The following is a 57,671-nucleotide window of genomic DNA, read 5'->3' on the forward strand; positions in this document are numbered from 1 at the left end:
GCTATTAGGATTCATAACTATTTCTTTACTTATTGATAAGATTACCGCTAGCATATCTCATATATTTAATTGGGTGGGTCTATTTTGCCTCGGTTGCCAAAACTTTCTCTGTCTCTACTTGTTCCTGCATGTATCTTTATCCTTTACCTTGGCTTGGTATGTGGGGAGTATTTCTATGAGCATGCAGAGCTAAATGATCAGCTTGCATTAAGACAGTCAGAGCAAATACAGAAAGATTTATTTCGAATGCGGCATGTCGTTGAATCATCGCTGTTGACGCATGATTTAGAACGAATAGAGCAGGAGGTTGCTTTAGTTTCAACAGATCAAAACATGATGGTGTATGTGATACTTGATTCGAGTAGCGAAATTCAATTCGCTAATCATATTATTTGGCGAGAAAGTAATGCCACTAACGTGCTAGAAGGTTATTCTGCTGATTTACATAGAATTGTTATCACCAATAATAAACCTTATTTAAAGGTGAATTTGGACCGTTTATCGATTCAGGCTTACTATCCTCTTAATGCTAATTCTCGTTATAGTTATTCAAATTCTGTAGAGCTTATTTATCTAGAATATGACATTGCCAATATTTTATCAGAAGCGGTTGATAGTCTGTTAAAGCGATTTATAGAGATATGGGGGATTGGTGCTCTATTGTTGTCTTTATTCTGTGTCATGCTGCATTACTTACTGATTAGACCGTTAACTCAATTAAGCCAAGCCGCTAAAAACCTCGATTCTCCTGATTTCAATACTGATATCGTGTGCACATCGACCGAACTAGTTAACTTACGCGATTATTTGAATCAGGTTAATGGGCGGTTATCTCGCAGTAAAAAACGCCTCAATGATGCAGAGCAACGTTGGCTTTTTGTGGTTGAGGGGGCTCGTAATGGTATTTGGGATTGGTGTATTGCTACTGGCGATGTGTTTGTTTCTGATCGTTGGAAAGATATCCTAGGTTATCAACCTTATGAGCTCGATAATGATTATTCTGTTTGGGAGTCGCGTTTACATCGTGATGATAAGGCGCAGGTATTAAATACCTTACAGAATTACATCAGTAATCAACATGAATATTATGAAAGTGTGCATCGTTTACGTCATAAAGATGGACGATATATTTGGATTCTAGATCGTGGCAAAATAGTTGAGTGGGATGAATTAGGACGACCATTACGAATTATCGGCACAATAACAGATGTTTCTGGTGATGTAAAAAGCCAACATATTACAACCGATAAACAGGGTCATAGTGGTCTTACGGATTTAATTAATCGTGATGTATTAGCCGATCAGCTCTATGATTTACAGGTTCTTAGCCGCAAGACTGGTCAGTTTTCTGCACTGCTTATGATTAATTTAGATAATTTTAAATTAATTAATGATGCTTTGGGTCATCAACTTGGTGATAGATTATTAATGCAGATAGCAGCACGCTTATCTGGCACATTTTCTAGTGCTGGTTTGGTTGCTCGACTTGGCGCGGACGAGTTCGTTATTCTAGCCAAAAATTTTGGTAATGAAATTGATCAAGCAAGTAAACGTGCATTAGCATTGGCAAGTGAAGTGAGGCAGTTAATTGGCCGCGGTTACACCATTTCAGAGCAAAACTTATCAATTTCAGCTCGGATCGGATTAGTTGTTTTTGATGGTATTGAGTCATTAGAACCTCAAATATTATTGGCCCGTGCAGATAGCGCTCTGGAGCAAGCAAAAGATAGTCGCTCTAATGGTTGCGCTATTTATCAACCGGAATTAGACCAGAATCAAGTGCAACCATTCAAATTACAAAACGAGTTGAAACTGGCTATCCAGAACAAGCAGATGTCATTGGTTTATCAACCCGTTGTTGATCAGGCCGGGCAGCTCAATAGCATTGAAGTACTAATGCGTTGGTATCACCCACAGTACGGATATATTAGCCCTCGTAAGTTTATTGCGTCAGCTGAACTGTCTGATTGTATCTTTGAATTAGAGCTGTGGGCATTAGATCAAGTCTGTGAACTTATTCAAACACTGCAACAGGCAAATGCGACAGTTCCTTTAATGTCATTAAATGTATCTTCACGTCACTTTCATCAAGATCATTTTGTAAACGTAGTGATGAACCGAATCAATGCAGCACATGTCTCTCCTGCATTGTTTCAGTTCGAATTATCTGAAGATGTATTCGTGGTGAACGCTAATGTTGCCAGAAACAAAATAGCTGAGTTACAACGATTTGGTGTCAACATTGCGATGGATAATTTTGGTGGAGGTTCTTGCGCGGTCCATTTATTACAAGGTATTCGTTTTTCACAAGTGAAGTTAGCAGCTGTTTATATTGAGGACATAGAATATAACCCTGAAACCTTTAACATAGTGAATGCCATTGTTGAGTTTGCCACTAAGTTAAACTTCCCTGTAGTGGCTAAACAAGTCGAGAATAAGCAGCAACTCAATTTACTGACCCATGCAAAATGTACTTGGTTTCAAGGCTATATTATCAGCCGCCCATTAGCACATGACGACATTATTCAATTAATTAAGACACAGTTATCCTTGAGTGTTGTGCAATAAAGTCAATGGTATGAGATAGGGCGATATTACGCATGTTATCTTTTTCGATGAACACTTCGTGATATGCGCCTTCAATAATGACTTTATGGCAATGAGTACTTAGTGCTAAGTTTTGCGCCTCATTGCAGACAATAGTGTCTCTTTCAGCTTGCAAAATTAGTATCGGAGTTTGGCTGTGCTTAGCGTAGTCAATGCATTTCTCCGCTGCATCCATTGCCTCTAGTAACCAATGGTTAGTCGGTGAGCCTAACTGTGCTTTAGTGGTTTCTTCAAAGATGTTGCGATAGTGCTTATAGCGTTGTTGGCTATGAGTGAGTCGGTTGCGTTTAAAGCTGTCTGGTTTGTAATGAGTTCCCCCTATTACAAATGTACTGTGTACTTTATTTGCTTCCAGACGATTAGTATCAAGCTTTTGTGCTAGCCACCGAATGATGGGTTTTGTAAACGGTAATCGAATACCAAACATTGGAGCAGAGAAGACTGCTGCCGTAAACGTATTTGGGTGTTGATTAATGTAATCGCTGGCAATGGTGCATCCCATTGAGTGAGCGATGATAAATAGCTCATCATGCTGTTGTTGGCGTACGACCTGCTCAATAAATTGAGTTAAATCCTCGGTGTAATCGGTAAAGTTGGCAACATAACCCTGATGTGGATTGTGTGTCAGCCGGTCTGATAACCCTTGTCCTCGATGATCTAAAGCGTAAACGCTAAATCCTTGTTGGTATAAATCAAACATCAATTCTTGATATTTTATATAGGATTCAACTCTGCCATTGCTTATCACGATTGCGCGCTGATTGTTTGGATGTTGGATCATCGCATAGGCAATATTAATACCGTCATCAGTACCGAAACTCGATTGGTGTACTTGTTGCCAAAAGTGTCGTTGCTCACTGGTATCGAGCTTTAGTTCTGATGAAAATTTCATGTAATGCATAGTTATTAAGCCAGCTCATTTATATCTAAAGTATTGTGTGTTCGATGTATTTATCTGTCTGATTATCAGGTGCTTGCTTGTTTTATTATCGCCTTTTGGCTAGCAATAAACTCATCAACCATTTGTTCTAATACCGACATTGGGATAGAACCATTTTCTAAAATGGCATCATGAAACTTTCGGATATCAAAGTTTTTTCCTAATGCCTTTTCAGCCTTAGCCCGTAACCGTTTTATGGTTAATTCACCAATTTTGTATGACAACGCTTGGCTAGGCCAGGAAATATAGCGATCTATTTCAGTGGTAACGTTGTGCATTGAAAGTGCAGTATTACCGGCCATAAAATCTATCGCTTGTTGGCGGCTCCAACCTTTAGCATGCATGCCGGTGTCGACGACTAAACGCGCCGCACGCCACATCTCATAGGTTAGCCGGCCAAAGTTACTGTATGGGTCTTGATAAAACCCAGCTTCTAAGCCTAAATATTCTGAATATAAGCCCCAACCCTCACCAAATGCAGAGATGTAACTGTAACGTCTAAAATTAGGTAAGTCAGTGAGTTCTTTATTGAGTGATATTTGTAAATGGTGCCCAGGCACTGCTTCGTGTAGGGTTAGAGCTTCAAGCTCATAGAGTGGTCGCTTGTCTAAGGCGTAGGTGTTTACCCAATAATAGCCAGGCTCGTCGTCACGGTTTGAACCCGAGTAGCGCCCTGTGGTGTATTTAGGCGCAATTTCAGCAGGTACCGGTGCAATACCATAAGGTGTGCGCGGTAATTTGCCGAAATACTTAGGCAACATGGCATCTGCTTTTTTGGCAATAAATGCTGCTTCTTTAAGTAACTCATCAGCGTTTTTAGGATAAAACTGTGGATCCGTGCGTAAAAACATTAAAAAATCAGCAAAACTGCCTTTAAAGCCAACATCTTTAATTACCTGCTCCATTTCTGATCTTATACGAGCAACTTCTTGTAATCCAAGTTGATGGACTTGTTCAGCTGTCATCGGCAGCGTGGTGTAATACTCAACTCTGTTTTGATAAAACGCAGCGCCATCTGGTAAAGCCGAAGCCGCGATGTCTATTCGTGCGTTGGGAATATATTCTTGAGTCATGAAATCATAAAACTTTTGGTACAGAGGAAGCACGATTTGTTCTACGATTGTTCTACCTTGCTGGGTCAGCATATTTTTTTCTGCTGCGCTAAAATGGTCAGGATAGTGGGTAAACGGAGTAAAGTAGCCGCTGCTCTCAACCGGAACAATAAACGCGCTAATACTGTCTTCGAACCCATTCAGGGTGATTTTTGCTGGGGTAATACCGCTGGCTAAGCCTTGTTTGAGCCAATATGTTTGTTGGGCGAAATAGCGTGGTAATTGCTTAAGTTTAGCTAAATAGTGCTGATAATCTTCAATACTATTGAAGCGAGCTTTAGCAATAGACGCAATATAAGCATGAAAACCACTTTCAGCTGTTATCGGTAAATAGTGGTCATGAAACCGATACATGTCGACTTCGTTTTGTAGCTGGTCTTGCAAAATCTTAGCATTGATGACATCTGATTTGGATAAGTTTTTCCGGTCAAGCTGCTTAAGTGTATGGAGAATTTTGAGCGTCTGTTGGTTCTTTTCTGCTAATGTTTCTGCAGATAAATCGTCAAGCTTTGCAGCTACTGATGCATCTCCTAAACTGGCGGCTAACTCCGGTGAGTAAGCTAAATTAACCGCCCAACTCTGGTCTATAATTGCTTGTAAATCTCTATCTATCTGCGTTTGTTGGCCAGTGATTGGGGTATCAACCTGAGTCGTGGTTGAATAGCTACTACAACCCAATAAACTTAACATTATCAGTGCAGGTAGGATCAGCAAGCGCATCTATAGTCCTTTATGGTTTAATCTGTTTGTTAGCATTAGAGTATGCCCGATTTAAGTATAAAAAACACATTCCAAATTAGCGTTTGCTTTTTAGTGTGGTAGATTCCAGAAAAAAACATTGGCCATCAGAATTTGTATAAATACATGTTAAACTGAATACGATTCTCTGACCGACAAAATTAAACTAATGGCAGGGTAAGTTTATAGGGGTTAATTATGATAGATAAAACCATTCCGTTGGTTGATTTGCATCGACATTTAGACGGTAATGTTAATGTAAAAACTATTTGGGAATTAGGCCACCAACACGGTATTCAGTTACCCGCTAATTCGCTAGAAGAGCTTGCGCCATTTGTGCAAATCCAAGGGAAAGAGAACAACCTAGTCGATTTTTTGAAGAAACTAGATTGGATGGTCGCGGTATTAGCTGATCTAGATGCTGTAAAGCGTGTTGCTTATGAAAATGTTATTGATGCAGCATCGCAAGGGTTAGATTATGCTGAATTGCGCTTTAGCCCTTATTACATGGCGATGAATCATAATCTGCCCATTGAAGGTGTCGTTGAAGCCGTCATCGATGGTGTACGTGCAGGTGTAAAAGAGCAGGATATTAGCGTTAACCTCATTGGTATTATGTCGCGTTCTTTTGGACAAGAAAAATGCCGCTTAGAACTTGAAGGCATACTCGCTCATCGTGACAGCATTGTGGCGATGGACTTAGCCGGCGATGAACTTGGTTTCCCAGGCGATTTGTTTACTGAGCACTTTAAGCGTGTTCGAGATGCAGGGCTACAAGTTACCGCTCATGCTGGTGAAGCCGCGGGTGCTGAAAGTATGTGGCAAGCCATTAACGTACTGGGTGCAACCCGAATTGGGCATGGCGTGAATGCGATTCATGATCCGAAGTTGATGGAGTATTTGGCCAAGCATCGTATTGGAATTGAATCATGTCCAACTAGCAACTTACATACGTCTACCGTTCAAGATTACGATGTTCATCCACTGCGTAAATTTATGGATGCTGGTGTATTAATTGGTCTTAATACCGATGACCCAGGAGTGAGTGCTATTGATATCGCTCATGAATATCGTGTGGTTAAATCTGAAATGGGTTTCAGTGATAGTCAACTGGCGACATTGCAACGTAATGGGGTTGAAATGGCCTTTATGTCTGACAGTGACCGCAAAGCGTTATACGCTAAAAAAGCGAAGTAAATGGCGAATGTGAGTAAAAAAATAGCCAGCAAATGCTGGCTATTTTTGTATTCTACTTTGCATAAATAGTGAGTTAAATAACCCTTGAAAACTGTTGCTGACGAGCTTTTTGACGATAATATACATCAAAGCACATACAGATATTTCGAATAAGTAGACGACCGGTCGTGCTAACGGTAAGTTTGCGGTCTGTGATATCAACCAATTTATCATTAATGAATGTTTGCAACAGTTTTAGATCTTCAGCAAAATATTCATCAAAGTTAATAGCAAACTTTTGTTCAATTTTATCCATGTCTAAATCAAAATGACAGATAATCTGTTTAATGACCGCGCGACGAATTTCATCATCGTGATTTAAGCTACAGCCTTTCCATAATGCATGACCATTAGCATCAATAGATTCGTAGTATGGACGAATATCTTTTTGATTTTGGGCATAGCAGTCGCCAATTTGGCTGATAGATGATACCCCTAACCCAAGCAAGTCACATTCTTCTTGGGTTGTGTACCCTTGGAAATTACGATGTAATTTGCCGGCATTTTGTAACTTTGCCAACTCATCATTGGGTTTGGCAAAATGGTCCATACCAATAAATTGATAACCCGCATCTGTTAACGATTCTATCGTTTGGCGAAGCATATCTAATTTCTGTTGTGGAGCAGGCATATCATGTTCTTTAATTTTACGTTGTGCAGCAAAACGCGATGGTAAATGTGCATAGTTAAAGACCGATAGACGATCAGGCGATAGCTCAATAATGCGTGCAATGGTTTTTGCAAAGGTTTCTGGCGTTTGCAGCGGTAAACCGTAAATTAAATCAACGTTAGTGGACACGAAACCGAGTTCTTTAGCTCTGGCAATTAAGTCGAAAATAAATTGTTCATCTTGCTCACGGTTAACGGCAATTTGTACTTCTTTATTAAAGTCTTGAACACCAATAGACACCCGGTTAAACCCAGCTTCTTTTAAAGTGTCTAACATGCTGAGTTCTATCTCTCGCGGGTCAACTTCAATTGAGTATTCACCCACGTCAGCAAAATTAAAGTGTTGTTTAATTAGTGCCGTCAGTTTAAGAATTTGTTCAGGGCTTAAAAATGTCGGTGTTCCGCCACCCCAATGCATTTGGGTTACGGTATAATTTTTGAATAATGGGGCGCGTTTAATAATTTCAGTGGCCAGATATTCAATGTATTGATCTGCTTTGTGTGTGTGGCGAGTAATAATTTTATTACAACCACAGTAGTAGCAAAGCTTGGCGCAAAAAGGAATATGCACATATAGCGACAGTTTGTCTGACTTACTGTTTTTAATAGATGTCAGTAGATTTTGCTCAGTAAAGGCATCGTCAAACTCTAGTGCGGTCGGGTAAGAAGTATAACGGGGACCGCTGTAATTGTACTTTTCGATCATCGACTGATCCCAACTAATCTGAGTGGGCTGCTTCAAGGCGTGTCCTCCGGGAGTAAATTAGCAACAGGCGAAGTATGCAATGTTCGTGATCAAATAACCTTGATCTAGGTTGTAAAAATGAATGTTGCCTATGGTGATTAGTGAGGTTTAGCGATAGCTGATATGAAATAATGACCAGACTGTGCAGCAGGTCACAGTTTGTGTTTGGCGATTATTTAAGTAAGGCTGGTTTCTAGCCAAGGTTAAAACGTTGAGAGCCTAAATTGCGCGCCTTACCATCGTATCTCACTTCAGTAAGTTGTACTTTACCGCTGCGGTGTTTCAACACAATGCTCGTTGAACGAGTGCCGTATTCCTCATGTTCGATAAAAATAGATGATAGACGTCGCTCCCACTCAAGACTAATGCCTGTTTGAGGTAAATCTTGATCTTTGGGTTGAGAAGTATCGCGCATGATATTGAGTAATTGGTCTATGCAAGGTGATTGCATTTGTTTGATATAGCTTTGTAGCTGTTGCTGACCTTTAGCCATTTTAGGCCATATATCATCCAGCGCACCGTTACTCACAGCATGAAAACCAGGCTTAAGCAAAGTGGTCGTTAAGGTTTTACTGTTAAAGCAATGGAGTTGATTGTGCTGTTCGAAGACTAAATTAAACGGATTGTAGTTTATCGAGTGTTCAGTTAACCATTGGCTATTGATGTGTTGTTTGGTTAGCGCGTCAACGACTAACTCTCCACGACTGCGAACGCCATCTTGCTGTTCGATTGCTCGAATATTGGTTAGCCCAGCAAATTGACCCTGTTCATTAATTCCTAACCAAGTACCGCCGGCTTGTTTATCTTGCCCTGCGATAATGATTGGTGTTGTTGCCCAACGATAGGCGGGTTCGGTTGCTCTGTGATGAAATTCATCGCGGTTAGCACAGACAATTAAGGGGTAATCTGGATGCGCCTCAACGGCAATAAATAAAATACACATGACTGCCCCTTAAAAGTATCGACACCGCCATCATAACCTAATAAATCGATTATGATTAATGATGATGCTTATGTGTCGAAGCTGACTCGTGATGATGTGCAGCTTTGGTGTCTGAATGATGGCCGTGGTCATGGCTATGTGGTGCTGATTTTAGGTTGATCATCAAACGGCTTAAAAATTTTCGAGGTCCAAGTCGCAATAAGCTGGCGCCAAACAATAAAACGATTGCCACTAGACCAAGTATATTGGCCGCCTCAGGTAACTGTAATGTTAATGATGAGCTCAGAGTGAGTTGATCTGCCACCATTAATCCTACCAGTAAAATCCCGCCTAACATGAGTCCTTGTTTCCAATTCATTAACTTCAACTGGCCGATGCTGAGTACCGGCGCAGCGAGTAAAGTAAATGCCACTGCAATTTGGCTCCAACCACTGTAAGCCAAGGCAAGCGCCAAAATTACCGTGCCTAAATTACAAAAACGCATCGGTAAAAAGACTAATAGCAAAATAAATACCTGTAATGCGGGGTTCTCAAGCGGAACAGAGGGATGACCTATTAGGTTTGCTAATACTAAGCTAAGGATAATCCAGGGGGCACTTCGGTCGACTAATTGGCTAAAGCCAAAGCGCCAAGGTGACTCAGAAAGTGTTGGGTGCGGATCTGTTATATCAACTTTTGTCAGCGTCATTAGTGCCCCAATAGCTAATAGCCCCAATATTTGGTAAAGCGCAAACCAAGGGCCCAATAGTAATAAGGTAATTAACAATGCTTCAGGACCCGCTAGACGCTGCAACCAACGTAACCCTAGGGAAGGATGAGATGGGCGTAATCCAGCAGCAAACCTAGCGGTGGCGATAAAATAACTGCCTAATAAAATAGGAGAAATAGTCAGCAACCAACTAACGAATTGCTCTGAACCATGGTCTTTATGAGCGTGTTCATGGCCACCAGTATCCATCAGTAGCAGTAGGGCTAATAACCCTAAACCTAATAGGCTGCCAATGCCTGCTTGGTATTGATATTGACCTTGCTTGTCTTCTTGTTGATGACCATGAGGTTGATGTAATACCACGTGTAAAATAGAACCGGTAACAAAGGCTTGCAAGTAAACCGTGTTTTCAAGACTTAATTGAGTTAACAAATGTTCGCCAGCAAAGTAGCCGACGCTGGTTAATACCATCATTGCAGCTAAAACGGCGCTAGCCCATCGAGTGCCGACTTGAGGTTTGAGTAACCACCAAATAGCGACGCCAACAGGTAGGCGGTGCATGATCACGCCTAAGGCTAGAAGTGTCGAATTACCCTCTTGTTGTGCCAATACCATCGCTCCACCGTCTGTAATGGTGTGTAGTAATAGTCCGCCAATGCCGAGTGTGAGGGTGATGTTGTGGGTGATTTCTGAATATCGATGAAACAGTTTTTCACTGGCTGTCGGGCCCCAAACGCCAAGCATGACAAACAATAGCGTGATAAACCCACCATGCTCCAACAGTTCTGGCAAAATATGAATGAGCACCAATCCGCCAAGGGAGACGAATATAAATCCATCTAGGCCTTTTTGTAATCCGCTACCTGATGAAAAGAAGCGATAAAAAAGTGGCCCAAACAGCAGTGCAATACAGCTAGCGATTAGATAGAGCATGTTATCCAGAAATAAATCGAAAAAAACAACGCAGTATACCATTTTAAACCAGTATTGTAGCGTGTGAATATCTCAAGCTGAAAAATTTACTTAGAACCTATAGAGAATGCAGATCTAGTCATTGACGTTAAAGCCAAAAACCTTTTTCAGGTCATCACTTTGGTAAGTGTATGTGGCTATTTCTGATGAGGCATTATTCACTATTATTAACAACTAACGCCTTGTAATCATCAATAAACTGGCTGTTTTCATCGCTTATGTTACTGCGTTGGGTATACAATGTAGCCCATATTTTGTTAATTAAAAGATTGTTGTCCATGGATATTTTTTCTGCAGCCGTCATGTTGTTCCTGATTATGGATCCGCTGGGTAATTTACCTATATTCGCTTCCATATTGCGGCATATTGATCCCAAAAAACGCCGTAAAGTCTTAATCCGCGAACTGCTGTTTGCGTTGGTTATCATGTTGTCGTTTTTGTATGCTGGTGAAGCTATTCTTAACTTTCTGAACTTACGTTCTGAATCCGTTAGCATTGCGGGCGGCATTATCTTATTTTTAATCGCGATTAAAATGATCTTTCCTTCGCCGGGGGGCGTGGCTGGATTAGCCGCTGGTGAAGAGCCTTTTATTGTTCCGATGGCTATCCCGCTAATGGCTGGTCCATCTATTCTAGCGGCCTTGATACTATTGGCGCACACAGATAGCAGCCGCATGACCGATTGGACTATTGCGTTGGTCTCAGCATGGGGCATGAGTGCCGTTATTTTAATGTTCTATAAGTTGTTTACTCGTATCCTTGGTGAGAAAGGCTTAATCGCGGTAGAGCGACTCATGGGGATGGTATTGGTGATGATATCAGTACAAATGTTACTGGATGGAATATCAAATTATATCAACTCCACGGTAAATTAAGCTAAATTGTTATAGATAAACATGGTGCCAAGTAACTGCAGCAAGCCGACTCAACAGAGTCGGCTTGCTGCTTTTAGGCGCTGGGTTAATAGCCATTTGTATTAATTTTTAATCGAATAGATTTATTTACATTAAAGAATGTCTAATTTAATTGTAACCCTGTGGTTGCAACTGTTAATGTCATGTAATTATTGTTTGGGGTGAATTATGAAATATATTATCGTCATGTTGGGGCTTGTTTTTATGACCTTGCAAGGGTGTCAAAATCAGTCAGCAGCATCAAAGGTAGACGAACAAGCAGCCACTGTAGTGGTAACCAAACCATTAATTAAAGATTGTGGTCCGAGTGCGATGCCACCTTTACGTGATCGCACCAAATTAACTGAAAATTTGCGCAAGAAAGGGCTCATCACCGCGGACATGGATCAAGCACAAATAGATAAAATTGTTGCTGATTATATAACTAAACGCCAAAAAGCATTTGAAAAATGCCATAAACCAACACCAAATACAGGTAAGTCGTAATGAGTAAGTTGACTAAATATCAAGGGTTAGCCGTTTCATCTTTATTGCTTGCATGTAGCAGCATGGCTGTTGCTGCTCCACAAACAGGTACACCTGCAGATGCAGGGCTAATTAATGAACAACAAGTATTGTATTGGTTAATTAAACGCGGCGAAGTGAGTGCTGATGCCAGCGAAGCTGAAAAACAAGCTGCTGTAGATGCTTTTGTAAGCCGTGGTCGAAATGCTACTTTTAAACCTGCTGCCATTGAAGTGAAAGCGGAACAATTACGCATTAAACGCTCAGCGCAAAAAAACACTAAAAGTGTTCAATATGCCGCAGCAAATAATAAAGTTTTAGCCGATCAAGATATTACTAAAACGGTAAAGGTGTTAGCTGTGCTGGTGGACTTTCCTGATTTACCTCACGATGCTAACCAGCTTGAGGTGGGTGATACTGACATGTATTACAGCAGCTACCCAACATCACATTATCAGCAACTGCTATTTTCAAAAACCGGTTTTACAGGCCCAAGTAATCAAACCCTGCAATCGGCTTATCAGTATTTTCAGGCGGTGTCGGGTAATAGCTTTTATTTTACTGGCCAAGTGCAAGACTGGGTAACCGCAGACAACAATGCCGCTTATTACGGTGGTAATGATGTTGATGAAAATGACAAGGCAGTACCTGAGCTAGTAAAAGAAGCCGTCACCAAAGCAGTAAGCGGTATGAGTGATACTGAACTTGAAAGCTATGATATTGAAGACCCTTTCGATATCGATGGCGACGGTAATTATGATGAAGCAGACGGTATTATCGATCACGTGATGCTGTTTCATTCAAGCATCGGTGAAGAAGCTGGTGGTGGAGTATTGGGTGAGGATGCCATTTGGTCGCATCGTTTTTATGTCGATTCAAATACCAATGGTTATATTATTCCTGGTCGCTCCCTTAAGGTATTCGGTTACACCGTGCAGCCAATCGATGCAGCGGCTGGAGTATGCACCCACGAGTTTGGTCATGACTTAGGCTTACCAGATGAGTACGACACCACTAATAGTGGTGATGGTTCACCTGTAGGTGCTTGGTCGTTGATGTCTGGCGGTAGCTGGACGGGTAGCATTGCTGGTGCTCAACCAAGTGGATTTAGCCCGTATGCAAAATCTTTCTTACAGCAAAAATACAAGGGTAAGTGGGTTAATGAGCAGCATATATCTCTGGCCGATTTAACCAGTAGCGGTACCGCTGTGCAACTTAACCATGCCGTCAATACTGATGCCGTAAACCAGCTATCTATAGCACTACCCGCTGAGGCTGTTGCTTTTAAAGCACCACTAACGGGTCAATATCAGTATTATTCGGGTCAGGGTAATATGATCAATAATGCCATGTCATTTGATGTGACCTTACCATTAGATACGCCATTAGCATTATCATTTCAAGCCCATTGGGACATTGAAGACGATTATGATTATGTGCAGGTGTTGGTTGATAGCGTTGCTATAGAAGGTAACTACACAAATAGTACAAATTCAATTTACCCTACGGTAAAACACTCTATTAGCGGTAAATCGAGCGACATTAGTACCGCTTATGGAAGCGATGCCTGGGTTGATCTAATATTTGATTTGAGTGCATATGCCGGTCGTGATGTGCAAATCAGCGTGGTCTATAAAACCGATGAGGCCGTTGGTGATTATGGTATGGCGATTGATGATATTCAATTAACTAATCAAGGCACGGCATTTTATATCGATGGCGCCGAATCAAGCGGCATTGCAACGCTATCCGGTTTTAGCCGAATTGAAGACAGTCTTGCTGGTAAAGCGAGACGTTACATTGTGCAATTACGCAGCCACCAAGGTGTAGACGCTGGGCTGGTTTATGACAAATACGAACCCGGTGTGCTGTTATGGTTAGAAAACTTTAATCAAACCGATAACAATGTGTCAGAACATCCTGGAAAAGGGTTAATTGGCGTGGTCGATGCAGACCAAAATTTGATTGGCAGTCAATCTACTGATGTGCAAATTCGCGATGCAGCATTTAGCTTATTTGCTCAAAGTTCATACAGTGGTGATAGCCACTTAGCCGCCGAGCCGCTATTTGACGACAATCGTGATTACAGCGCGCCGCTAAAACCACAGGCTGGGCTGATATTGCCTGAGTTAGGCCTAACCATGCAAGTCACAGAGCAAGCAACAGACAGCAGTACTGCAACCGTTGAATTTGCTTTGTCTGACAGCAGCGTGCTACCACCGGTGACACTTGTCGCCGACATTAATGCACAAGCAACCGGTGCAGATGTTAGTTTTAATGTGGTCGTGAGTGGCGGCACTGATTACACTTATACATGGTCGTTTGGCGTGAATAATGCCACCAGTACCGATACTGCCCCTAGCTATACTTATTCCACATCGGGTGATTATAACGTCAGTGTTATTGTTACCGATGGCGCGGGTAATACCGTGACAGCAACCGACGTCGTCCGAGTGGTTATTCTGCCAATAGCTGCTTTTACTTTATTACCGACGAACTTAACTGTGGCTCTGACAAACACCTCCAGCCAAGGTTTTGGTAACTTGACTTATCAATGGAATTTTGGCGATAGCAATACTAGTACCGCTCAAAACCCAAGTCATACCTATACAGCCGCTGGCAGTTATACTATTACCTTAAAGACCACAGATTCTCAGGGTAACGAGTCGACAGCCAGTCAAACAATCACAGTATCGTCGCCAATAGTGGCAGTGACTACCCCAACCCCAACCACAACCACAACCACAACCACAACCACAACCACAACAGATAGTGGTAGTAGCGGTGGTAGTTTGGGGTGGTTAAGTGTATTAATGCTCGGTCTATTGGGCTATCAGCGCAAACGAGTTTAATCTCTCGTAGCAAACAACAGAAACGCCCATAAGGACGTTTTTTATTTTGATTATTGAGTTAGGTTTACAAGATGCTGAGTAGCATTAACCTTAAGTGCTTTGATTGATATAATCGACAGCCGCAGGCAGAAATATTTCGCTAACAATAAGCTGTGAACCGTGCAAGTTAAAGTAACGTCTACGCCCCCATAAACTACTGTTAACCTGTTGATTTAAGCTGGTGGCTAGTGCTGCTAAACGGCCACAGGTTTCAAACTGAGCGACTTCAATATTGCCGGGAGTAATGTCTAGGCTATTAAACAATAACTCACCTAAAGGTCGGGTGCCAAGGCGAGTAAAATCATTATGTTTATCATCAGCATTTTGATTATTAGGGGATTGAGTGCCTAAAATAGTCTGTGGGATCAGTGTGCGGGCAAATACCCAAGGGGTGCCGTCAAGACACAATAATACTTCGCGGACCCAAACAGGGTTAGTTTGAGCAGGAAATTCATCTGCTAGAGGCTCAAGTAAATGCTCGCCTAACACTTTCACTTCAAAGTGTTTGCAGTGTGTCTTGAGGCGCTGGGTCAAACTTCCGGTTGCTAATAGCCACTCTTTAAGTTGACTATGAGGCAATGAATCGATCTTTTGTGGCGAAAACCAATGAATTGATTCACCATAAGGAAAGCTAATACTGGTCACGTTCATCTAAAACTCGTTACAATATATCTCAACGGCAGTAGTCTATCATGTCAAAGATGAGCAAACACTCTTAGGGAGTGGGCACGATGGCTTATTTAATTAACGTTCCACATTGAAAGGGTGTCTCTCACTATGAAAAAATTGGTTTCAACGTTAGTTATGCTGTGTTGTTTCGCATTTAATGTCCATGCAGCTGATGAACCAGCCCTCGAAGATTATGCTTATTACGGTTTTGAGCCTGATATTGTGACTAACTATATTTCTAACCGTAAAAAGTTAGGTTTTGTTAAAATCAGTGTCGAATTGATGGTAAAAGATCCGAACGATTTAATGAGCTTAGAACATCATGATCCTTTATTACGCTCGGCCATTGTTGAAATTTTGGGTAATCAGTCAGAAGAAAAGGTTAAATCCTTATCTGGTCGTGAAGAGATCCGCCGTGAATGCTATGAGACCGTCAACCGCCTTATGGAACAAGAAGTCGGTCGCTCTATTGTGGTTAACTTATTATTTACTAAATATTTATACGATTAATGACTCGCTCAACAACGCCTCCGATGCGAGCCAAGCATAATGCAGCTAAGCGCTCGCCAAGCCGATCCGCTACCAAGGTTAATCCTGTTTCTGTGAAGCCTAACAAGCCTGTGTTATCAAAATCATTGCATCCGCGTAATGCCCATCTACAGGGTTATGACTTTGCTGCATTGATCGTTGCTATGCCAGCACTAGCCGCTTTTGTTCGGCCAAATCCTTATGGTAATCCTTCCATTGATTTTGCTGACCCAAAAGCGGTAAAAAGCCTTAATGCAGCATTATTGCTGAGCGAATATCACATTAATGGTTGGGATATTCCTGAAGGATATTTATGCCCGCCAGTACCAGGACGAGTAGACTATTTGCATTACATTGCTGATTTATTAGCGGTTAAAGGCAAAGTAGTCAAAGGGGCAAGTATTCGAGGGTTAGATATCGGCACTGGTGCCAATGGCATTTATCCATTGCTGGGTATTCAAGCCTACGGTTGGCAATTTGTGGCGTCCGATATTGATCCTGTGTCTATCGACAATGTTGCTAAAATTGCTCAGCAAAACGCCCAGATTACCACTCATTTACAGTTAAGATTACAGCCGCAACCGGAGCATATATTTAAGAATATCATCACTGCAGATGAACGGTTTGATGTCACCTTGTGTAATCCACCGTTTCATCGCTCACTCGCTGAAGCTTCCGAAGGTTCATTACGGAAAGTCAAAAATTTAGCCAAAAGCCAGCAACAAAAACATGGTCAACAATCGCGTAAGTTAGCGGTTAGTCAGGCTAAACCGACGCTTAATTTCGGCGGTCAAAAAGCCGAGTTATGGTGTGATGGTGGTGAGCAAAAATTCTTAGCCAACATGATCAAGCAAAGCCATGATTATGCCAACCAAGTGCTATGGTTTACGTCACTCGTGTCAAAGTCGGACAATCTCAAACCTTGTTATCAACTACTTAAACAGCTTAATGCTGTGGAAGTAAAAACTATCGAGATGACACAAGGTAATAAAGCGACCCGTATTTTAGCGTGGAGCTTTTTAGCCCCAGCAATACGCCAACAATGGGCCACATTACGTGCTTAATCTTTAGTGGCATCAAACTCAATCGTTTCACTGCCGTGATACACCAAAAAATGTCGCCCTTTAGCACGAGCTATCAAGGTAATGCCCATTTGTTTGGCCAAATCTAGGCCCATTTGGGTAACGCCGCTGCGTGACAACAATACTGGTATGCCCATTTTGGCGACTTTGATGACCATTTCTGATGTTAATCTGCCTGTAGTGTAGAAAATCTTATCGTGTCCCGTTTGCTGATCTAACCACATATCTCCCGCCAACGTATCAACGGCATTGTGGCGGCCAACATCTTCAACAAATGCTAAAATTTGTTCGTCTTGGCATATTCCGCAACCATGCACAGCGCCGGCATTTTTGTAGGTTTCATTATAAGCATTGATATTGCCGAGTAAGGCATAAATAGTCGATTGTTTGAGTGATGGAGTAGGTAAATCAATCTCATCCAAGCCTTGTAAAAATCCACCGTAAACAGTGCCTTGGCCACAACCGGACGTCACTGTTTTTTCGGCCAATTTCTGCTCAATATCTTCAGATATCTCTTGGGTTATCACCGCCGCTGAGCTGACTTCCCAATCAACGATAACCGACTCTAATAGACTTAACTCGCTAATAAACCCCTGGTTTTTTAAGTAGCCAATAGTGAGTGACTCTGGTTTAGCCCCCAATGTCATTAAGGTTACGATAGGACGCCAATTTAAATATACGGTTAATGGTCGTTCGCAAGCGACAAATTTATCGACGACCTGGCCTTGTTCGTTGATGGCTTTAACTGCAATGGTGAGCGGAACCTGCGTGTTGGTTTTAACAAACTTTATTGCATTGCGCTGCAAAGATGTGGCTGAAACAGATTGAGTCATAAGCGAGATAGCCTCTTAGTGGGTCATTCATAGATTGAAAGAATAGGCAGAGTTTGCCTGCTTCAACACTTGATGATCATAGCAATTATTATTCCTTAAACTGAAAACAACTTGTCTAAGCGTGATCTGGCGCAAATCTTCACAAATTCAATGAATTTGGCGCGTATTAATGTCCCACCTAAAATTGCACTGTGGACATATTGTCCTATTCTTAGGAGGGATTTCGGGATCTAGTTCAAAGTTAATTTTACTTTTTAGTTGGCATCATTTTTGCTCCTATTTTAGTTATAAACAAATCAATCAAGTGTATTTCAATACACATATTCATGTCAGAGGTAAGCATTACCATGCAACACACCGACACGATTTGGCCAATGTATGTTTCATTGAAAAAGGTTCAAACCCAAGTAGGGCGCTGGACATCTGTTCGCTGGGAGCTGGATCAAATGGTTCCAGCAACAGAGCAGAAACCAGACAATTCTGTTTTGGTGCCACTGGAATTGTACAAAGATCAACGTGGTAGTTATCGCATCAATCTCGATATGGATAATGCAACACTCTTTATTGTGTGCGATGAATTGATTGATGGCACATGGGTGCCTGCGATGATCTCTGCCGACCAACACGTGAGTGCCGGTTGCCTAGAATCAGATACTCCAGTGCTCAATATTCCCATGCCTAGCGCCATTGCCTGTTGGATAGAGGCATTCATCACTCGTCACGGCGAAGTGGAAATCAGCGCTCATAGACGCAAGCATGTGAACCGCCGTAAAAATGAAGGGCCGAGCGCGAATCGCTCTGGAAATATGCAATGAGCGATAAAGCAGAAGGTCTTCTTAACCGTTGGGAAATTAGGCGTCAGCGGGTTGCTGAAGAGGCTAAACAAGAAGAGTTGTTGCAACAGGCACAAGAAAAGCCTGATGACTTCAACATACTAACAGCTGAACCAATCGAAGACGTTAGCGCTATAGATGCGGATGAGGTGGCAGAGCCAGAAGCATTACCAGACCCAAACTCGATTGAAGTAGGTGGCAGTTTTGCCCGCTTTATGGCCAAAAGTGTCGACCCAACGACTAAAGCTGCTGCGCTACGAGCATTATGGAAACAGCCACAATATGGTCATATCGATGGGCTGCTTGAATATGCATTGGATTATACCAATCAACCGCTATTGTCAGCGGATGTATCTGCAGAGTTGGCCAGTAAAGTGTTTCGATATGTCATTGAAAAAGAAAAGCCTGAGCCAGAATTAGATGCTGACTTAGCGCCAACTGACTTAGCTGACCCCGCTGAATTAGCACCAAACGAATTAGCCGAACAAACCGACTCGATAGCCGAAGAGGACTCAATCGATTTAGCCGATAATGATGCAACAACGATTGCGGCGTTATCGCAAGCAGAACAACCGCTTTACCAGGATGATGATCTGATAAAGCAAGCTGTCGCCAGTGATGAGGCGAAAGCGTAATAACGACACCGTCACAAGATGAATATGACATAAATAAAAGTCGTTAGTTACAGATTTAGAACAAGTTAATGTCAATCTATTACGTGCAATAAGCGTGAACAGTGAACTGAGCTATCACTGTTAATGAGGTATAAAAACCGATAATTGGGAACGCAATGAGTATAAGAAAAAACCAGCCACAGCTGAAACAAGCACGACAACAGGTGATGGCGAATACGCAGATTTTGCAAAATTTAATTCCGCCCACTGTTAGCTATATCACCCAGGGGCATGTGCTTATTATTGGGCCTGAAGATCTCGCGCGTTTAGCTGCGGACAAATTGTCCACAATGGCAAGCCGAGTCATTTTAGCCAATGAAGCGATCACTAACCAAGATGAAACTCACCTTGAAGCGGTGATGAATGCTGCCACTGATGTTGAAAGTTATTACAATAAATTGGCCAGCGTAAAAGGTTTTTTAGGCCAGTTTCAGGTCAAAGTTGAAGGTGAAAGCGGTATTACCGAACTAAGTGTGGTCGCCATACGCCAAGCGCACTTTGATATTGTGCTCGATTTAAGCCACAGCCCATGCATTAACCTTGAAATGCTTCCTCCTGGTTACTTTTATGTCGGCCAAGACAGCGATTTACTTGCCGATGCGATTGCCAGTATTCCAGAGTTAATCGGTGAGTTTGATAAACCGCGCTATGTCCGAGTTAACAGCGATATTTGCGCTCATGATAAACACGGTTTAAACGGTTGTAATCGTTGTTTAAACTTTTGCCCTGCTGATGCCATTAGTAGCGTTGCACATAAAATTGAAATTGACCCTTATCTTTGTCATGGCGCAGGCAGCTGTACTAATGCATGCCCAACTGGGGCGCTAAGCTATGATTTACCAACCCCAGCCTCACTGCATACTTACCTCGAAAAGTTAATTAGTCGTTATCGTCAAGAAGCGCAAACTGCCCCAGTAATATTATTTCATGACAATGAAGCTGGCGCAGAATGGATTAACGAGCAGCTAAGCGGTGACGTGTTACCTGTTGCAATGGAAGAAATCACTGTAGCAAGTATTGATCATTGGTTGGCTACATTAGCCAATGGTGCACGCGAAATTTTAATTCTACACACTCCGGTTACGGCACCAACATTACTGCAAATGCTTAAAGGTGAGTCTACATTAGCCAATCGCATACTCGACCAAATGGGACAGCCACAACGGATTCGTTTAATTACCCCGTCAGAGCTAACCCAGTTAGATGAGGCGCTAGCCATTAGTTTAGCTTGGCCAGTGATAATGCCGATGACCTTGAACGCTATCGAACCTAATACCAATGTAAAACGCAATATTATGTTCCAAGCGATTGACCACCTAAATGGTCAAGCTGCAGGTGTTGATGACGTGTTAACCATGACGAATATTCCCTACGGTATGGTTAGCATTAACAGTGACAAGTGCACATTATGTTTGTCGTGTGTGTCAACGTGTCCAACCCAAGCGTTAAAGGATGGCGGCGACGCTCCTGCTCTTAAATTTGTTGAGCAAGATTGCGTCCAATGCGGTTTATGTGAAGCGGCCTGTCCCGAAAACGTCATTAGTTTACTACCTCAAATCAACTTCAATCAGTCTACAAGACAACAAGTTCAAGTATTAAAACATGAGCCTCCGTTTGAATGTATTCGATGTGGTAGTGAATTTGCCACCCAATCTATGGTGAAAAAAATAATTGAGATGGTAGGTGAACATAGTGCGTTTAGCGCCAATATTGAACGTTTGAAAATGTGTGGCGATTGCCGTGTAAAAGACATGTTTGAAGACATCCTTGACGATCCAGAAAAGCAATTGCAATAAGAGATCTCCTATGACAGAAACAGGAAGACAAGTAAGTGAGAATGATCAGTTAAGAGCCGATATATATCAGTTGCTGGCTGCGTTATTTCGTCGCCAACCCAATACTGAGTTATTACAGTTTTTAGCTGGTTTAGAGGTAGAGGCCGAGGATGGCAATACCATGAGTCAAGCATGGAATGCGTTAAAACTGGCAGCAGAAAATAGTGATACCAACACCCTAGAAGATGAATACTTTGCCATTTTCTTAGGCGTAGGCAGTGGTGAGATTATGCCTTATGGCAGCTGGTTTATGACTGGCTCTTTAATGGATAAACCCTTAGCGGCATTGCGGAGTGACTTGATGCTACTAGGCTTTGAACGTGAAGAGAATGTTAAAGAACCAGAAGATCATGTCGCTGCATTATGCGAAGTCATGGGCTGCTTAATTTTAGAAGCACCAGGTTACCGTCAATTAGCGTTTTATCAACGCCATATTGGCAGTTGGATTATACGTTTTTGCGATAATTTGGCTAAAACACCTAGTGCTAATTTTTACCTAAACGTCGCGCAATTAGCTAAAGCATTTTTTACCGCTGAAGCCAATGAATTTGAACAACTGAGTTTGGATATTCCGGTGAATTGTCCAGGTAGTGCTGACTTAGATCCGCTTGAAGAAGAGGTTGTACAAATTAACTAAACTGGATGACGGCTTATTTAGCCCCATCTTTATTTTAACAAGGAGACCATATGAAAAAGCAAGCTTCCGACATGGGTCGTCGCCAAATGCTCAAAGCATTAGCGCTCGGCAGTGCGGCAGGTGCTGTGGCCAGTGTCAGTGCACCCGCACTTGCTCAAGTCACTAAACCGTCTACAGAAGAGCCTACGGGTAATAACTATCGCGAAACTGAGCATATTCGCAATTACTATGCTTCGTTAAGCAAATAACAAAGGAGAGTGTGTGATGCGATTAACCCGCAAAACAGACACGGCCACTAAAGCTGAAAAGTCAGGCCTAGGTCTTAACCGACGTCAATTCCTCAAGTCTGCCAGTTTGGCGACCGGTGGTATTGCAGCGGCTTCAATGCTTGGCGCAGGTATGATGCGTAAAGCAGAAGCTAAAGATGTACCGCACAATGCACCTACCGAAATAAAACGAACTATTTGTTCACATTGTTCAGTAGGTTGTGGTGTGTATGCTGAAGTTCAAAATGGTGTGTGGACAGGGCAAGAGCCTGCGTTCGATCATCCATTTAACCAAGGTGGACACTGTGCTAAAGGCGCAGCATTACGTGAGCATGGTCACGGTGAAAAACGCTTAAAATACCCAATGAAGCTAGAAGGTGGTAAATGGAAGCGTCTATCATGGGATCAAGCCATCAATGAAGTAGGCGACAAAATGGAGTCGATTCGTCAAGAGTCTGGTCCTGATTCAGTTTACTTTATGGGTAGTGCTAAATTTTCAAACGAACAAGCTTATATGTATCGCAAATTAGCAGCAATGTGGGGCACTAACAACGTCGATCACTCTGCTCGTATTTGTCACTCTACCACGGTAGCCGGTGTTGCAAACACTTGGGGCTACGGTGCGCAAACTAACTCGTTTAACGACATTCGCAATTCAAAATGCATGATGTTTATTGGATCTAACCCATGTGAAGCTCACCCAGTGGCGATGCAACACATTTTAATTGGTAAAGAACGCGGTGCCAAAATCATCGTAGTTGATCCACGCTTTACCCGTACAGCGGCTAAGTCTGATGAATATGTCCATATTCGTCCAGGTACTGACATTCCATTTATTTATGGTCTGCTATGGCACATTTTCGAAAACGACTGGCAAGATGATTCGTTCATTTCTCAACGTGTATACGGCATGGAACGTATCCGAGAAGAAGTGAAAAAATACACTCCAGAAGAAGTCGAACACATTGCCGGTGTGCCAAAAGCACAAATGTACCGTGTCGCTAAAATGATGGCAGAAACTAAGCCTGGCACTATCGTTTGGTGTATGGGTGGTACTCAGCATCACATTGGTAATGCTAACACTCGTGCTTACTGTATTTTACAGCTTGCCCTTGGCAACATGGGTATAGAAGGCGGCGGAACTAACATTTTCCGTGGTCACGATAACGTACAGGGTGCGACTGACTTTGGTTTGTTATTTGATAACTTACCTGGTTATTACGGCTTAACGTCTGGCGCATGGGACCATTGGGCTAATGTGTGGGACCTTGAACCAAAGTGGATCACCGAGCGTTTTGACCAAGGTGAATACCTAGGTCAATCGCCACAAACATCTGCGGGTATTCCTTGTTCGCGTTGGCATGATGGTGTGTTAGAAGACAAAACCAAGATTGCTCAACGAGACAATATTCGTCTGGGGTTCTTTTGGGGTCAGTCAGTTAACACCGAAACTCGTGGTCGTGAAATCCGTGAAGCACTGAATAAAATGGATACCATTGTGGTCGTTGATCCATTCCCAACCATGGCGGGTGTTATGCACGAACGCCAAGATGGAGTGTATTTATTACCTGCGGCAACTCAGTTTGAAACCTACGGTTCGGTTTCAGCCTCCAACCGTTCACTGCAGTGGCGTACGCAAGTTATCGAACCATTATTTGAGTCATTACCTGATCACACCATCATGTATAAACTGGCCAAAAAATGGGGCGTTGCGGACCAATTCTGTAAGCACATCAAGGTTAATGGCGATGAGCCATTAGTGGAAGACATTACACGTGAATTTAACACCGGTATGTGGACTATTGGTTATACAGGCCAAAGCCCTGAGCGTTTGAAAATGCACCAAGAAAACTGGGGCACCTTCGACGTTAACTCACTTGAAGCACCCGGCGGCCCAGCTAAAGGCGAAACCTATGGTTTACCTTGGCCATGTTGGGGTACACCTGAAAACAAGCATCCGGGTACGCAAATCTTGTATCGCACCGGACGTGAAGTGAAAGACGGTGGTGGTAACTTCCGCGCGCGTTATGGTGTGGAGCACGAAGGTAATAACATTCTTGCTGAAGGCTCTTTCTCAAAAGGCTCTGAAATTGAAGATGGTTACCCAGAGTTTACCGCCGACATGCTTAAGCAGCTTGGCTGGTGGGACGACCTAACAGCAGAAGAAAAAGTCAAAGCTGAAGGTAAAAACTGGAAAACTGATATCTCTGGCGGTATTCAACGTGTGGCAATTAAGCATGGTTGTATTCCTTACGGTAACGCTAAAGCGCGTTGTATTGTGTGGAACTTCCCTGACGATATTCCATTGCATCGCGAACCGTTATATACCCCTCGTCGTGACTTAGTGGCTAAATACCCTACTTATGAAGATCGTATGGTGGCTCGTCTACCAACGCTTTATAAAACAATTCAAGACAAGGATTTTGCTACCGACTACCCACTAGCCGTAACAACCGGACGTTTGGTTGAATACGAAGGTGGTGGTGAAGAAACCCGTTGTAACCCTTGGCTTGCTGAATTGCAGCAAGAAATGTTTATCGAGATCAATCCAGCAGACGCTGCAGATCGCGGTTTACGTGATGGCGATGACGTATTTGTTCACAGTCCAGAAGGTGCAAAAATTACTGTTAAGGCAATGGTTACACCACGTGTTATTGCAGGTGAATGTTTTATGCCATACCACTTTGCAGGCGTATTTGAAGGCAAGAGTTTAGCCAAAAACTACCCTGAAGGAACCGTGCCTTATGTGATTGGCGAATCTGCCAATACCGTAATGACCTATGGTTATGATGTCGTAACGCAAATGCAAGAGACCAAGTCTAGCTTGTGTCAGATAAGCAAAGCCTAAACACTTGATGAGGAGATAAGCCATTATGGCAGTCATGAAATTTCTGTGTGACACCAAACGCTGCATCGAGTGTAACGGTTGCGTCACAGCATGTAAAAACGAAAACGACTCTGCTTTAGAGTGGGGTATTCAGCGTCGCCGCGTGGTAACGCTTAATGATGGTGAACCAGGAGAAGCGTCAATCTCAGTAGCATGTATGCATTGTACCGATGCACCATGTATGGCTGTATGTCCGGCCGACTGTTTCTACCGTACCGAAGACGGCATTGTGCTACATAACAAAGATACTTGTATCGGTTGTGGCTATTGCTTCTATGCCTGCCCATTTGGTGCACCGCAGTTCCCTAAGAAGTCTGCATTTGGTAGCCGTGGCAAAATGGATAAGTGTACTTTCTGTGCTGGTGGCCCAGAAGAAGATCATTCAGAAGCCGAGCGTCTAAAATACGGTTCAAACCGTATTGCAGAAGGCAAATTACCAATGTGTGCAGAGCTTTGTTCAACCAAAGCATTGTTAGCCGGCGATGCAGGCATAGTGTCTGACATTTACCGTCAACGTATGGCTGCACGCGGTAATCCAAATGTAATTTGGGGCTACAATCCTAAAACAGGCGAAATGATCTAACCCAGAGCAATGGCTGCGATAATTTTCGCAGTCATATAAGGAGTGACAATGTTAACTTTAACGTTAAACAAATCACTGCGCAGGATGTTTGCTCTGTTGGTTCTGTGTATGGGATTGGGGTTGGTTACATCAATGGTGTATGCCGCCGATGAACAATCAAGTCAGCAACAAGCAAAGTCTAAAACCAGTGATGCAGATCTCTGGCGCGCAGTAAAAGCCGGCGAACCGGGATACAGTACAGACAAAGGCCTTGATGCTGATGTTCTGATAAATGTATCGGGTAATGAAGGCAAGATATTGCGAAATACCTACCTGAAACCCGCACTCGGCTTAGCCGTTGTCGGTGTTTTTGCAGCCTTTTTAGTGTTTTACTTCGTTAATGGTCCATCTAAACTGAGTAAAGGCTTTTCGGGGAAAATGGTACTTCGTTGGAGTAAAAGTGATCTCTGGTTACATTGGACTATGGCCGTTTCATGCTTAATCATGATGCTGACCGGTATAATCATTATGCTCGGACGCCATTTCTTAGCCCCTTATGTCGGTGACGGTATTTGGGCTGGGATCATCGCCTTTAGCAAGTTTGCCCATGACTGGTCTAGCCCCATTTTTATGGTGTCTTGGCTGTTGTGTGTTATCAAATGGATGCCACTACAAACCTTCAAAATGTATGACTTGAAATGGTTTTTAGTGGTGGGTGGCTACATTAATTTTGGTCCGTTTAAAGGCAAACATCCAGACAGTGGATTTGCTAACGCGGGTGAAAAAATGTGGTTTTGGACCTTAGCTATTTTTGGTCTAAGCATCAGCATAACAGGCATAATGTTAGTGTTTCCAACACTGGATTTACCTCGCGAACTGTCAATGCTCGCCTTACTTGTACATGGCTTAAGTGCGACGATTCTAATCGCATTTACTATCGTACATATTTGGATGGCGACCGTACTCAGTGAAGGCGGTATGGAGTGTATGGTATCTGGCTATTGTGACGAAAACTGGGCTTCGCAGCACCACAATGTGTGGTACGACGAAATCAAAGCCGATGGCAGTTTAAAATACAAAGAGTAGCCCTGCTTTCTGGTGTTAATGCACCAGGTTGATGGCAGAGATAAAACACCTTGTTGGGTAACTAACAAGGTGTTTTTTATTGCTGCAGGTACATTAATAAGTTTTGGGATGCAGGTAATGAATCGAATTGATTGCAGTAGATGATGGCGGTTTAATTTGAATCACTGTTCAAACTCAGTTAGTGTGCAGGATATTATTAAATTACTAGAAAATGAGTCGCTCTATAGGCTTGTTATGTGACCAAACTAAAAGACAAATAATGGTAGCCATTTCTCGAAATATTCAATTTTTACTCTTTGCCTTTATATTGGCAGGTTGTTCTACTATCCAATCAGGTAGTGGAGATATGATCGGTTTCACTGAGTCAGGTAAAGCCTCGTACTATAGTGATATACATCAAAACAACAAGACTGCAAGCGGTGATATCTATCAGCATAATCAAAAAACTGCTGCGCATAAAACGCTACCATTTGGTTCTAATGTAAAAGTGACCAATACCCACAATGGTAAGAGTGTTATCGTTAAAATTAATGATCGTGGTCCGTTTGTTAGAGGGCGCATCATTGATCTTTCAAAGTCTGCCTTCAGCAGTATTGGCAATATATCTAGTGGTTTAATTGACGTTAACATTGAAGTCGTTCGTTAGCACTTTTCTATGGCGCAATATGTCTTGCTGACCTGGCATCGAAGATAATCCAGCTTGCTAATCAACTGGCCGTATGGTCGGTTTCGTAGACGAACGTTTAACATATGGTTTAGTTTTGCTTTCTTTAGTTGAGCTTTTATAAGAGGCCGGTTTCTAGCCAGTCATTGTTTAAAATTAATTTTGTGAGTCGTGAAATTAACCAGATTAAAAAACTATGTGGAAGTGTTGCAGAAGATATGATCGAGATTGAATATTCTATAGGTGAATTAGAAACGTCGATGCTTGTTGTCGAAGCACATCGTTTTTACCTTATTACAAAGGAATGGATAAAGGCTGTAGAGCTGAATGTGGGTGACCAAATATTAGCTTGCAGTGATGCTATCGCTAAAATAGAAAGCATAAATAAAGTTGAAGGTTCAGCCCATTGCCGCGACTTAAAAATAAGCCATAATCATAATTATTTTGTCACCACAGCGCGTCCTGCGTTTCATGACACTCTCTGTGATAGAGCCCCAGCCGATAAGCTTGAACGTATTGCATACGAGCTGGCCAATAGGCCCTCAAATTTCCCTGATGGTAAACCAACCGGTCACCACGGTGGCCCTTGGGCCGCGGCTAAATATTTACACCGCGATCCCAGCAAAGAAGTCATCGGCTGGGGCTGTGCCAATGACAACATGTGCGCAGAAGATGCAGCTATAAGTGATTTAAGACAAAAAGTGGGTAATGTCGTTGAATTACATCGAGGTAATGTAGATATTTCACACGCATATTTGAGGAAATATACCAAAAAGGGTCGTTTTGTGAATAAAATGAGCCCGTGTGTTTACTGTCGTGATAATTATGGCAGTTCGCTAAATGACACCACTGAAGGCGTGAGTAATTTGCCTAAAGAAGGTCGTGGCTATTTACCCGCGTTAGATAAATAATTCCTAGCAACATTTTTCCCATCATTTATGAAGTCCACAACACTATTTGTTTGCCAAATTAACCTGAGCTGTCTAAGGCTAAAGCCGTGTTCGCTGTTTTGAATACAATGGCGCAGTGGGAATATTGTCGAATAAGCGCGTTAAGTTGATTTGCAACCAATGTCCTTTTACTTCAAATTGGTGATAAGCGCTTCTTGAGGTGCAAAACACAATCGCAGCACTACGTTACTTCACAACTAAGGGGGTTATTTGAATATTTCAGAATCACATAAAAAAGAGCTTTTAGTTGCTAAATCACTATTAGAAAATCCTGGTCTAGCGGTAAAAATAACCAATTTAATCGGTACCCCTATTGAGAAAGGGTTAGCGCTTCTACCGGATAACTGGAATAAAAATATCGCTAAAGTGACCGAAAAGTCGCTAATTAAAGCATCTGAAGCGGCAATCTTTACTATGAAAGATATTCCCGGAGAAGAATCATCTAATCTTTGGCATAAATTAGGCGTTGCTGCTAGTGGTGGTGTGGGTGGTTTCTTTGGCTTGGCTGCAATAGCGGTTGAACTTCCTATTTCGACATCAATCATGTTGCGTTCTATAGCTGATATTGCTCGTAGTGAAGGTGAGTTGATTACCACTCTGGAAACAAAAATGGCTTGTTTAGAGGTGTTCGCACTAGGGGGCGAAAGTGATTTAGATGATGGTAGTGAATCGGGATATTTTGCAGTAAGAGCCGCCCTAGCAAAATCGGTATCAGAAGCTGCTGAGTTTATGGTCAAAAAAGGTATTACCGATGAAGCCGCGCCTATTTTAGTCAAACTTATTACTAAAATCGCTGAAAAATTTGGTGTTCAAGTGACTCAAAAAGCAGCGGCACAAGCTGTACCTGCTATCGGTGCGGCAGGCGGTGCCATAATCAACACTTTGTTTATTGATCACTTTCAAGATATGGCCCGAGGTCATTTTATTGTGCGAAAATTAGAGCGTATATATGGGTATGAAACCGTAAAAAGTGCTTATCAGTCGTTACCCAAAAATGGTAATTAATAATCATAATTCGTGAAATTAACCCGTTTTTATTCGGCTAGTAAATGACAAGTGTGCTTTGAATTTTGGCAATAATTTTGATTTGGATTTACTTATTCCATCGGTTAATCCTAGTAGAGGTTCAATAAGCATCGCAGTAGACAATCAATACATGACTTATTAATAATGTATTGATAGGTCATTTGTGAGGCGGCAACGTTTGTTGAATTGATGATATAAAGCATCTATTCTTTATGTACTTAAATGGGACCTCAAGCTAAATTTAAGCCAGAAAAGGATATCAATATGACACTGCACGGACCGGAACAGACCGAAAATACCCAATCGACAATAACCAGTGATTCAAAGTGTGGCGACAAGGTTGAGATGCGTGAAGTACGCGAGAGTCAGCCGACGCAACCAGAGATATCGCTGACAGAATCTGAGCGTGATGCAGTGATTGAACATGGCAGTCTTTCATCGCTTACGGTTTATTCTATTATTTTGCGTGAAGGTCAAGAAGAACTCGATCGGCCGTTGATGTCGTTGTGGTGGTCAGGAATAGCGGCTGGTATCGGCATTTCAGCGTCTGTTTTGGCCGAAGGTATTATCCGCAGCAACATAGGCTCCGATCATCCTTATTTGTCTATCATCGAAAGCCTTGGCTACACTTTTGGTTTTGTCTTAGTCATTCTCGCAAGGCTGCAACTTTTTACTGAGAACACCATCACCGTGGTGCTGCCGCTACTCGCTAACACCACAAAACATCTTCTTGTTTGCACCGCTCGCTTATGGGGAATTGTGTTAGCAGCAAATTTTGTTGGCACGTTTTTCACGGCGGCAATTGTCGTGCACGGTAACATACTGACAGAAGACATCCTTACCGCTATCCTCCAGATATCTCGCCATGTTGCAGAGTTAACGCCTTCAGAGACATTAATGCGCGGCATACCAGCAGGCTTTTTTATTGCCGCACTGGTGTGGATGCTACCCTCGGCCAAAGGGTCTGAAGTGTTGGTCATTATTATGTTTACATGGCTCATTGCTGCTGGAGAATTTACTCACGTTATTGCCGGGTCTAATGAAATATTTAGTTTGGTACTTAATGGTGAAATGAATTTTTTTACTGCGTTGTCGCACCATATCGGCCCTATGTTAGTGGGTAACATCATTGGCGGTACAGGGCTGTTTGCGATGTTAGCTTATGGCCAAGTTCGACAAGAGATGTAGGTTTACGGTTGAAAAAAGCGAGGTTGTTTTAAATCAAAATGGCTGTCATGGTGCGTTTTGTTGTTTGTGAATGATTTATTTGAATGAGGGTAATATGAAGAAATTTTGTTTGGTATTAATGACGCTATTTGCGGTGGTATCACAGGCATTGGCTGCAAGTCCGGTTAAGTATAATAAAGAGTTAGATGGGTTTGATTATCCCTTTGAAGTTAAAACATTTAATGTTAACTCGCAAAATAAAGATTTAAAAATGCGTTATATGGATATTGGTGATAAAAATGCAGACAAAGTCATCGTGTTGTTGCATGGTAAAAATTTTTCAGGCTATTACTGGGAAAGGATTGCCAATGACCTGCTAAAAAGAAAATACCGAGTCGTTATTCCAGATCAAATCGGTTTTGGTAAATCTTCAAAACCAAATGCTTATCAGTATAGTTTCGGCCAATTAGCTTTAAATACCAAGTTATTATTGGACAGTTTAGATATCAAAAAATTTGATCTTGTTGGTCACTCAATGGGCGGGATGTTAGCGACTACATTAGCGGCTAATTATTCTAGTGCGGTTAATAAATTGATTCTGATTAACCCTATTGGTTTAGAAGATTACGGCAAATATGTGCAGTTTAAAGATGTTAACTTTTTCTATAAAAATGAGCTCGCTAAAACACTCGAGAAAGCGAGAAACTATCAGAAGAAAAATTATTATGATGGCAAATGGTCAAGCGAATACGAGAAGCTGTTAGAGCCTGTGAGAGGAATGCTTGCTGGGGATGATTGGCAAGTTGTTGCTTGGAATAATGCCTTAACTTACGGCCCGATTTTTTCAGAAAACATTGTCGATAGGTTTTCACAAATTAACAATGAAACAGTACTTATTATTGGCACCAGAGATAAAACCGGCCCAGGTAGAGGGTGGTTAAAAGAAGGCGTAACCAGAACATTAGGCGACTATAAAAATCTGGGTATTAATACTCAGAAACTGATTAAAGGTTCAAAACTGATTGAGTTGGATGGGTTGGGTCATATCCCCCAGTTTGAAGACTATGATGTTTTCATAAAAGCATTTCATCAGGCTCTTGAGCAATAATAAACATAAAACCTGGCTTAAATCTCTAGCATTTTTTGTGCATTCGCTGCACTTATTATGGCCAAAAATGGTTCCATGATTGTATGGCTTAAACCGATTATGGCAAATTACTGCGGCGTTATACCTTTTAAAGGATTAAAACATGTCTTTGCTGCTAACTGTTTTAGCAACCACACTGCTTGCTGGTTTGGCTATGCCATTAGGCGCTTTAATTGCCCATTTTGAGAACGTGAGCAGTGAGTGGCTCGAACAGGAATTTAGGCACAGTGTCATGGCTTTTGGCGGCGGTGCTTTATTGTCAGCGGTTGCTTTGGTTTTGGTGCCAGAGGGCATAGCGAGTCTTAAGCCATTACCTGCTTGTATGTGGCTTATGGCTGGTGGACTGAGTTTTATGGCCCTTGATATTTACCTTAACAAAATAGATACCCCAGCCTCTCAACTAGCAGCCATGCTGGCAGATTTTATTCCAGAATCAATCGCTTTGGGTGCTGCATTTGCGACAGGGAGTAACAACGCGTTCTTATTGGCAGCGTTAATCGCGTTACAAAATGTGCCAGAAGGATTTAGTGCCTACCGTGAATTAAATGCATCTTCTGCGTATAAACCCCAAAAAATAATCATCATGTTTTGTTTAATGGCAATGCTGGGTCCCATAGCTGCAATGTGTGGTTATTTGTGGTTATCAGAGTCACCAGAAATTATTGCGGCAGTGATGCTTTTCGCATCTGGCGGTATTCTCTACTCCATATTTCAAGATTTGGCTCCTCAGGTAAAACTAGAAAAACGTTGGGCACCGCCAATGGGAGCTGTATTTGGTTTTGGTCTTGGTATGTTGGGATTAATGTTAACCACGTCATGATCTCTGTGCTACATAGTCGTGCTAAATAATTCTGCAAGCATCAACGTAATGAACTGGGAATAAAAACAAATGGATTACATCAATTTATCTTATCTGCATTTAGTCACTGTAGTGCCGGCATTTTTCATTGGCACTTATTTACTTATTGTTAGAAAAGGTACGCCTAAACACAAAGCATTAGGCAAAATTTATATGGTGTTGATGTTGTTCACTGCCATCGTGTCACTGTTTATGCCTGCTCAACTCGGAAGTCGCTTTTTGAATCACTTTGGCTATATTCATTTGTTAAGTCTTCTAACGCTTTACGTTGTTCCTGCGGGCTATTTTTATATTAAAAAAGGCAATGTTCGGGGGCATAAACGAAGCATGATTATATTGTATTGTGGTGGTCTCATTGTCGCGGGCACCTTTGCTTTTATGCCTGGTAGATTATTGAATGATTGGATTTTTAGCTAACCAGTTGATTGATTGCAATACGCTTTTACACATTATTATCCATGATGAGTTTAACGATGAAAGTGGATGACATGGTTAAACATATACGGGTGGACTCATGAAATACCAGTTTGGCTCAGGCACGGTATCAGATATTTTGGCGGTATTAGCGCAAATTCCAGAGTTTGAAAAAGCAATGTCTGTGGACCTTATCGAAAACCGATTAGCAGGCAAAAACTATCTGATTTTAGTGGCAGGATTAGATAACAAGCCAGTGGGGTTTAAAGTGGGCTATACGTTATCTGATGGTCAGTTTTACAGCTGGTTAGGCGGTGTAGTTCCTGAGCATCGCAACATGAAAGTTGCATCTCAGCTGCGACTTATTCAAGAGTCTTGGGCGATTGATAATGGCTTTAAATCTATTAGTGTTAAATCGATGAATCAATTTCCTGCCATGTTACAGATGCTTATCGCGAGTGGTTATCAAATCTGCGGTTATGAGGATAATGGGTCAATAACCGACAGTAAGATCGAGTTTATTAAATTTTTACAAACACCGTAAAATAAATAACCCCGCGTAAAGCTCGAGCCTTCCTTATGTCGCCTGTTATCGTGACTTAGTATTAGTAAATGAACAGATAAACGCCCTATGAAAGCTCTGAAGCTATGAGAGATTACCGCGATTCACTCAATGGTATGACTTGTGTGCATGATGATAATAAATACTGCAGGGTTTGACGTGGCTCAGGTAGAATGCCGGCACTTAGCTTTTTCATTTTTAGGCGTATTGTAGATGCAAATCAATCGTGTACTTCTGACCGCAGTTGGTAGTGTTTTACTGGCTATGGTGACCATTCAATCCGGCGCTTCTTTAGCAAAGCAACTTTTTCCCTTGGTTGGGCCTGAAGGCACTACTGCATTACGTTTAGGTTTTGCGGCTGCCGTACTTTGGTTGGTGTTTCGTCCATGGCGAGCATTACCCCAAGGCCGAGATTGGCAGAGTATTATTATTTATGGCCTGTGCTTAGGCGGGATGAATATCCTGTTTTACTTGGCCATTGAACGGATCCCGCTTGGGATTGCGGTTGCGCTTGAGTTTACCGGCCCTTTGGCAGTGGCTTTATTTAGCTCTAAGCGAAAAAGTGATTTGTTTTGGGTTGCTTGCGCCATTGCAGGGATTTTACTGTTGCTGCCTGATTTATCTAGCTCGCAAGGACTTGATCTTGTTGGTGCATTAATGGCATTAGGTGCAGGCGCGTGTTGGGCTGGTTATATCTTATTTGGCACTCGCACAGGCAAGCAAGCTTCTGGTGGTATTACTGTCGCATTAGGTATGACCGTAGCTGCCATCGTGCTTGTGCCGGTTGGCGTTGTAAGCCAAGGCTTAGCGTTAATTAGCTGGGAAGTGTTACCGCTTGGTTTATTGGTAGGGGTGTTATCTAGCGCCTTACCTTATTCTTTGGAAATGATCGCTCTTAGAAATATGCCAACACAGGCCTTTAGCGTGCTAATGAGTTTAGAACCTGCGATTGCTGCATTGGCTGGATTTATTATTTTAAGTGAGCAATTAACCTTGCTACAGTGGTCTGCCATTGGTTTGGTGATTATTGCCTCAATAGGCAGTAGTTTCACGCCTAAAAAAGCCGTTGAAATGGGCGTGTAGCTTTGTTTATAACCCTCACTGATTGTTCCAATTGCTAATTACATTGAGGTTCTCTTTTGCTTATAGCTGAAGGTGCTGCGAGCCACAACAGCTAGCTTATGCTGGCTGTGTGTTTAATGTTATCTCTTAAACGGTAATAGTGACTTCTCGCTCATCAATTCCAGCTCAATTATTTCTGCATAGAACCACAATGTTATCGATTAAAAATGGCAATGTTAGCAACCTATTGTGTGGTTGTTAAATGTACAGTGACTCAGAAGGATATATAAAATACTAGACTGTATTTTTATTGTTTAATCTTTATACTTGCGGGCTATTTTGTCTTGGTAAAATGTGAAAAATGAAAAGTTGGATATTTTTGAGTGTGGCCATTTTAACTGAAGTTGTGGCAACTTCTGCGCTTAAAGCCAGTGATGGATTTTCAAAATTAGCGCCTTCAATCGTAGTTATTGTGGGCTACGTGTTGTCTTTTTATTTTTTATCCTTAGCACTAAAAGGTATTCCTGTTGGTATTGCTTATGCCACGTGGGCTGGGTTGGGTATTGTGTTAATTACAGCTATCGCTTGGTTGATGTATGGGCAAAAACTCGATTTAGGTGCGCTGGTTGGTATGACGTTTATTTTAGTCGGTGTCGTTGTGATGAATTTATTCTCAAACGTTACGCCGCATTAGTATTAGCGTTAGTACATCACAAATAACATAGACATTGCGTAGCCGAATCCTTGTGTTTTTCTCCACTTTTTTCTCCACTTTTCGAGCCGACGGTACCCATTTCTCGTTAATAGTGCTAATGCGCAGCGTTTTTAGGCACAACAAAAAGGGGCTTAACAATGATAGTCATTGTTAAGCCCCTTTTTGTTTAGTGTTAGTCATAGTCTTGGATGTAGCCGCTCAAGCCTAAGCGATGAATGGGTTGATCGCCTAGGTTGTAAGCACTATTACCACGCCATATCTAAAATCTTACGGCTGGTAGCTAAATCGACTTGGCCGCTTTCAGATAATGCCGTCATACCGTGTGCTTCTAAAGCATCTACTACTAGGCTAAGTTGTTCTTGCGTTACACCGTGATCGCGTAAACGTACTGGTAACCCCACTTGCTTGAAGAAAGCCTCTGTTTTATCAATGGCTTGATCTACACGGCTAGCCTCATCACCTTCAGTGATATCCCAAACACGTGCTGCGTATTGCACTAATTTAGCGTGTTTTTGCTCTTTCAGCACACGCCATAGTGATGGCAATACAACGGCTAACGTTTGTGCGTGGTCGATATGGAATAGCGCAGTTAGCTCATGTCCAATCATGTGAGTAGACCAATCTAATGGCACGCCAGTGCCTATCATGCCGTTTAGGGCAGATGTTGCACTCCACATTAAGTTAGCGCGGGCATCGTAGTTCGTTGGCTCTTCAACAGTGATAGGACCAATTTCAATGAGGGTACGCATAATACCTTCTGCCATGCGGTCTTGTACGCGGGCATCAACTGGGTAAGTCGCATATTGCTCAAGCACATGCACAAATGCATCGACAACACCGTTTGCAACTTGAATTTTTGGTAAGCTGAACGTTAATTCAGGATCAAGCATGGCAAATGTTGGGTAGGCACATGGGTGATTTACTGGGAACTTACCACCTTGATAGCTTACGACTGCAAAGGCGTTCATTTCTGAACCCGTAGCCGGCAGGGTAGCAATAACGCCAAGTGGAATAACCTTGTCATTCGCCACTGGAACTGGTGTAAAGCCGTGATGTAATAAGCTTGCCGTGTCGCCATCAAACTGAGTTGCAAGGGCGATAAATTTGGTGCCGTCCATCACTGAACCACCACCAACAGCGAGTAAGAAGTCGATGTTTTCTTTACGAGCAACTTCAACTGCTTTGATCAGTGTGTCGTACTTAGGATTAGCTTCAATACCGCCAAATTCAAATACTGTGCGGTTACCTAATGCTGCTTTGACTTTATCTAGTGTGCCGAAACGTTGTACGCTGCCGCCACCGTAAGTGATTAATACTCGCGCATTGGCTGGGACAAGTTGGTCTAACTCTGCAATACGGTCTTTACCGAAAACAACATGAGTAGGGTTACGATAATCAAAATTAAGCATAATTGGTGCCTTTTGGTTTAGCGATGAAACAAATAAGTGACTGATGATGTAAATAGATTGATGATACACAACAGCAACGATAAATCATGTGGCTATGATAGCCTTTTGAGTCAAAATAAACATACACAGAACTGTCGTGTTCATGCCTATTCCTATCTTTATTGTGTGAATATGGTTATTTATTGATAATTTTAATACCTTTTACTGCTTTTTTGGTAGTATCGACACCATAGGTTTTTCTGAGGGGAAGGGTATGAGTGAGATAGCAACATTAATGGCACTGTTGGCCCCAAAAGAAGGGGTCAATGATACGCATTTATCTGGCGTGCATGTGTTTCGCAGCTCACAATATGGTGCGCGCGGGCCAATGTGCTATTCGCAAGGGGTGCTTATTGTCGGCCAAGGCAAAAAGCGGGTTTATTTAGACAATCAAACCTTTGAATACGATCGCCAACGCTCATTAGTGATGACAGTGCCATTGCCAGTAGAATGTGAAACCTTTGCCAGTATTGAAGAACCTGTGTTGGTGTTGATGGTTGATATTGATTTAGTACAACTCAATTACATTATTCGTTTAATGGATGAGCATCATCAAATCCCTAAAGATTTAAACGAATCGCGTCAGAGCGGCTTTTTTGTTGCTGATAACACTGAAGATATGGATTGCAGTGTTATTCGGTTATTACAAGCGTTGCAGTCGCCGTTAGAAGCAAAAGTAATGGGCGAGGCGTTAGTGCTTGAGTTGTTATATCGCCTATTGGATTCCCCCAATGCAGCACCGCTTTATGCGTTGTCGTTAAGTCATACCCGTTTATCGAGGGTAGAAAAAGCCCTTAACTACATTCATAAACATTATGGTGAGTCAGTTGAAGTAGACACATTAGCAAGCTTGGTGAATATGAGCCCGTCGGCATTCCATCGTAGCTTTAAAGAAGTTACCGCTTCATCACCAATACAATATTTAAAAAAGATTCGCCTTAATAAAGCCAAAGCGTTGTTACAGTTGCAAAATCTAAAAGTAAAAGAGGTATCAACTCAGGTGGGTTATGAAAGTACGGCTCAATTTAGTCGCGAGTTTAAACGCTACTTTGATCAAAGCCCTGGCGAGTGCGCTAGGTTATAATTTGGATTTGAGCTTAACGAGTGTGCTCCTAGAGGGCACGTCATAGTGTGAATGAAGGTTACCAATGATGACAGCCCCCACACATATTACTTTTTTTGAGTTTTTAACGCCGTTAGTCGCATCAGGGCAGAAGACGATTACTATTCGTGATGCCAGCGAAAATGATTATCGGCCTGGCAGCCAGGTTGAAGTGTTTACGCTCGAAAACCATATTAAGGTGTGCGATATCATTATTTTGGCCGTTGAGCCATTAGCATTTGATGATATTAACGAGTTTCATGCTACTCAAGAAAGTTTGCCATTGGTTGAGTTAAAACAGCTGATACAAACTGTGTACCCTAATCAGCAAGCCCTGTTTATGATTTCATTTAAATTAGTTGATGCGTAATACTCGTGACTCTTTAATAAACGCGAGTTAATATTTCCAATGCTGTTTATTGTTGTTTTATTCCCGTGATAATCCTTTCATCATTGCTAAACAGCAATGTCTAAAACATGATCTGCTTAACAAATGAGCGATGATAACCGTGCTAGTTTGCATATCTATTAGCTACCTCACATTTTAGCCATCTCTAAAGTGATATTTTGTTTTTCTGCTTACGGTATGCGTGTTTTATTAGCGCGTGTTATTCAATGGTTTTGCTCTCAGGGCTCATTCAGTTAGGATTTTTTATGTCTTCAATAATTCAGTCAGCCAGCCAGGAGTTGATTAAACCTTATCAATCTAATATTACCGTCCCCAATTGGATGATTAGCTCTATGGAGCGGGTCATGCAGTATTATGTGGATAAAAATTTACGTTTAGACACTATTTCTACAGACCGCATGCCTAAGCCTGTTGAGGGTAAAAAGTACATGTTGTATGCGCACATTCCGTTTTGCCATACCTTGTGTTCGTTTTGTACTTTCCACCGTTTTTTATTCCGCGAAGATAAAGCACGCGAATACTTTGTCGCGCTGCGCAAAGAGATTCAAATGGCCAAAGATTTAGGCTATGAGTTTGAGTCAATGTACATTGGCGGTGGCACGACCACCGTGCTTGAAGATGAGTTAGCTCGTACCATCGAACATGCAAAAAATCTGTTTCCTGGCATTAAAGAAGTCTCTTGTGAGTCTGATCCGCAGCATTTGGCTAATCCTGAATTTAAGCAATTAAAAGGCCTAGTAGATAGAATGTCAATTGGGGTACAGAGCTTCGATGATGGCATTTTAAAAATGACCGACCGCTTAGATAAATTTGGCTCAGGTCAGCAAACTTTTGACAATATTATGGCGGCTAAAGAGCTATTTCCGATCATTAACGTGGATTTGATTTTTGGTTTTCGTGGCCAAACCAAGGAGATTATCCAGTCCGATCTGGATATGGCGTCTAAACTCGACCCGCGCCAAATTACCACTTATCCATTGATGATCACCCATCAAACTCGTAAGAGTGTTAAAGGTACGTTAGCTGCCCCTCAGGGCGAAATGATGGATCAGTATCGCCAAATTTTAAATACTTTAACCGGACAATATACCCAATTATCAGCTTGGGCGTTTGGTAAAACCAATGACGAAGGTTTTGATGAGTATGTTATTGATTATGATGAATACCTCGGTGTAGGTTCTGGCTCATTTAGCTTTTTAAATGACACGCTATATGTGAATACCTTTTCACTGAAAAAATACCAACAACGTATTGCTGAAGGTCGTATGGCGGTTGAGCAACAGAAAAAATACCAGCTAAAAGAAGTGATGCAATATCGCTTTTTGCTGGGTATGTTTTCGGGGCGTTTATCGCGTAAATATTTCCGTGACACTTTTTACGTTAATTTAGACACTGCGTTGTTTAAAGAAATGACCTCAATGAAAGCCATGGGAGCCATTAAAAATGACCCAGTTAATCCAGACGAATTAATCGTAACTGATAATGGCAAAATGTTGGGGTTATTGATGATGAAGGAGTTTTACTCCGGCATGGACAATGTGCGCGCCCAATTACGACAACCACTTGGCGCAACGGATATGTAATCTTGTTTAGATTAGCAAAGGCCGTGATTATCACGGCCTTTTTGTTATACTCAAGACTCTTTTTATCTACGCTTTTTTAGGTGAGTTGCATGGCCAATATTCTTTTGCTTGCCAATATCAATTGTGATCGCATTTTAATGCTTGATAAGCCCTTACAAACGGGTGGTCGATTTCATTATCAGGATGGTGGATTGCGTTTAGGTGGTGGCGGCGCAAACACGGGATTAGGTTTAGTGTGGGCTCAACATAATGTTTCACTAGTAAGTGAAGTCGGTAGTGATGACATAGGCGACTGGATTTTAGCTAAAGCCAGTACCTTAGGGCTTGATTGTCGTTTGGTACATCGTTTTGTTGGTAATACGTGTGAGATGTTACTGGTGATGACGCCTGATGGTGAACGAACCATTATTCGACCTCAGCGACCTGTTTTTGAACTTCCTGCGCCACCAGATTGGCAACATTGGGATGCTTTTTATATTAATTCATCGGCCAAAGGTGCTGGCGCTTGGGCGGCGGATGCGATGGCGTATAACCCTAACTGTAAAGTGATATCGCAATTAGCCAAGGATGAACGTAATCGTCCTTGTCATGTGTTGATCGCTTCAATTACCGATATGCAAGGTCGTTGCAATCAGGACCCATGGCGGTTTGCTCAGGCTATTGCTGGTGATGCATTGGAACACTTTATTGTGACAGATGGCGACCAAGGGGCGATGGTGTACAGTAATGCTGGAGAACAACATGTGCCAGCCGTTATTGCCAATGTGGTTGACACGACTGGTGCTGGCGATGCCTATGCCGCAGGCGTTATTCATGGTTTATGTCAGCAAATGTCTATTACTGATGCTATGCATGAAGGTGCGTTGTGGGCATCATTTGCGGTAGCCACTAAAAGCTCTATTCCTGGTAAGGCACTTAAGCAGTATCTAACCTAAGCCCAACACGGGTTAAGTTAAGGTTTGCAGGCGAACATTGTGCATTTGTTAAGTGTGTGCGGATAACTCAAATAATATTGCTTTGTCATTTTAGTGTCATTGTTGGCCTATATGATGAGCCCGTCTAAACAACTTTTATAGCGTCGAATGGTTCAGACCATTTTTAGCTATTATTTTTGCTATATTATCTCCCATTTTATTTATGGCCTTACTCTTCCCCAGTAAGGCTTTTTTTTGTCTGAAAATTGGGTATATTGGCACTCTATAATCATGCTTAAGCAAGGGTATGCTGGATGAGTAAGCTATTGGTAAAGAGTATTTCTGGGCTGTATTTAGGCGACCAAGTGCAAATGCATAACGGTGTTGCCAGTTGTATTAACCAAAAACATGCCGCTAAGCAGTTGACCGTGCAATTTGACCACGTAATAGGCAATCGTGAGGCCGACCCTAAACATCACGGCGGCCTCGATAGAGTGTTGCATCATTTTCCGCGTGAGCATTATGGCCAATATCGCCGCTGGGATTTAATGGCTACGTTTCGTGATACACCTTCAATGGGTGAAAATATCAGTACCGTTGGCCTTAATGAAGCACAGGTTAATATTGGTGACATCATCCAAATTGGTGATGTCACCTTGCAAGTTACACAACCTCGTTCACCGTGTTTCAAACTCAACCTACAGTTTGGTCATCCTAAATTTGCCTTAGCCATGCAAGAAAGTCGTATGTGCGGCTGGTTTTATCGAGTGTTGTCTGAAGGTGACATTCGTCCGAGTGACAGTATCTGTTTGCTAGAAAGAAAAACGGATATCAGTGTGGCTAAAGTGATGCAGATTTATTTTTTAGCTGAATTTGATGCAGAGCAATATCAGACATTGCTTGAGTGCGAAGGCTTAGCGCAAAGTTGGGTTAATTCATTGCAACGCCGGTTGGATCAGCAAAGTATAGAAGATTGGGCAATGCGCTTATATGGCAACGCCAGTTAATGTCTCCCGGTATGATAAGAACAATATGATAAAAACAACATGATAAGGAATATCAAATGAATGAACCTATGGTCGAAGTTAGCAAGCAAGCCAAAGATATGGGGTTATTGATCCATGCTGCCAGTTTTGCCGGTTATGTGTTTCCGCTAGGAAGTGTTTTAGGCCCTTTAATTGTCTGGTTAATGAAGCGTGATGAATTTGAGTTTGCCAATCAATGCGGCAAGAACTGTCTTAATTTTAAATTGAGCTTAATGATATATGCCATGGTGTCAGCAATATTAATTTTGATTGGCGTGGGAGTAATACTATTAGCAGCTCTAGCATTGCTTGATATTATTTGTACTATTATCGCTATTATTAAAGCCAACGATGGCATAGCTTACCAATATCCGCTCACTATCCGGTTTATTAAGTAACCCGAACTCGAAATAAAAACGCCACTCAAATGAGTGGCGTTTTTGTTAAAGCGATTTCTAAAGATATTACACTTTAAAGCGGGCTACTAAGACATCTAGTCGACTGGCTAACTGATTCAATGATTTACTCGCATTTGCAGCCGCGTGAGCGGTATCTGCTGTTCGTAGAGTGATATCGTTGATTTCAGTCACATTACGATTAATGTCTTCAACCACGGTAGATTGCTCTTCAGTGGCGGCAGCAACTTGAATGTTCATATCGCTAATTAGCGCAATACGTTCGCTAATACCACTTAACGACTGGCTTGCTTCATCGACAGCTGTAACACCTTCGAGTGAGCGGCTACGAGATTGCTCCATAGCATTAACTGCGCGACTGGTTTCTGATTGAAGCTTATCAATCATATTTTGCACTTGGTTAGTTGATGCTGCGGTGCGAGAAGCTAAGTTACGTACTTCATCTGCAACCACAGCAAAGCCTCGTCCAGCTTCTCCAGCGCGAGCGGCTTCAATGGCTGCGTTCAGTGCCAGTAAGTTGGTTTGCTCTGAAATGGCACGGATAACATCTAAAATACTGCCAATTGATTTAGTGTGTGTCGCTAGCGACTCAATCACTTCACCGACTTGTTCAACGTCTTTAGACAATTGATTGATAGTCGAACGCGCTCGAGTGACCACTTTTTGGCCATCAACGGATTCAGTATCAGCATCACGAGCGGTGACAGCGGCTTGAGCTGCATTGCTAGCAATTTCGTTAACCGTAGCGCCCATTTCGTTAATGGCAGTAACAACCATGATGGTACGGTCTTTTTGTAACTGACTATCAGCTAATGTTTGATTAGATTGGTTTGATACATCAAGTGCCGATAAACCTAGTTGTTCGCTGGTTTTGGCAACTTCGACTACAGTATCTTGGATTTTGCTGATGAAGCTATTAAAGCCTCGGGCAAGCTGGGCAATTTCGTCATCGCCATTAACGGGTAATCTTTGGCGTAAATCACCTTCGCCTTCACCAATGTTACGAAATAGCTCGGCAATATGTGCAATTGGACGGCTAACCGAACCCGCGACGGCAATTGAAATAGCAATAAATACCGCGGCGATGAGTACGGTCCATAATAATATCTGATAAGCCGACTCTTGTAGCAGGGCAAATACTTCTGCTTCAGGTACTTGAGCGACCAAGTACCAATCCATTGATTTAATGTAGCTACTGGCAATTAACATGTGCTGGCCATCTACTTCTGCTTTAACTAAGTTAAAGTCATTTTTGTTTAGTAGTTGGTTAGTATTGGCGTTAGGGTACAAGTTACTGAGTTTAGATTTACCCACTTTACGAGTGTCTTGGTGCAGTTTAACGTCGCCTTTGGCATCAACTAAATATACGAACCCAGTGTCTTCTATTTTAAATGAAGCCAATAAATTAACCATATCATCTAACGATTTTGCTAGACCAACAAGACCACGACCATTAGGTTGCTGATAGTTGATAAATAATTTTACTTCACCATTCGCTTCGGTGAACACATTCAGCATTCGCTCTTGTTTACTATTGCGATAGTCAAAAAACCAGCCGTCTTGCTCAGGGTTTAATACCCGTAAAAAACCGTCCTGTGTATAGTAAGCCGCGGTTTCACGGTCGGCGTAAGATGCTTGAGCTAAGTCGTATTGATCTTTTATATTATTAAGTTCTGCGATAACAAGGTTTTCTTGGTCTGCAGGGCGACCATTTTCAAGCCATCCAAGCAACATTCGGCTATTGGCTAGTTGCTCCGCCGCATTCATTAAACTACTTATTTCGAGGTCAACTTCATTGCGAATTTGCATGAGTAAACTTGGCATTTCCGAGTTTAGCATCCGCTGTTCAACAACTTGTTTTGCACTTCGTTGACTTAATAATCCGACTAAGATCGTGGATAGCAATACAGCAACCGTCACGGTCAGTAATATTTTTTGCTTAATGGTAAGTGTATTCATCTACAACAGCCTCTTGGGAGTATCTCTATGATATATCGGACACAATGGCAATAAATTGATAGTTATTTTGCTGCTAAGTTGATTCAGTCAGCAAAATAGCCTTTTGGTGTAGGTTGTTTTGATTTTATGTGGGTAATGATAGTCGATAAAACAAAAAAAACGCACCTATATTTAAGTGCGTTTTATTGACTGTGCCAATATTTTAACTATTGGTTCGCTTACATATTTGGATAGTTTGGCCCGCCGCCGCCTTCTGGTGTGACCCAGGTAATGTTTTGGCTTGGGTCTTTAATGTCACAAGTTTTACAGTGAATGCAATTTTGCCCATTAATGACAAACTTTTTGTCACCGGCTGCTTCAACAACTTCATAAACCCCGGCAGGACAGTAACGTTGCGCGGGTTCATCAAATTTAACTAAGTTAACCGATATTGGGATGCTTTGGTCTTTTAGATGTAAATGACACAGCTGATCTTCTTCATGAAAAGTATTCGACAGATATACCGACGATAACTTATCAAAACTCAACTTGCCGTCAGGTTTAGGATAGTCAATTTTATTGTAATCGCTAGCTAAGCCCATCGTGGCGTAATCTGGGGTCGTGTCTCTAAACGTCAGCGGAAACTTGCCACCAAACCAATTTTGGTCGATATAGTTAAAGGCGCCACCGATTAGCGTGCCAAACTTATGCATTGCAGGACCAAAGTTGCGCGAGCTATAAAGCTCTTCATGTAGCCAGCTTTTTTCGAAGCGGTCTTGGAAGCAGTCGAGATCTTTGCCGCCTTCAAGCCCGGCAATTAAGCCTTCGCCTAAGGTTTTTGCCGCGATGATACCGCTTTTAATTGCCGTATGCGTGCCTTTGATTTTGGCAAAGTTAAGCGTACCCGCATTACAGCCAATGATTAAACCACCAGGAAAACTCATTTTAGGTAATGAATTTAAGCCGCCTTTGGCAAGGGCGCGAGCACCATAGGATAAGCGCTCACCGCCAGTTAATGTTTCGGCAATCACTGGGTGTGTTTTATAGCGTTGAAACTCATCAAATGGACTGAGATGAGGGTTTTTATAGTTTAAATCAATAATTAACCCTACAGCAACTTGGTTGTCTTCCATGTGGTACAGGAATCCACCACCAGATGAGCCATCCACGAGAGGCCAGCCACCGGTATGAACCACTTTACCCTGTTGATGTTGCTCTGCAGGGATTTTCCAAATTTCTTTAAAGCCTAAGCCATAATGCTGTGGCGTTTTACCATTGTCTAAATGGTATTTTTGGATCAGTTGTTTACCTAAATGGCCACGGCAGCCTTCTGAAAATACGGTGTATTTGGCATGCAATTCCATACCCGGCATATAGCTGTCTTTATGTTGACCATTTTCGCCAACACCCATATCACCGATTAAAATGCCTTTAACGCTGTTATCTTCATTAAACAGTAATTCACTGGCTGCAAAACCTGGGAAAATCTCTACGCCCATGGCTTCAGCTCGGTTGGCTAACCAGCGAGCTAAGTTACCCACACTAATAATGTAGTTACCATCATTGTGCATTGTTTTAGGCACTAAGCTGTTGGGCATTAAGCGAGATTTTGTCTCTGAGTTTAGCAGGTAGATTTCGTCATGAGTGACTTTGGTGGTTAGCGGGATGTCTGAATCACGCCAATCATTAAATAATTCGTCCAGTACATCGGGTTCAAATACGGCACCCGATAAAATATGAGCACCAACCTCAGAGCCTTTTTCTACCACGCAAACAGTGATTTCTTTATCGGCATCTTTAGATATTTGCATTAAACGACAAGCGGTCGCCAAACCTGCAGGGCCAGCACCGACAATTACTACGTCGAACTCCATTGACTCGCGTTCCATCTTCTCACCTTTCAAAGTTTCCCGTTCATTGCGGGTTTATTGTTTTTTATAACGATTAAAATAAGTAAACGATCGTTTATCCTTTACTCACCTTACCGCAAAATGAACGTTTGTCACAGTGGCAAACTCAATCTTGTTAGCGTGAGTCGAGTCACAAATAGATAACGATATAGTCTTTCAAGCTAAGATATTCACCTAAAGGGGTATTTGTAAAACGGTATTTAGGCCTATAATTGGATCTGACGGTTCTCCGAGCTTTTTGCCCTACGTCAATGATATGGGCAGTTAGCCGTGGTAATTTTGCCACCGGGGTGAGTAAAGAAATGCACTCACCTCCCACACTTGGAAAGGTTAACATGTCCCAACTACAAGACAGCTTTGGTCGACGATTTCACTATTTGCGGATGTCAGTTACTGATGTTTGCAATTTCAAATGCACTTATTGTTTACCCGACGGTTATCGTCCGGATGGTAAACCTACCTTCTTAACCCTCAACGAGATTGAAAATCTGGTTGCCGGTTTCGGTGAGGTAGGCACACAAAAAGTTCGTATCACTGGTGGCGAGCCCACTCTACGCAAGGATTTCACAGATATTGTGCGGATCGTTGCCGACAATCCCAATATTAATACCGTAGCGATGACCACCAATGGGTACCGTTTACAGCAACATGCCAAAGAATGGTATGACGCAGGTTTACGGCGCATTAATGTGTCTGTTGATAGCTTAGATCCTAAAATGTTTTATCAAATTACTGGCGAAAATAAGTTCGACCAAGTAATGCGCGGTATTGACGCGGCTCTTGAAGCGGGTTTTGAGCGAGTTAAAGTCAATGCCGTATTATTGAAAGGCTTAAACGACAAAGATTTACCGCGTTTTTTACAGTGGATTAAAAACACGCCTATTGATTTACGTTTTATTGAATTAATGGAAACCGGTTTAGGTCACGACTACTTCAATGCGCATCATTTGGCGGGTGTAGACATTAAAAAACAACTTGAGCGAGAAGGCTGGTTATATGACTTGCCAAGTGTTGATGATGGTCCTGCGCAAAACTTCAGCCATGCAGATTATCAAGGTCGTATTGGATTAATTATGCCTTACGCCAAGAATTTCTGTGCCAGCTGTAACCGCTTACGAGTTTCTGCAAAGGGTAAATTACATTTATGTTTGTTTACTGAAAATGGCGTCGATTTACGCGATTTAATACAAAACCCTTCGCAGCGAGATGAATTAATTAGCCGCTTACACGGTCAATTAGCGCAGAAAAAAGAAACCCACTTTTTACATCAAGGCATTACAGGTGTGACTCAACACCTTGCTTCTATTGGTGGGTAAGCCGTTATTGAGTTAAACCGACTGACGCGGCAATACATGTGGCGCTCAGTCGATGGACATTGAATTTGATTAAGGCAGTAAAAAAGTATGAGCAATTGTTTTACCCATATTAACGCCGATGGCAATGCCCATATGGTCGATGTGACTGAAAAAGCCGTCACTGAGCGCGAAGCCCGCGCTGAAGCTTTTATTGATATGGCACCAGATACCTTAGCCATGATCATGAATGGCAGCCATCACAAAGGTGATGTATTTGCTACCGCACGTATTGCCGGTATTCAAGCGGCTAAGAAAACATCTGATTTGATCCCATTATGTCATCCTTTGATGCTGACTAAGGTGGAGGTGGAGCTTGAAGCTCAGCCTGAGCATAACCGTGTGCGCATTACCAGTTTGTGCAAGTTGTCGGGTAAAACCGGTGTTGAAATGGAAGCGCTAACCGCAGCTTCTGTGGCAGCCTTAACCATTTACGACATGTGTAAAGCCGTACAAAAAGACATGATTATTTCTCAAGTTCGTTTGCTTGAAAAACGCGGCGGGAAATCGGGTCATTTTAAAGTCTAATTCGGCCATTACGAACTAACATAAACCCAATATTTGTTATGAATAAATGCATTGAGAGACCACTATGATCCAAGTGTTATTTTTTGCGCAAATCCGTGAGTTATTAGGCACCGCTAAAGTTGAACACAGTGGCTATAATATTGATACTGCAGAAGCATTACGTGCAGCGCTTGCCGCTACTGATGATAAATGGGCCAAAGTGTTGGCATCAGACAAATTGCTGGTGGCGATTAATCAAACCATGAGTCAGTGGGATTCACCGGTAAATGATGGCGATGAAGTGGCCTTTTTCCCTCCAGTCACAGGGGGGTAACATGGAACATCATAGCAACCAAATTGTTGTACGAGTCCATACGGAAGACTTTAGTGTCGCTGATGAATACGCCTTACTTGCCTGTGATAATCAGGACGGTGCCGTGGTTAATTTTGTTGGCAAAGTACGAGACTTTAATGATGGCAGCGCTGTAACTGACTTAACCCTCGAACATTATCCTGGTATGACTGAATCAGTATTACTGCAGATTAGCCAACAGGCTTGTGAACGTTGGCCTTTAAATAAAGTGACGATTATTCATCGAGTGGGTACGTTGTCGCTTGGTGAGCAAATTGTGTTTATTGGTGTGACTAGCGCTCATCGTAAAGCGGCTTTTGCGGCATGTGAGTTTTTAATCGATTTTTTAAAAACGAAAGCGCCTTTTTGGAAGCTTGAAGCAGGTGATACTGGCGCTAAGTGGGTTGAAGCGCGTGATAGCGATCAGCAAGCAGCCAAAATGTGGCAAAAGTAATCGTCTATATGGCTCGTACATAGCAAGGATAAACCCTCAATGTCTTTCATTAACGCCAACATTACTCAGCGTGCATACTCATATCTGCCCCGATTCCGGGCTGGCGCTATCGCATTATTCTTTGCCATTGTTAGTACTGTAGGGTTTAGTTCTTTAAGTGTCGCGAGTGATGCTCCTGCCATTGCTGCGGCTGCCAACATAAAATTTGCAGTAGATGAGATAGCGATACGTTTTCAGCAGCAAACCGGTTTGGCTCTGCGGATCAGTTATGGTTCTTCGGGTAATTTTGTCACCCAAATTCAGCATGGTGCACCATTTGAGATGATGCTCAGTGCCGATGAAGATTATATTGAGCGGTTACATCAAGCCGGCTTTACCCAAAATGATGGCGTTGTTTATGCCATCGGTCGGCTTGCTCTTGCTGCACCTAAGACGTCGTCGTTAATTTTAGATCCTGAGTTAGTTGGGTTAGCGCAATTAATCGCCGATGGAAAGGTGTCTCGTTTTGCAATAGCAAATCCTGATCATGCTCCCTATGGTGAACGTGCGCGTGAAGTCCTTAAAGCGAAAGGTTTGTGGGACGCACTGCAACCTAAACTGATTTTAGGTGAAAATGCTTCACAAGCTGCCCAATTTACCATTAGTGGATCGACTCAAGGTGGTATTGTGCCGTTATCATTGGTGCTATCTCCTGAATTTACCAAGCGTGGTAACTATGTGGTTATCCCTGATTCGCTATATCAACCGCTTAATCAACGGATGGCATTAATGCCTAATGCATCTGAAACTGCGGAGCGATTTTATCAATACATGCAATCAACAGATGCACAGGAAGTATTAACTCAATTTGGGTTTAATTTACCCAAACCTGCTGTAAAGAAGGCTGATTAATGGATTGGCAAGCTCTGTGGCTGTCGGTCAAACTGAGTTGTTTTACCGTAGTATTGTTAATTCCGTTGGCGATTATTGTCGGGCGGGCGTTGGCATATCGCCAATTTAAAGGTAAATCATGGCTTGAAGCTTTGATCATGGTGCCGTTAGTGTTACCGCCAACAGTCATTGGTTATTACCTGCTAGTAGGGTTAGGTAATCAGAGCATGATTGGTCAATGGGTTGAGCAGTTAACCGGCCAACAATTGGTGTTTCATTTCTCAGGATTGGTAATCGCTTCCATTATCGTCAATATTCCCTTTGCGGTTCAGCCTATTCAACGTGCTTTTGAAACCATTCCTATCGATATTCGTGATGCCGCAGCTTGCTGTGGCATGAGTCGATTACGGATATTTTTTCGAATAGAATTACCTATGATATGGCCTGGTGTATTAACGGCCGTTGTACTGTGTTTTTCCCATGTATTGGGCGAATTTGGTGTGGTGTTGATGTTGGGCGGTAACATTGCCGGTGAAACCAAAACCATCTCAATAGCGATTTATGATAGTGTGCAGGCATTCGATTTCGATTCTGCAGGAATGATGTCTTTGGTATTATTGTTGTTTGCGGTGAGTGCGTTAGCGCTCACTACAAGTATGTCGAAGCGCTTAGGAGGGCATCGTGGTGCCTCACAACGCTGACCTTATATGTGATATTTCACAAACATTGCCCATTCCATTGGAAGCTCACTTCAGTTGTCGGGCTGGTGAAGTGCTAGCCGTGGTTGGCCCTTCTGGTGGCGGTAAAACCACCTTACTGAGAATGATTGCCGGTTTGAGTCTACCTCAACGGGGCCACATTCATTGTGGTGATAGATTATGGTTTGATGCAGAGCAGTCTATTTCGTTAACTCCCCAGCAGCGACACATCGGTTATATGCCACAGCATTTTGGTCTGTTCCCACATTTATCTGCACTCGACAATGTTATTTCTGGGCTCGATCATGTGCCGAAAGAATTACGAAAGCAACGAGCATTAGATTGGCTAGAACGTGTCAATTTACATGGGTTGCCTGATCGCTTACCCGCACAATTGTCTGGTGGACAACGTCAACGAGTTGCGCTTGCCCGTGCTCTCGCGCGTGAGCCGGCTATCCTACTGTTAGATGAACCCTTTTCTGCGGTAGACCGAGAAACCCGCGAACGCTTGTATATTGAGTTAGCTCGCTTAAAGCAGCAATTGTCTATTCCCGTGGTCATGGTAACGCATGACATCCATGAGGCATTGTTACTGGCCGATAAGATGATACTGATTAGTCAGGGGCAAATGCTGCAACAAGGCAAACCATTTGAGGTACTATCTCATCCTAATAACGAAGCGGTTGCACGGCAAATGGGCTTGAGGAATATTTTTGACGGTCAAGTCGTATCGCAAGATATTGAACGTAATATGACCCAATTTACACTAGGTGATGAATTGATTGTCAGCGACAGTGCACCAACATTAACTGTCGGCCAATCTATCCGTTGGGTTATTCCAAATCAAGGTATTCGCTTTAACGCCATCAGCAGCGGTCGTCTGTGTAAAAGCTTAAATAAATTAGAAGTACTAATTGAATCTGTGTTGGTGATGGGTGAATCATCACGAGTGATAGCGTCAGTTGTAGGCATTGGATCCATTATCAATGCAGACGTGCCGACACATTTAGTGCATAAGTTAGCCTTAGCGCCAGGGGTGCAAACGACTATTGCGCTTAAGTCCGATCAAATTCATATTTTAAGTGCACAGTCTGAACTCGGATAACCAAGGTTAAATAATCATTTTTACTGCTCAGAATGTCAGATTTCTGATAATAAACTGGTGATTGATGTTTGAATCAGACCATTTAGCGACCTAAATAGCGCATTTGATATAAAACCTTCCCATTTGTGCTGATTTGTATAGGTTTACCCGCTCTCACATTTCTAAAAAATGTTGTGTCATGACAGCCCATCTAACTGAAAAATGGTATTTATGATCAATTATTAATCTTAGATTTCTTGGGACTTTGGCTGCTCTTAGGTAGAGTAGGCGTGTGATAGAATTTTCAATTATATAGAGGCTTGTGATGGTTCGGTTGCTGCTAGCAATATGCTTTCTTCCTTGTGCCGTGATGGCCACACCATCTATGCACTCTTTATTGATCAATGGCGACTTTTTAAAGCCAATAACGGTCATGGAACAATTAGAGCAACAAGACGAAGGCACCATATGTGACTTTGATGTTGATGTTGAAGAAGGTTTGTTGGTGTATAAGATTTCTATGGTTAACGTAGAGACTCACCGAATCAATAAATACGAATACCGAGCCTTAGACGGTACATTATTAACTGAAAAATCGTCTGCTTATGTCTCTGATGATATTGGCCAAGTTAATGCGGCAAAAATGCTGCAAGCTAAGCATATGAAGTTTTCAGAATTAGTGACCCTCGCGATTGAAAACCAACAAGGATATTTAACACAGGCGGAATTGGACCACGATTTATCAATTAGTTATCTCGAACTAAAGTTACTCAATCAAGATAGTAGAAATACTATTGCTTTCGATATTGAGACTCTACGTCCACTACCTTTGCTCAAATGGGATTAAAGACTCTATGACTATGCGTATTTTATTGGTTGAAGATGATGCTACTACGTTAAAGTATGTAGCCGACGGATTTACGGCTCAGAAATATCAAGTTGATAGCGCGACTGATGGTCAAGAAGGCCTCACGTTAGCCAAGCATAACCAATATGATTTACTGATCCTCGATCGCATGTTACCAAAGCTAGACGGCTTAACATTATTGTCTGCTCTGCGTACCAGTGGTAATAAAACACCAGTACTTATTTTATCGGCATTAAGTCATGTTGACGAGCGTGTAAAAGGTTTACGTGCGGGCGGTGATGACTACATGACCAAGCCATTTGCCTTTGCAGAATTGTTAGTCCGTGCAGAAAAACTTGCGCAACGTAACGTGGTTGAACCGGCTGCCACCGAAATTGAAGTGGGCAGTTTAAAGATGGAATTATTAACCCGTAAAGTCACCCTTGACGATAGCGAGTTAATGCTACAACCAAAAGAATTTCAATTGCTTAAGTATTTGATGGAGCATCCTAATCAAGTGATTAGCCGCACATTATTATTTGAAGCTGTATGGGACTACCATTTTGATCCTCGCACCAATGTGATTGATGTGCATATTGCCAAGTTACGTCGCAAGTTTGAAGAGCTTGGCCATGGTGAGTTAATTGAAACCGTTAGAGGGGCTGGATATCGCCTTTGTAAAAGGCATTAAGCCTTACCAAAGTAGTGCGTGGCGGATCACGCTGATCTTCTCGACATTAGTAACCATACTCATTGTTATGTTGGTGCTTAGTCTCTATAGACAGTTAGTGATCGAGCAACAAAATCAAGTAGATAAACATCTAGCTGCAGAAATGCAGCGCTATCAACAGTTAGCATTAACGGTTAACCGTCGCAGTTTTGCGGCTCAAATTCGTGCTGCCGATCCTAAAACTGCACTGATTGCCTGGCGCAACAGTGTAGATATGGTGGGCGCATTGACTTTCTTACCCGAAAATATGCCACAACTGCCTGAAACGAAAGATTTCCCTATCTTTACTGGTGGTCCAGATAAACTGCATATTCTTACTGGTGGCTTAGTTATCACCCGTTATGGCCCAGTATTAATTGCTACACGTACCGATCAACTCGCGGCTTTAATCGAGAAGTTTATTAACGCTGCATTTTGGGCCGTTGCATTCACTTTAGGGCTCACGCTAGCGTTAGGCTATATTTTCTCAAAAGCCATTTTGAGACGACTGGTCGAATACAACCGTTTGAGTGAACAGATTGAAGCTGGACACTATGAAACCCGTCTGCCAGTAAGCGAAAGCCAAGATGAATTTGACATGCTGGCACGGCAATTTAATTTAGTACTCGACACCTTAGAGCAAAACTTACGAGCAGTTCGCGGGGTGACCGATAACATTGCCCATGATTTACGCACGCCATTATCGCATTTGCGCATTGGTATTGAGCTATTGTCGCAAAAACCTACAGCTGAACTTGCCGATGCCACTGCTGAGTTACTCGAAGAGTTAGATCACTGTTTGGGGACTTTTGATGCGATGTTATCGTTAACGCGCATCGAAGAAGGTCAGCAAACGCTTGATTTACAGCCGGTGAGTTTACAGCAAATCTGCCAAGATTTATTTGAAATGGCTGAGGTGATTGCCGAGAGTCACGACCAAGTATTGAGTATTAGTCTAGCAGATGATGTTCACGTGAATGGCGATAAGTATTTGTTGTTCCAAGCTTTGTTTAATCTAGTGGATAACGCGATAAAGTATTCACCTAATGGCGCCACGATTAATATTATTCAACACGGTAAACACATTCAAATTAGTGATAATGGACCGGGTATTATTGACGAGGATAAAGAGCGTGTATTCGATCGCTTAGTGCGTTTAGACCCTAGCCGCCATTACAAAGGCACTGGTTTAGGATTATCGATGGTAAAGGCTATTCTATCGCGTCACAAAGCGACGATTTCACTACTCGATAATAACCCTGGTTTACTCGTGAGTATTCACTTTAAATAACCTCGCAAGCCTCCCATTTAATCGTTGTTGGATAATATATGTACCAAGTGATCAGTGATCAAACAGACTTTATTGTCATCAGTAAATCCGTGAATGTTCATTTTCATAGCCAAGATGGCAATGCTGGAGTGATTGCACAGGCTGAGGCTGATGTAGGTTACAAGCTTTACCCTGTTCATCGGCTCGATACACCGACTTCTGGTTTGCTGATTGTGGCTAAATCCCCTCAGGCTGCAAATGTGTTTACCAAAATGTTTACTGAGCATAAAGTTCAAAAATATTATTTGGCGATAGCTTGTGGTAAATCTAAAAAGAAACAAGGCTTGATTATTGGCGATATGGCTAAGTCGCGTCGCAGTATGTATAAGTTACTGCGAACCACAGAAAACCCTGCAGTGACACAGTTTTTTAGTCAGAGTATTGCCTCTGGTATGCGGATGTATTTACTAAAACCGCTGAGTGGCAAAACCCATCAATTAAGAGTGGCCTTAGCCAGTATTGGTGTGCCTATTTTAGGTGATAAACTCTATGGTGATGAGCTGAGCGATAGATGTTATTTACATGCTTATAGTTTGCATTTTACCTATCTAGAGCAGGTTTATTGTTTCCAGCAACTGCCTCAGTTTGGTAAGCAGTTTTTGTTACCTGAGTGCCAACAACTTATGATGAACCAATGGCAATCACCGAATGACTTATCGTGGCCTAGTAAAGACTAATCTCTGCCTATTACTCCTATCAGAGGTAAACTTAAGCTGCTGTCTCAATGCAATTACGGCCCGCTTTTTTTGCGCTATACATGGCTTTGTCGGCTCGCGCTAGAATATGCTTAATTGGTGTGTCTGGTGTGACAATCGCACAACCGATACTAGCAGTAATGGCAAGTTTATTTTCCCCTGTATCAATAATAAGGTCGGCAAGTACTTGCTGGCATCGTGAAGCCATTTGATGAGCTTGTTCTAGAGTGCAGTTTGGTAATAAAATCAGAAACTCTTCGCCGCCATAACGGCATAAAAAATCGTCATTCCGAATAACATTATTAATAGCATTCGCTGATTTCTCCAGCACAATATCCCCCATAGCATGGCCCCAATTATCATTAATCGCTTTAAAGTGGTCTAAATCGATTAAGAGGATGCAGTAAGGTATGTTGGAAGTGTGCCAACTACTGTGGATGTGTTGTAATTGCTTATCAAGAGAATGACGATTCCAAATACCGGTAAGAGCATCACGGTTGGCAAGGGTGAGGATTTTTGTCACGAGCTTGTTGATGGAGTTACCCACAATTAAAATGTTAACAAGTAATATCAGTATGATATATACCCATAGTGTCGGTTTAGCATCAGCCGTGTTTAAGGTGGCAAAAACAGTGATTTTGTCTGGAAAAAATAACAGTATGATGGGCCTTAGTAGAAATAAACAGCCAATTAATGCTATTGGGATAACTAACCAGTTGGTAGCAAAAGCCGTAAATGTATCTCTAAATGCGTGTAAATGATCTCGAGCTAGCCCAAAAAATAATATTGATGCCGCTAAAGATAAAATAGAGACCAAATAAACGGCTTCGGTGCGCTGTGGTGTGACCAAAAGCATCAATATCGCCGCGATAGTGATGACGGTTAAATCGAATAATTTGCTACTGGGTAATCTGTATAGTCTTTGTGCACCCCAGCGAAGAGTACTCAGTCCAAGTAAGATCATTACATCAGCCGTGAACCAATAAAGGTAACTAGGTTGGTCTGTTCGTTGGGTGTAAAGCAACATGCCAATCAGTACGCATAAATTTGCTAATGAAAAATGAATACTTGCCTTAGGTGCAACTCTCATTGGATAAGCCATAACCCACCAAGAGGCGGTTGCTGCAGCTGCGAGTAAACACAATACTTGCATTAATATTTGTGTGGATTCATGTTCCGTCATAAAGGTGCATATAAAGGTAATTTCTTATTAAATATGCCATTGAGGCTAGGGGCTGTTGATCTTTCACATTGGCAGCCAAATTATAGAGCAAGCTAGAGCCAGCAGGCTTTCAAAATTAATTTTCAATTTATCATAGCGGGTAGCTATCGCTCAAAAATGCTTGAGCCGAGCAAAAGCATTTTCAACTAAATGCCGATATTTGTATAAACACCAATCGATATCGCCATTTCCTTGCTTCGAATTTTGTCTTCTAGGGATCACTGGCTTTGAACCACATTCACGCACTTTATCTCTAATCGCTTCACTGTCGTAGCCTTTGTCTGCAATAATAAAATGACTTTGTGGCAATAATTCAATAAGGGCATTAGCTGCTTTGCTATCATGAACTTCTCCACCTGTAACAATGAATTCTATCGGTAAACCATAGCTATCTACCGCGAGATGGATTTTGCTTGTATTACCACCACGACTTAACCCAATTGCTTGATTTTCATCAGATGATGCACCTGAACTGTGTTGATGGGCTTTTACATAACTTCCATCAATAAATTCCCATTCAGTATCACTATTAGTCGATAATGTTTTGAACAGCCTAAGTAAAATACCTTTTCTTGACCACAGTAAAAATCGACGGTAAATGGTATTCCATAAGCCAAAATATTCAGGTAAATCTCGCCAAGGGCAGCCAACACGCAATCGGTAAAGGATACCTTCCATCGTAAATCGATGCTCTTGCTTGTTATAAACTCTATCATCAAGCAGAATAGCTTTTAGCTTCGACCACATCTCATCAGTGAGCATTAATCGGGGCATGGTAATCTCGTTGTATTTGTTTTTGGCGAAGTGAATTATACGAGATTACCTTCTTCGCACAAAATTCAAACAAAGATCAACAGCCCCTAGTGTAAAAATTTTTTAATGGCAATATTTTAGTTTAATGTTTTCTATTTAACGTTAATTTAATTAACTGATGGTGGAAATCAATAAGATGGATTTACTTAAAATTTATGATGGCCAATGCTATTTTTTGTAACAAGCCTCTCTGGCAAGCCCTGGTCACTAGATAGCTAAATAAAAGCGTTTATTATCTAGAATAGATTTTTAGGCTGTTATTGGTTAAAGATGATGATGTGCATTATGAATTCTATGTTTGAGTTGATTACAGTTGCTGTGTTGACTTAACAGTTGATTCTTCCATTGAATCCATTGAGCAAATTGTATTGCGGCCTTTACTTTTAGCAAGGTACATAGCGTCGTCAGCGAGTTGTAATAATTGTTCAATACTGAGGTGGGTTTTACAGGTAGCATAACCAATGCTGAGAGTGGTATTGATATGGGTCTTCTGCCATAAAACCGTATTTTCATTGATTTTTTGCTGTACTTTTTCGGCCACTATTTGAGCTTCTT

54 protein-coding genes, 1 pseudogene and 1 riboswitch (1 of these 56 running past the window's edge) are annotated in these 57,671 nt (G+C 42.1%); of the genes and pseudogenes, 42 read left to right on the forward strand and 13 right to left on the reverse strand.

The genetic code is table 11. The features are described 5' to 3' along the window. The first annotated feature begins 84 nt into the window (after positions 1-84). Positions 85-2,568 carry a GGDEF and EAL domain-containing protein gene (locus HNW13_RS22400; RefSeq protein ID WP_192116462.1) on the forward strand — a complete coding sequence of 828 codons (2,484 nt, stop codon included), beginning with the start codon at positions 85-87 and terminating at the stop codon, positions 2,566-2,568. Here the strand turns inward: HNW13_RS22400 and HNW13_RS22405 are convergent. Together HNW13_RS22405 and HNW13_RS22410 are read right to left on the reverse strand one after the other, a co-directional pair. Next, positions 2,534-3,508 (reverse strand): alpha/beta fold hydrolase, encoded by a 975-nt coding sequence (locus HNW13_RS22405; protein ID WP_192116463.1) that lies wholly within the window; start codon positions 3,506-3,508, stop codon positions 2,534-2,536. The two genes, HNW13_RS22400 and HNW13_RS22405, sit on opposite strands and share 35 nt — an antisense overlap. 65 nt (positions 3,509-3,573) lie before the next feature. Further along, positions 3,574-5,379, reverse strand: coding sequence for a DUF885 domain-containing protein (locus HNW13_RS22410; RefSeq protein WP_192116464.1), 1,806 nt, complete (start codon positions 5,377-5,379; stop codon positions 3,574-3,576). A gap of 216 nt (positions 5,380-5,595) precedes the next feature. Between HNW13_RS22410 and add the strand changes: the two genes are divergently transcribed. Next, positions 5,596-6,594: an adenosine deaminase gene (add, locus tag HNW13_RS22415; protein ID WP_101087463.1), complete on the forward strand. Its 999-nt coding sequence runs from the start codon at positions 5,596-5,598 to the stop codon at positions 6,592-6,594. Between the two features lie 73 nt (positions 6,595-6,667). Here the strand turns inward: add and hemN are convergent, their stop codons facing one another. The 3 genes from hemN to HNW13_RS22430 form a co-directional block, all read right to left on the reverse strand. Continuing rightward, positions 6,668-8,044 (reverse strand): oxygen-independent coproporphyrinogen III oxidase, encoded by a 1,377-nt coding sequence (gene hemN, locus HNW13_RS22420; RefSeq protein WP_192116465.1) that lies wholly within the window; start codon positions 8,042-8,044, stop codon positions 6,668-6,670. Between the two features lie 196 nt (positions 8,045-8,240). Beyond that, positions 8,241-8,990 (reverse strand): NRDE family protein, encoded by a 750-nt coding sequence (locus HNW13_RS22425; RefSeq protein WP_059745304.1) that lies wholly within the window; start codon positions 8,988-8,990, stop codon positions 8,241-8,243. Between the two features lie 55 nt (positions 8,991-9,045). After that, positions 9,046-10,632, reverse strand: a complete 1,587-nt coding sequence (locus tag HNW13_RS22430) for a metal transporter (protein WP_242445170.1) — start codon at positions 10,630-10,632, stop codon at positions 9,046-9,048. A gap of 317 nt (positions 10,633-10,949) precedes the next feature. On the opposite strand from HNW13_RS22430, the gene HNW13_RS22435 reads away from it, so the two are divergent. The 3 genes from HNW13_RS22435 to HNW13_RS22445 all read left to right on the forward strand — a co-directional run bounded on the left by HNW13_RS22435 (position 10,950) and on the right by HNW13_RS22445 (position 14,941). Continuing rightward, complete coding sequence (locus HNW13_RS22435) at positions 10,950-11,546, forward strand: YhgN family NAAT transporter (protein ID WP_041412685.1); 597 nt, start codon at positions 10,950-10,952, stop codon at positions 11,544-11,546. A 207-nt stretch (positions 11,547-11,753) separates the two neighbouring features. Next, positions 11,754-12,071, forward strand: a complete 318-nt coding sequence (locus HNW13_RS22440) for a hypothetical protein (RefSeq protein ID WP_102036395.1) — start codon at positions 11,754-11,756, stop codon at positions 12,069-12,071. Next, complete coding sequence (locus HNW13_RS22445; RefSeq protein WP_192116466.1) at positions 12,071-14,941, forward strand: immune inhibitor A domain-containing protein; 2,871 nt, start codon at positions 12,071-12,073, stop codon at positions 14,939-14,941. Before HNW13_RS22440 ends, HNW13_RS22445 begins: the two co-directional genes overlap by 1 nt. 90 nt (positions 14,942-15,031) lie before the next feature. On the opposite strand, the gene HNW13_RS22450 is transcribed toward HNW13_RS22445, so the two are convergent. Then, complete coding sequence (locus HNW13_RS22450) at positions 15,032-15,631, reverse strand: chorismate lyase (protein WP_192116467.1); 600 nt, start codon at positions 15,629-15,631, stop codon at positions 15,032-15,034. 126 nt (positions 15,632-15,757) lie between these two features. Between HNW13_RS22450 and HNW13_RS22455 the strand changes: the two genes are divergently transcribed. Both HNW13_RS22455 and rlmF read left to right on the forward strand, forming a co-directional pair. After that, positions 15,758-16,159 carry a flagellar basal body-associated protein FliL gene (locus HNW13_RS22455; RefSeq protein ID WP_101087457.1) on the forward strand — a complete coding sequence of 134 codons (402 nt, stop codon included), beginning with the start codon at positions 15,758-15,760 and terminating at the stop codon, positions 16,157-16,159. Beyond that, positions 16,159-17,241 (forward strand): 23S rRNA (adenine(1618)-N(6))-methyltransferase RlmF, encoded by a 1,083-nt coding sequence (gene rlmF / locus HNW13_RS22460; RefSeq protein WP_192116468.1) that lies wholly within the window; start codon positions 16,159-16,161, stop codon positions 17,239-17,241. The genes HNW13_RS22455 and rlmF overlap by 1 nt, the downstream gene beginning before the upstream one ends. On the opposite strand, the gene HNW13_RS22465 is transcribed toward rlmF, so the two are convergent. Beyond that, positions 17,238-18,092 (reverse strand): formate dehydrogenase accessory sulfurtransferase FdhD, encoded by an 855-nt coding sequence (locus tag HNW13_RS22465; RefSeq protein WP_162021982.1) that lies wholly within the window; start codon positions 18,090-18,092, stop codon positions 17,238-17,240. The two genes, rlmF and HNW13_RS22465, sit on opposite strands and share 4 nt — an antisense overlap. Before the next feature lie 347 nt (positions 18,093-18,439). Here HNW13_RS22465 and HNW13_RS22470 point away from each other — a divergent pair, with 347 nt between their 5' ends. The 18 genes from HNW13_RS22470 to HNW13_RS22555 all read left to right on the forward strand — a co-directional run bounded on the left by HNW13_RS22470 (position 18,440) and on the right by HNW13_RS22555 (position 35,417). Beyond that, positions 18,440-18,907 carry a DUF3305 domain-containing protein gene (locus HNW13_RS22470; RefSeq protein WP_192116469.1) on the forward strand — a complete coding sequence of 156 codons (468 nt, stop codon included), beginning with the start codon at positions 18,440-18,442 and terminating at the stop codon, positions 18,905-18,907. Further along, positions 18,904-19,560 carry a DUF3306 domain-containing protein gene (locus tag HNW13_RS22475; RefSeq protein ID WP_192116470.1) on the forward strand — a complete coding sequence of 219 codons (657 nt, stop codon included), beginning with the start codon at positions 18,904-18,906 and terminating at the stop codon, positions 19,558-19,560. Before HNW13_RS22470 ends, HNW13_RS22475 begins: the two co-directional genes overlap by 4 nt. 155 nt (positions 19,561-19,715) lie before the next feature. Continuing rightward, positions 19,716-21,395: a 4Fe-4S binding protein gene (locus HNW13_RS22480; protein WP_192116471.1), complete on the forward strand. Its 1,680-nt coding sequence runs from the start codon at positions 19,716-19,718 to the stop codon at positions 21,393-21,395. 10 nt (positions 21,396-21,405) lie between these two features. Then, the gene (locus HNW13_RS22485; RefSeq protein ID WP_011635547.1) at positions 21,406-22,071 is read left to right on the forward strand and encodes a molecular chaperone TorD family protein; all 666 of its coding nucleotides are present in this window, start codon (positions 21,406-21,408) and stop codon (positions 22,069-22,071) included. Between the two features lie 50 nt (positions 22,072-22,121). Continuing rightward, positions 22,122-22,319 (forward strand): twin-arginine translocation pathway signal, encoded by a 198-nt coding sequence (locus tag HNW13_RS22490; protein ID WP_011635548.1) that lies wholly within the window; start codon positions 22,122-22,124, stop codon positions 22,317-22,319. A 16-nt stretch (positions 22,320-22,335) separates the two neighbouring features. Further along, a complete protein-coding gene (locus HNW13_RS22495; RefSeq protein WP_192116502.1) occupies positions 22,336-25,185 on the forward strand; it encodes a formate dehydrogenase subunit alpha in 2,850 nt (949 codons plus the stop codon). A 25-nt stretch (positions 25,186-25,210) separates the two neighbouring features. Further along, a complete protein-coding gene (fdh3B, locus tag HNW13_RS22500; RefSeq protein WP_101087451.1) occupies positions 25,211-25,807 on the forward strand; it encodes a formate dehydrogenase FDH3 subunit beta in 597 nt (198 codons plus the stop codon). 48 nt (positions 25,808-25,855) lie between these two features. Then, positions 25,856-26,872 (forward strand): formate dehydrogenase subunit gamma, encoded by a 1,017-nt coding sequence (locus HNW13_RS22505; RefSeq protein ID WP_101087450.1) that lies wholly within the window; start codon positions 25,856-25,858, stop codon positions 26,870-26,872. Between the two features lie 259 nt (positions 26,873-27,131). Then, entirely contained in the window at positions 27,132-27,518 is a 387-nt protein-coding gene (locus tag HNW13_RS22510) for a septal ring lytic transglycosylase RlpA family protein (protein ID WP_182744137.1), read from the forward strand. Between the two features lie 236 nt (positions 27,519-27,754). Beyond that, on the forward strand, positions 27,755-28,447 hold the full coding sequence (locus tag HNW13_RS22515; RefSeq protein ID WP_192116472.1) for a polymorphic toxin-type HINT domain-containing protein: 693 nt from the start codon (positions 27,755-27,757) through the stop codon (positions 28,445-28,447). A 249-nt stretch (positions 28,448-28,696) separates the two neighbouring features. After that, positions 28,697-29,491 (forward strand): EcsC family protein, encoded by a 795-nt coding sequence (locus tag HNW13_RS22520; protein ID WP_192116473.1) that lies wholly within the window; start codon positions 28,697-28,699, stop codon positions 29,489-29,491. 285 nt (positions 29,492-29,776) lie between these two features. After that, the gene (locus HNW13_RS22525) at positions 29,777-30,700 is read left to right on the forward strand and encodes a formate/nitrite transporter family protein (RefSeq protein ID WP_192116474.1); all 924 of its coding nucleotides are present in this window, start codon (positions 29,777-29,779) and stop codon (positions 30,698-30,700) included. Positions 30,701-30,818: 118 nt separating this feature from the next. After that, a complete protein-coding gene (locus HNW13_RS22530) occupies positions 30,819-31,787 on the forward strand; it encodes an alpha/beta hydrolase (RefSeq protein ID WP_243756379.1) in 969 nt (322 codons plus the stop codon). A 142-nt stretch (positions 31,788-31,929) separates the two neighbouring features. Further along, positions 31,930-32,646 (forward strand): divalent cation transporter, encoded by a 717-nt coding sequence (locus tag HNW13_RS22535; RefSeq protein ID WP_101087445.1) that lies wholly within the window; start codon positions 31,930-31,932, stop codon positions 32,644-32,646. 69 nt (positions 32,647-32,715) lie between these two features. Continuing rightward, complete coding sequence (locus HNW13_RS22540; protein WP_192116476.1) at positions 32,716-33,102, forward strand: DUF2306 domain-containing protein; 387 nt, start codon at positions 32,716-32,718, stop codon at positions 33,100-33,102. A gap of 97 nt (positions 33,103-33,199) precedes the next feature. Next, the gene (locus HNW13_RS22545) at positions 33,200-33,643 is read left to right on the forward strand and encodes a GNAT family N-acetyltransferase (RefSeq protein WP_101087443.1); all 444 of its coding nucleotides are present in this window, start codon (positions 33,200-33,202) and stop codon (positions 33,641-33,643) included. 231 nt (positions 33,644-33,874) lie between these two features. Then, positions 33,875-34,744: a DMT family transporter gene (locus HNW13_RS22550; RefSeq protein ID WP_192116477.1), complete on the forward strand. Its 870-nt coding sequence runs from the start codon at positions 33,875-33,877 to the stop codon at positions 34,742-34,744. A 340-nt stretch (positions 34,745-35,084) separates the two neighbouring features. Further along, a complete protein-coding gene (locus tag HNW13_RS22555) occupies positions 35,085-35,417 on the forward strand; it encodes a multidrug efflux SMR transporter (RefSeq protein WP_123778653.1) in 333 nt (110 codons plus the stop codon). A gap of 266 nt (positions 35,418-35,683) precedes the next feature. Here HNW13_RS22555 and HNW13_RS22560 read toward each other — a convergent pair whose 3' ends face one another. Next, positions 35,684-36,847, reverse strand: a complete 1,164-nt coding sequence (locus HNW13_RS22560) for an iron-containing alcohol dehydrogenase (RefSeq protein ID WP_162021998.1) — start codon at positions 36,845-36,847, stop codon at positions 35,684-35,686. A gap of 253 nt (positions 36,848-37,100) precedes the next feature. Here HNW13_RS22560 and HNW13_RS22565 point away from each other — a divergent pair, with 253 nt between their 5' ends. The 6 genes from HNW13_RS22565 (at position 37,101) to HNW13_RS22590 (ending at position 42,317) form a co-directional block, all read left to right on the forward strand. Further along, entirely contained in the window at positions 37,101-37,970 is an 870-nt protein-coding gene (locus tag HNW13_RS22565) for an AraC family transcriptional regulator (protein ID WP_101087437.1), read from the forward strand. Between the two features lie 67 nt (positions 37,971-38,037). Continuing rightward, positions 38,038-38,358 carry a N(4)-acetylcytidine aminohydrolase gene (gene yqfB, locus HNW13_RS22570; RefSeq protein WP_192116503.1) on the forward strand — a complete coding sequence of 107 codons (321 nt, stop codon included), beginning with the start codon at positions 38,038-38,040 and terminating at the stop codon, positions 38,356-38,358. Positions 38,359-38,642: 284 nt separating this feature from the next. Next, the gene (locus tag HNW13_RS22575) at positions 38,643-39,980 is read left to right on the forward strand and encodes a coproporphyrinogen III oxidase family protein (RefSeq protein ID WP_192116478.1); all 1,338 of its coding nucleotides are present in this window, start codon (positions 38,643-38,645) and stop codon (positions 39,978-39,980) included. Between the two features lie 89 nt (positions 39,981-40,069). Beyond that, positions 40,070-40,915: a PfkB family carbohydrate kinase gene (locus HNW13_RS22580; protein ID WP_192116479.1), complete on the forward strand. Its 846-nt coding sequence runs from the start codon at positions 40,070-40,072 to the stop codon at positions 40,913-40,915. Positions 40,916-41,208: 293 nt separating this feature from the next. Further along, positions 41,209-41,901 (forward strand): MOSC domain-containing protein, encoded by a 693-nt coding sequence (locus HNW13_RS22585; RefSeq protein ID WP_192116480.1) that lies wholly within the window; start codon positions 41,209-41,211, stop codon positions 41,899-41,901. A 68-nt stretch (positions 41,902-41,969) separates the two neighbouring features. After that, positions 41,970-42,317, forward strand: a complete 348-nt coding sequence (locus HNW13_RS22590; RefSeq protein ID WP_192116504.1) for a DUF4870 domain-containing protein — start codon at positions 41,970-41,972, stop codon at positions 42,315-42,317. 66 nt (positions 42,318-42,383) lie between these two features. Here the strand turns inward: HNW13_RS22590 and HNW13_RS22595 are convergent, their stop codons facing one another. Together HNW13_RS22595 and HNW13_RS22600 are read right to left on the reverse strand one after the other, a co-directional pair. Continuing rightward, on the reverse strand, positions 42,384-44,294 hold the full coding sequence (locus tag HNW13_RS22595; RefSeq protein WP_192116481.1) for a methyl-accepting chemotaxis protein: 1,911 nt from the start codon (positions 44,292-44,294) through the stop codon (positions 42,384-42,386). Between the two features lie 218 nt (positions 44,295-44,512). Next, a complete protein-coding gene (locus HNW13_RS22600) occupies positions 44,513-46,162 on the reverse strand; it encodes an electron transfer flavoprotein-ubiquinone oxidoreductase (protein WP_101087430.1) in 1,650 nt (549 codons plus the stop codon). Between the two features lie 236 nt (positions 46,163-46,398). Further along, a riboswitch (molybdenum cofactor riboswitch) is annotated at positions 46,399-46,531 on the forward strand. Here HNW13_RS22600 and moaA point away from each other — a divergent pair. From moaA to HNW13_RS22655, 11 genes are all read left to right on the forward strand, one after another. Further along, entirely contained in the window at positions 46,519-47,499 is a 981-nt protein-coding gene (moaA, locus tag HNW13_RS22605) for a GTP 3',8-cyclase MoaA (RefSeq protein ID WP_101087429.1), read from the forward strand. (Overlaps the previous riboswitch by 13 nt.) Before the next feature lie 87 nt (positions 47,500-47,586). Next, positions 47,587-48,063 carry a cyclic pyranopterin monophosphate synthase MoaC gene (moaC, locus tag HNW13_RS22610; protein WP_101087428.1) on the forward strand — a complete coding sequence of 159 codons (477 nt, stop codon included), beginning with the start codon at positions 47,587-47,589 and terminating at the stop codon, positions 48,061-48,063. Positions 48,064-48,127: 64 nt separating this feature from the next. After that, on the forward strand, positions 48,128-48,376 hold the full coding sequence (gene moaD, locus HNW13_RS22615; protein ID WP_192116482.1) for a molybdopterin synthase sulfur carrier subunit: 249 nt from the start codon (positions 48,128-48,130) through the stop codon (positions 48,374-48,376). 1 nt (position 48,377) lies between these two features. Next, positions 48,378-48,848 (forward strand): molybdopterin synthase catalytic subunit MoaE, encoded by a 471-nt coding sequence (gene moaE, locus HNW13_RS22620; protein ID WP_101087427.1) that lies wholly within the window; start codon positions 48,378-48,380, stop codon positions 48,846-48,848. 39 nt (positions 48,849-48,887) lie between these two features. Then, positions 48,888-49,739, forward strand: coding sequence for a molybdate ABC transporter substrate-binding protein (gene modA, locus HNW13_RS22625; protein ID WP_192116483.1), 852 nt, complete (start codon positions 48,888-48,890; stop codon positions 49,737-49,739). Further along, positions 49,739-50,419: a molybdate ABC transporter permease subunit gene (modB, locus tag HNW13_RS22630; protein WP_101087425.1), complete on the forward strand. Its 681-nt coding sequence runs from the start codon at positions 49,739-49,741 to the stop codon at positions 50,417-50,419. Before modA ends, modB begins: the two co-directional genes overlap by 1 nt. Continuing rightward, entirely contained in the window at positions 50,400-51,521 is a 1,122-nt protein-coding gene (locus HNW13_RS22635; RefSeq protein WP_101087424.1) for an ABC transporter ATP-binding protein, read from the forward strand. The genes modB and HNW13_RS22635 overlap by 20 nt, the downstream gene beginning before the upstream one ends. Before the next feature lie 349 nt (positions 51,522-51,870). Next, positions 51,871-52,347 carry a hypothetical protein gene (locus HNW13_RS22640; protein ID WP_243756375.1) on the forward strand — a complete coding sequence of 159 codons (477 nt, stop codon included), beginning with the start codon at positions 51,871-51,873 and terminating at the stop codon, positions 52,345-52,347. Positions 52,348-52,360: 13 nt separating this feature from the next. Beyond that, on the forward strand, positions 52,361-53,038 hold the full coding sequence (locus HNW13_RS22645) for a response regulator transcription factor (protein ID WP_041413271.1): 678 nt from the start codon (positions 52,361-52,363) through the stop codon (positions 53,036-53,038). Positions 53,039-53,105: 67 nt separating this feature from the next. Further along, entirely contained in the window at positions 53,106-54,347 is a 1,242-nt protein-coding gene (locus tag HNW13_RS22650) for a HAMP domain-containing sensor histidine kinase (protein WP_101087467.1), read from the forward strand. Positions 54,348-54,385: 38 nt separating this feature from the next. Continuing rightward, on the forward strand, positions 54,386-55,063 hold the full coding sequence (locus tag HNW13_RS22655) for a TIGR01621 family pseudouridine synthase (protein WP_192116485.1): 678 nt from the start codon (positions 54,386-54,388) through the stop codon (positions 55,061-55,063). A gap of 31 nt (positions 55,064-55,094) precedes the next feature. Here HNW13_RS22655 and HNW13_RS22660 read toward each other — a convergent pair whose 3' ends face one another. The 3 genes and pseudogenes from HNW13_RS22660 to HNW13_RS22670 all read right to left on the reverse strand — a co-directional run. Next, a complete protein-coding gene (locus HNW13_RS22660; RefSeq protein ID WP_101087421.1) occupies positions 55,095-56,264 on the reverse strand; it encodes a GGDEF domain-containing protein in 1,170 nt (389 codons plus the stop codon). 63 nt (positions 56,265-56,327) lie between these two features. Beyond that, positions 56,328-57,077, reverse strand: a pseudogene (locus HNW13_RS22665) (IS5 family transposase). A gap of 346 nt (positions 57,078-57,423) precedes the next feature. Next, positions 57,424-57,671 carry the final stretch of a GGDEF domain-containing protein gene (locus tag HNW13_RS22670; protein ID WP_157822802.1) on the reverse strand. 958 nt of this gene lie beyond the right edge of the window, so 248 of the gene's 1,206 nt are visible here — the last part of the coding sequence; its start codon lies beyond the right edge, outside the window — the gene reads right to left on this strand; its stop codon occupies positions 57,424-57,426.

It is taken from the genome of Shewanella sp. BF02_Schw, from assembly GCF_014596695.2.
In the GTDB taxonomy this organism is placed as follows: domain Bacteria; phylum Pseudomonadota; class Gammaproteobacteria; order Enterobacterales; family Shewanellaceae; genus Shewanella.

Excerpts from the sequence above, each read along its gene's own strand:
- moaC (WP_101087428.1), top strand. The coding sequence starts at position 47,587 with ATGAGCAATTGTTTTACCCATATTAACGCCGATGGCAATGCCCATATG.
- modB (WP_101087425.1), top strand. The coding sequence starts at position 49,739 with ATGGATTGGCAAGCTCTGTGGCTGTCGGTCAAACTGAGTTGTTTTACC.
- HNW13_RS22580 (WP_192116479.1), top strand. The coding sequence starts at position 40,070 with ATGGCCAATATTCTTTTGCTTGCCAATATCAATTGTGATCGCATTTTA.
- HNW13_RS22450 (WP_192116467.1), bottom strand. The coding sequence starts at position 15,631 with ATGAACGTGACCAGTATTAGCTTTCCTTATGGTGAATCAATTCATTGG.
- HNW13_RS22475 (WP_192116470.1), top strand. The coding sequence starts at position 18,904 with ATGAGCGATAAAGCAGAAGGTCTTCTTAACCGTTGGGAAATTAGGCGT.
- rlmF (WP_192116468.1), top strand. The coding sequence starts at position 16,159 with ATGACTCGCTCAACAACGCCTCCGATGCGAGCCAAGCATAATGCAGCT.
- moaD (WP_192116482.1), top strand. The coding sequence starts at position 48,128 with ATGATCCAAGTGTTATTTTTTGCGCAAATCCGTGAGTTATTAGGCACC.
- fdh3B (WP_101087451.1), top strand. The coding sequence starts at position 25,211 with ATGGCAGTCATGAAATTTCTGTGTGACACCAAACGCTGCATCGAGTGT.
- yqfB (WP_192116503.1), top strand. The coding sequence starts at position 38,038 with ATGACAGCCCCCACACATATTACTTTTTTTGAGTTTTTAACGCCGTTA.
- modA (WP_192116483.1), top strand. The coding sequence starts at position 48,888 with ATGTCTTTCATTAACGCCAACATTACTCAGCGTGCATACTCATATCTG.
- HNW13_RS22590 (WP_192116504.1), top strand. The coding sequence starts at position 41,970 with ATGGTCGAAGTTAGCAAGCAAGCCAAAGATATGGGGTTATTGATCCAT.
- HNW13_RS22430 (WP_242445170.1), bottom strand. The coding sequence starts at position 10,632 with ATGCTCTATCTAATCGCTAGCTGTATTGCACTGCTGTTTGGGCCACTT.
- HNW13_RS22655 (WP_192116485.1), top strand. The coding sequence starts at position 54,386 with ATGTACCAAGTGATCAGTGATCAAACAGACTTTATTGTCATCAGTAAA.
- HNW13_RS22555 (WP_123778653.1), top strand. The coding sequence starts at position 35,085 with ATGAAAAGTTGGATATTTTTGAGTGTGGCCATTTTAACTGAAGTTGTG.
- HNW13_RS22645 (WP_041413271.1), top strand. The coding sequence starts at position 52,361 with ATGCGTATTTTATTGGTTGAAGATGATGCTACTACGTTAAAGTATGTA.
- HNW13_RS22485 (WP_011635547.1), top strand. The coding sequence starts at position 21,406 with ATGACAGAAACAGGAAGACAAGTAAGTGAGAATGATCAGTTAAGAGCC.
- HNW13_RS22640 (WP_243756375.1), top strand. The coding sequence starts at position 51,871 with ATGGCCACACCATCTATGCACTCTTTATTGATCAATGGCGACTTTTTA.
- HNW13_RS22565 (WP_101087437.1), top strand. The coding sequence starts at position 37,101 with ATGAGTGAGATAGCAACATTAATGGCACTGTTGGCCCCAAAAGAAGGG.
- HNW13_RS22540 (WP_192116476.1), top strand. The coding sequence starts at position 32,716 with ATGGATTACATCAATTTATCTTATCTGCATTTAGTCACTGTAGTGCCG.
- HNW13_RS22470 (WP_192116469.1), top strand. The coding sequence starts at position 18,440 with ATGCAACACACCGACACGATTTGGCCAATGTATGTTTCATTGAAAAAG.
- HNW13_RS22650 (WP_101087467.1), top strand. The coding sequence starts at position 53,106 with ATGTTGGTGCTTAGTCTCTATAGACAGTTAGTGATCGAGCAACAAAAT.
- HNW13_RS22525 (WP_192116474.1), top strand. The coding sequence starts at position 29,777 with ATGACACTGCACGGACCGGAACAGACCGAAAATACCCAATCGACAATA.
- HNW13_RS22535 (WP_101087445.1), top strand. The coding sequence starts at position 31,930 with ATGTCTTTGCTGCTAACTGTTTTAGCAACCACACTGCTTGCTGGTTTG.
- moaE (WP_101087427.1), top strand. The coding sequence starts at position 48,378 with ATGGAACATCATAGCAACCAAATTGTTGTACGAGTCCATACGGAAGAC.
- HNW13_RS22425 (WP_059745304.1), bottom strand. The coding sequence starts at position 8,990 with ATGTGTATTTTATTTATTGCCGTTGAGGCGCATCCAGATTACCCCTTA.
- HNW13_RS22530 (WP_243756379.1), top strand. The coding sequence starts at position 30,819 with ATGACGCTATTTGCGGTGGTATCACAGGCATTGGCTGCAAGTCCGGTT.
- HNW13_RS22455 (WP_101087457.1), top strand. The coding sequence starts at position 15,758 with ATGAAAAAATTGGTTTCAACGTTAGTTATGCTGTGTTGTTTCGCATTT.
- HNW13_RS22545 (WP_101087443.1), top strand. The coding sequence starts at position 33,200 with ATGAAATACCAGTTTGGCTCAGGCACGGTATCAGATATTTTGGCGGTA.
- HNW13_RS22560 (WP_162021998.1), bottom strand. The coding sequence starts at position 36,847 with ATGCTTAATTTTGATTATCGTAACCCTACTCATGTTGTTTTCGGTAAA.
- moaA (WP_101087429.1), top strand. The coding sequence starts at position 46,519 with ATGTCCCAACTACAAGACAGCTTTGGTCGACGATTTCACTATTTGCGG.
- HNW13_RS22505 (WP_101087450.1), top strand. The coding sequence starts at position 25,856 with ATGTTAACTTTAACGTTAAACAAATCACTGCGCAGGATGTTTGCTCTG.
- HNW13_RS22600 (WP_101087430.1), bottom strand. The coding sequence starts at position 46,162 with ATGGAACGCGAGTCAATGGAGTTCGACGTAGTAATTGTCGGTGCTGGC.
- add (WP_101087463.1), top strand. The coding sequence starts at position 5,596 with ATGATAGATAAAACCATTCCGTTGGTTGATTTGCATCGACATTTAGAC.
- HNW13_RS22575 (WP_192116478.1), top strand. The coding sequence starts at position 38,643 with ATGTCTTCAATAATTCAGTCAGCCAGCCAGGAGTTGATTAAACCTTAT.
- HNW13_RS22515 (WP_192116472.1), top strand. The coding sequence starts at position 27,755 with ATGATCGAGATTGAATATTCTATAGGTGAATTAGAAACGTCGATGCTT.
- HNW13_RS22595 (WP_192116481.1), bottom strand. The coding sequence starts at position 44,294 with ATGAATACACTTACCATTAAGCAAAAAATATTACTGACCGTGACGGTT.
- HNW13_RS22445 (WP_192116466.1), top strand. The coding sequence starts at position 12,071 with ATGAGTAAGTTGACTAAATATCAAGGGTTAGCCGTTTCATCTTTATTG.
- HNW13_RS22510 (WP_182744137.1), top strand. The coding sequence starts at position 27,132 with ATGGTAGCCATTTCTCGAAATATTCAATTTTTACTCTTTGCCTTTATA.
- HNW13_RS22585 (WP_192116480.1), top strand. The coding sequence starts at position 41,209 with ATGAGTAAGCTATTGGTAAAGAGTATTTCTGGGCTGTATTTAGGCGAC.
- HNW13_RS22405 (WP_192116463.1), bottom strand. The coding sequence starts at position 3,508 with ATGCATTACATGAAATTTTCATCAGAACTAAAGCTCGATACCAGTGAG.
- HNW13_RS22465 (WP_162021982.1), bottom strand. The coding sequence starts at position 18,092 with ATGACTCAATCTGTTTCAGCCACATCTTTGCAGCGCAATGCAATAAAG.
- HNW13_RS22435 (WP_041412685.1), top strand. The coding sequence starts at position 10,950 with ATGGATATTTTTTCTGCAGCCGTCATGTTGTTCCTGATTATGGATCCG.
- HNW13_RS22440 (WP_102036395.1), top strand. The coding sequence starts at position 11,754 with ATGAAATATATTATCGTCATGTTGGGGCTTGTTTTTATGACCTTGCAA.
- HNW13_RS22550 (WP_192116477.1), top strand. The coding sequence starts at position 33,875 with ATGCAAATCAATCGTGTACTTCTGACCGCAGTTGGTAGTGTTTTACTG.
- HNW13_RS22410 (WP_192116464.1), bottom strand. The coding sequence starts at position 5,379 with ATGCGCTTGCTGATCCTACCTGCACTGATAATGTTAAGTTTATTGGGT.
- HNW13_RS22480 (WP_192116471.1), top strand. The coding sequence starts at position 19,716 with ATGAGTATAAGAAAAAACCAGCCACAGCTGAAACAAGCACGACAACAG.
- HNW13_RS22495 (WP_192116502.1), top strand. The coding sequence starts at position 22,336 with ATGCGATTAACCCGCAAAACAGACACGGCCACTAAAGCTGAAAAGTCA.
- HNW13_RS22660 (WP_101087421.1), bottom strand. The coding sequence starts at position 56,264 with ATGACGGAACATGAATCCACACAAATATTAATGCAAGTATTGTGTTTA.
- HNW13_RS22490 (WP_011635548.1), top strand. The coding sequence starts at position 22,122 with ATGAAAAAGCAAGCTTCCGACATGGGTCGTCGCCAAATGCTCAAAGCA.